Raw genomic sequence first — 55329 nt, 5'->3', positions numbered from 1 at the left:
TAACCGCCGGGACGACTTCTTTGAAAAAGCCGTCGCCTTCGCCAAACGGGTTAACGAAAACACCGATTGCGTGGTCACCGTGACAGACCTTGAAGATCAGAACGCCTTTGCGGCAGCCCTCGCCACAGCGGATATTCTCACCAACGGCACCAAGGTCGGCATGAAACCGATGGAAAATGCGTCACTCATCAGCGATGTCAGCCTGCTGCGCCCGGGATTGCTGGTCACCGAATGCGTTTATAACCCGCATATCACGAAGTTATTGCAGCAGGCGCAACAAGCCGGTTGCAAAACAATTGACGGTTACGGCATGTTGTTATGGCAAGGGGCTGAACAGTTCAAGCTGTGGACCGGCAAAGAGTTCCCTCTGGAATACGTGAAACAGGTCATGGGCTTCGAAGCCTGACAGGCTGGTGAATAAAAGGTACTCAATGAAAACCGTAACCGTAAAAAACCTCGTGATTGGCGAAGGGGCACCCAGAATTATTGTGTCGTTAATGGGAAAAGATATCGCCAGTGTGAAATCTGAAGCGCAGAGCTATCGCGACGCGGATTTCGATATCCTCGAATGGCGCGTCGACCATTTCGCCAATGTAGCCTCAGTTGAGGCCGTGCTGGAAGCGGCATCCGCCATCCGTACGATCATCACGGATAAACCGCTGCTGTTTACCTTCCGCAGCGCCAAAGAAGGCGGCGAGCAGGCGTTATCGGCTGAGCAGTACATTGCGCTGAACCGTGCGGCAGTCGATAGCGGCCTGGTGGATATGATCGATCTGGAGCTGTTTACCGGTGACGAACTGGTCAAAACCACCGTGGAACATGCACACGCGAAAAATGTGAAAGTCATTATGTCCAATCATGACTTCCATAAAACACCGCCGGTGGAGGAGATCGTTCAGCGCCTGCGGAAAATGCAGCAGCTTGGCGCAGATATCCCCAAAATCGCACTGATGCCGCAAAACAAAACCGATGTCCTGACGCTGCTCACCGCGACGCTGGAGATGCATGAGCGCTATGCTGACCGCCCTATCATCACCATGTCGATGTCTAAAACCGGCGTAATTTCACGTCTGGCGGGTGAGGTGTTCGGGTCTGCGGCTACCTTTGGCGCGGTTAAAAAAGCCTCCGCACCGGGCCAAATATCCGTTAGTGACCTGCGAACAGTATTATCGGTATTGCATCAGGCTTAATAAACCCAATTCAGGCGGGAATAAACATGCCCGCCCTTAATTAAAACAAATGACCGGACGTGAATATTTTCAATAAATATTCCGCGGCTTCGTACGCCTTTATTTCGCTGCACGGCGAATAATGCGGCTACCCGCCCGGTTATTTCGAGGAGCGATGATGAAACCAGAAAGACCCACACGCATTAATGGGCGTGTCACTGTGCTGTCTGCGCAGGACGCGGTGAATTATATTCCGGACGAAGCCACACTTTGTGTTTTAGGAGCAGGTGGCGGCATTCTTGAAGCCACCACATTAATTACCGCTTTAGCGGAGAAATATAAACAGACGCAAACACCGCGGAATCTTTCCCTCATCAGCCCGACCGGTCTGGGCGATCGCGCCGATCGTGGCATCAGCCCGCTGGCGCAGGAAGGTCTGGTGAAATGGGCGTTATGCGGGCACTGGGGGCAATCACCGCGCATCTCCGATCTGGCTGAGCAAGGAAAAATTGCTGCCTATAACTACCCACAGGGCATATTGACGCAGACATTGCGCGCCGCCGCCGCCCATCAGCCCGGCATTCTCAGTGATATCGGTATCGGGACGTTCGTTGACCCCCGCCAGCAGGGCGGCAAGCTGAATGAGGTCACCAAAGAGGAACTGATCAAGCTGGTGGAGATCGATAACAAGGAGTACCTCTACTACAAAGCGATTGCGCCGGATATTGCCTTTATCCGCGCGACCACCTGCGACAGCGAAGGTTACGCTTCGTTTGAAGATGAAGTGATGTATCTGGATGCGCTGGTGCTGGCCCAGGCTGTGCATAACAACGGCGGCATCGTGATGATGCAGGTGCAGAAAATGGTGAAAAAAGCCACCCTGCATCCCAAATCAGTGCGTATCCCCGGCTACCTGGTGGATATTGTGGTCATTGACCCAAACCAGACGCAGCTGTACGGCGGAGCGCCGGTGAACCGCTTTATCTCTGGCGATTTTACGCTCGATGACAGCACCCAGCTCACCCTGCCCCTCAATCAGCGCAAGCTGGTGGCGCGCCGTGCGCTGTTTGAGATGCGCAAAGGTGCGGTGGGTAACGTCGGTGTCGGTATTGCCGATGGCATCGGGCTGGTGGCACGGGAAGAAGGCTGCGCAGACGACTTTGTCCTGACGGTGGAAACCGGGCCAGTTGGCGGCATCACCTCACAAGGGGTGGCCTTTGGCGCCAACGTGAATACCCGCGCCATTCTGGATATGACCTCGCAATTCGATTTCTACCACGGCGGTGGTCTGGATGTCTGTTACCTGAGCTTTGCCGAAGTGGATCAGCACGGTAACGTCGGCGTGCATAAATTCAATGGCAAAATAATGGGCACCGGCGGCTTTATTGATATTAGCGCCACCTCAAGAAAAATTGTGTTCTGCGGCACGCTGACCGCCGCCGGTCTGAAAACGGATATTACCGACGGCCAGTTGCGCATTGTGCAGGAAGGTCGGGTGAAAAAATTCATTTCCACGCTGCCAGAAATTACCTTTAGCGGAAAAATTGCCCTCGAACGCGGGCTGGATGTCCGTTATATCACCGAACGCGCGGTGTTTACGCTGAGAGAAGACGGTCTCCATTTAATCGAAATTGCGCCAGGCATCGACCTGCAAAAAGACATTCTGGACAACATGGAATTCACCCCGGTTATTTCCCCTCATCTGAAACAGATGGATGAACGCTTATTTATCGACGCCACCATGGGGTTCGTCTTACCCGAAGCGGCCCATTAACAGGAGTACAATAATGGATTTTTCTTTAACCGAAGAGCAGGAATTGCTGCTTGCCAGCATCCGCGAACTGATCACCAGTCACTTCCCGGAAGAGTATTTCCGCACCTGCGATCAGACGGCAACCTACCCGCGAGAATTTATGCGCGCGCTGGCCGATAATGGCATTTCCATGCTTGGAGTACCGGAAGAGTTCGGCGGCATTCCGGCAGATTATGTCACGCAGATGCTGGCGCTAATGGAAGTATCAAAATGCGGCGCACCGGCGTTTCTTATCACCAATGGGCAGTGTATCCACAGCATGCGCCGTTTCGGATCTGCCGAGCAACTGCGTAAAACTGCCGAAAGCACCATGGAAACCGGTGACCCGGCCTATGCACTGGCCTTAACGGAGCCAGGTGCGGGTTCGGATAACAACAGCGCCACCACGAGCTACACGCGCAAAAATGGCAAGGTGTACCTGAACGGGCAAAAAACCTTTATTACCGGTGCGAAAGAGTACCCTTACATGCTGGTGCTGGCACGCGATCCGCAACCGAAAGATCCGAAAAGAGCCTTTACGCTGTGGTGGGTGGATGCCAAAAAACCGGGTATCAAAGTCAACCCGCTGCATAAAATTGGCTGGCATATGCTGAGTACCTGCGAAGTCTACCTCGACAATGTGGAAGTTGAAGAGAGCGACATGGTTGGCGAAGAGGGGATGGGCTTTCTCAATGTGATGTATAACTTTGAGATGGAACGTCTGATCAATGCCGCGCGTAGCACCGGCTTTGCTGAATGCGCGTTTGAAGATGCCGCTCGCTATGCCAATCAGCGTATTGCCTTTGGCAAACCAATTGGTCATAACCAGATGATCCAGGAAAAACTGGCTCTGATGGCCATCAAAGTCGAGAACATGCGCAATATGGTGCTGAAAGTGGCCTGGCAGGCAGATCAGCAACAGTCTCTGCGTACCAGCGCAGCGCTGGCGAAACTCTACTGCGCACGAACGGCAATGGAAGTGATCGATGACGCCATTCAGATCATGGGCGGGCTGGGTTACACCGACGAAGCGCGCGTTTCCCGGTTCTGGCGCGATGTGCGGTGTGAACGTATCGGCGGCGGCACGGATGAGATCATGATTTATGTGGCGGGCCGGCAGATCCTGAAAGACTATCAGGACTAAGCGGATAATCCCTCAGTTCCCGGTAAACCGGGAACTGAGGTAACCACCTAAAACAGGACATTCTCCTGCGGATAAAAGCTGGGCAGGTGCTCTTGCTCACTCACATTATTTTTAAATTGCCGCCGGTAATCGCTTGGCGAGCAGCCGCCATGACGCAGAAAAAGCTTGGCGAAGTGATCCACATTTTCATACCCCACACGCCAGGAGATTTCCGCCAGCGAATTATCGGTATTGGTCAGCGCAAATTTGGCTTCGGTCATCCGCCGCTGGATCACATAGTTGATGGGGGAAATACGGTACTCTTTAGTAAATTCGTGACAGATATAACTGACACTGGCGCGAAATTGTTTTGACAACTGTTCGAGCGTTATTTTTTTGCGGTAATTGTTATTCAAATAGACCAGAACATCTTTAATTAATGCATCTTTTTTAATATAGCCCTGTTCCGAACGGTAGGCATTTTTAAAATTCTCGTAATACAACACCGTCAATGCATAGGCAAAGGCATCATAGACGGAGGACGTTAAGGTATTTTTACTTTGAGGTAACATTACACTCAATTCATTAAATATGCTTTTAATCACCGCTTTCCCCTGACCGGCGGAAACGACCGGACATGAATGCGGCTGCAACAACTGGTGCTCCTCCCGGTCACGAAAACGGAAGCTATGCAGGGCGCAGGTATAGGTGGTGGCAGGCGCAGTGGCATCCGATGCCACTGCGTGCAACCGCCCACGTTCAATCACCACAATATCATCCGCATGTGCGACATACAGTGAGGAGTCGATGATTAATCGCGCCACACCTTTTTTCACGTAAATAAGCTCGGTTTCATTATCGTGAACATGATGCCCGGATTCCCAGGCCGGATCATCGCTGATGACAAAGCGTGAAAATCGGGGTGTTTCCCCCTGCGCGAAAAGGGGTTCCATGGCATTATCAAAGCATCGCTGATACATGACAACCTCACATTTTGAGAATAAGCCCAAACAAAATAATAAGGATAAAATAGAGCGAGCGCTGCGGTTATTCAACTGGACTTTACAGGCGCAGAACAAGATCATTTACCGGGCATGCAAGATAATATGTTTACGCACGCAATTTATTTTCACTGACTTTTATTTTGCTTAATCGATCTCACTTTTTTTGCAAGATTGTTAGCAACGAAAACAGCTTGCCCCGTCGAAAACCCGATCTCGCTATCGCACACTATTTCCAGTCACGTTTGACCTTTCGTCGATGTTGGCGTCACCGCCAATATTCGCCCGCGACTTACAGGAGATGCCATGAAAATAATAACCTGCTTTAAACTGGTGCCTGAGGAACAGGACATTATGGTTATGCCCGACCATACGCTCAGCTTTGACAATGCAGAGGCGAAGATCAGCCAGTTCGATCTCAATGCCATCGAAGCGGCCACACAACTCGCCAGTGAAGGCGATGAGGTTACCGCACTGACCGTCGGCGGCTCGCTGCTGCAAAACTCGAAAGTACGTAAAGATGTCCTTTCCCGCGGTCCAAACAGCCTGTTTATGGTGCAGGATGCACAACTGGAACATGCCCTGCCGAAAGAAACCGCCCTGGCGCTGGCCGCAGCGGCAGAAAAAATAGGCTTCGATGTGATGCTGTTTGGCGAAGGTTCCGGTGACCTCTATGCCCAACAAGTGGGGTTGCTGGTTGGCGAGCTTCTGCAACTGCCGGTGATTAATGCGGTCAGCAGCATCCGGCGCGATGGCGCAACACTCACCGTTGAGCGCACGCTTGAAGAAGACGTGGAAGTGATCGAACTGACGCCGCCCGCCGTGCTCTGCGTCACGTCGGACATTAATGTCCCGCGCATTCCCTCCATGAAAGCCATTCTTGGCGCAGGCAAAAAACCGGTCAATCAGTGGCAACCCAGCGATATTGGCTGGAACCCGACCTCGCCGCAGGCGGAACTGATGGAGATCATCGTACCGCCAGCCACCACGCGCAAACACATCATCCTCGACAATGATTCGCCGGAAGCAATCGCTGCCCTGGCCGAACACGTGAAAAAAGCCCTGAATTGAGCCCAACGGAGAAGAAGATCATGAGTCAATTAACCCGTGTCTGGGTACTGAGCGACAATGCTGAACGCTACGCAGAATTAATGACCGGTGCACGTCAATGGGGCCAACAGGTGCATGCCATTGTGTACGGTGCTGAACAGGCGAGCCGCCTCCAGGCACTGGGCGCAGATAGCGTGACGGTGCTTGAGCCGCATTCCGACCTGCAACGCATTGAAAACTTTGCCGAAACCCTTGCCGCTCTGATTGAGCAACAGAGCGCCGGTCAACCCGCGCTGCTACTGATGGCCACGACAAAACGCTGCAAAGCCTTGGGGGCAAGACTCAGCGTGCTGCTCAACGCCACCCTGGTGAACGATGCCACGGCGGTTAGCATTGACGCCAGTGGCGTCTGTGCGCAACACCGCATGTATGGCGGTCTGGCCTTTGGTAAAGAAAAGCTGAACAGCGCACTGACCATTATTACCCTTGCGCCAGGGGTAATGGAGCCCGCTGCCACCGATCCCTCCCATACCTGCCCCGTCATCACGGCGGAGTATATTGCGCCGCGCCATGAGATCCGTTGCCGGCAGCGCCGGGCGAAGACGTTGAGCAGTGTGGATTTGAGCAAAGCGAAACGTGTGGTTGGCGTGGGCCGTGGTCTGGCGGCACAAGACGACCTCGCTATGGTACGTGAACTGGCCAGCGTGCTTGGCGCAGAAGTGGGATGTTCCCGGCCGATTGCTGAAGGCGAAAACTGGATGGAGCGCGAGCGCTATGTCGGCGTCTCCGGCGTGTTGCTGAAGTCCGATCTCTACCTGACGCTGGGCATTTCCGGTCAGATTCAGCATATGGTCGGCGGCAATGGCGCGAAAGTGATCGTCGCCATCAACAAAGACAAAAATGCGCCGATCTTCAATTATGCCGATTACGGCCTGGTGGGCGATATCTATAAAGTCGTGCCGGCCCTGATCGACGCGCTGAGCCACTGACCCTTGTTCTTACGCAGATATCCCGCTGCGCGGACAGCGGGAAGGGAGCATAACGCATGTCGGATGAAAAATTTGATGCCATCGTGGTTGGCGCGGGCGTGGCGGGAACGGTGGCCGCCTATGTGATGGCTAAAGCCGGGCTGGATGTGCTGGTTATCGAGCGCGGTAACAGCGCAGGCAGTAAGAACATGACCGGAGGCAGGCTTTACGCACACAGTATTGAGCGCATCATGCCTGGCTTCGCGCAGAACGCGCCGATTGAGCGAACGGTGACCCGCGAGAAAATCTCCTTTTTGACCGAAGAAAACGCCGTCACCCTCGACTTTCAACGGGAAAAACCCGCCCTCCCCGCGCAGGCCTCTTACACGGTGCTGCGCAACCGGCTTGATCCATGGTTGATGGAGCAGGCGGAACAGGCAGGCGCGCAGTTTATTCCGGGCGTACGGGTGGACGCGTTGATCCGCGAAGGCAACCGGGTCACCGGTGTGCAGGCGGGCGATGACATTCTTGAGGCCAATGTGGTTATCCTGGCGGACGGCGTTAACTCTCTGTTGGGCCGTTCGCTAGGCATGGTACCCGCCCCCTCGCCACACCACTATGCCGTGGGGGTGAAGGAGTTGATCGGCTTGCCCACAGCGCACATTAACGATCGGTTTAACCTCGAGGGGAATGAGGGCGCAGCGTGGCTGTTTGCCGGTTCGCCATCGAATGGCCTGATGGGCGGCGGATTCCTGTATACCAACCGTGATTCGGTCTCTATTGGTCTGGTGTGCGGGCTCGGCGATATCGGCCAGGCAAGGAAAAGCGTGCCGCAGATGCTGGAAGATTTTAAACAGCACCCCGCCATTCGCCCGCTGATTCAGGGCGGTAAATTACTGGAGTACTCCGCACATATGGTACCGGAAGGCGGTCTGGCAATGGTGCCGCAACTGGTGAGTGACGGCGTGATGATCGTGGGTGACGCCGCCGGTTTCTGTCTCAATCTGGGTTTTACCGTGCGCGGCATGGATCTGGCCATTGCCTCAGCCGAGGCGGCGGCCAACACCGCTATCGCGGCAAAACGTCAACAGGATTTCTCTGCGCAGGCATTGTCGGACTATAAACGCGCGCTGGAGCAGAGCGTGGTGATGCGTGATATGCAGCACTTCCGTAAGCTCCCGGCACTCATGGAAAACCCGCGTCTGTTTACCCAGTATCCACACATGGTGGCAGACATCATGAACGATATGTTTACCGTTGATGGCCGGCCGAACCAGCCGGTGCGCAAAATGATGATGTCCCATATGAAGAAAGTCGGGCTAATGAATTTACTGAAAGATGGCATCAAAGGGGCGACCGCATTATGAGTCAGGAAAACAGCGTTAATGTTGACGTCAAACTGGGCGTCAATAAATTCCATGTCGATGAGGGCCATCCGCACATTATTCTGGCTGATAACCCCGATATGGCTGAGTTTCGCAAATTACTTAACGCCTGCCCGGCCAACCTCTACAAGCAGGATGCGGATGGCAACATCCATTTTGACTGCGCCGGTTGCCTTGAATGCGGCACCTGCCGCGTGCTGTGTGGGGAGACCATTCTCGACAAATGGACCTACCCGGTGGGTACGTTCGGCGTCGACTTCCGCTACGGCTGAGTCCCCAATACTGCCTGAAATTCGCGAAAGGACATCCGCTCACGATGTCCTTCCTGTTCGCACGTTTAACGGTTTATTGACTGAGAAGAGTTCATGAGCGTCACGATAACGTTTAATGCTGAACGTCGGGAAGCGTACCGACGGCAAGGTTTTTGGGGCGATGCATCGCTGGGAGATTACTGGCACCAGACCCTACGCGCCATGCCAGATAAAGTCGCCGTGGTGGATAACCACGGCGCGTCTTATACCTACGCGGCGCTTGATCACGCCGCAAGTTGTCTGGCGACATGGTTGTTGAACAACGGTATTCAGCCTGGCGATCGCGTGGCATTCCAGCTTCCTGGCTGGTGCGAATTTACCGTGATTTATCTGGCCTGCCTGAAAACCGGCGCGGTTTCCGTGCCGTTGCTGCCTGCGTGGCGGGAAGCGGAACTGGTGTGGGTGTTAAACAAATGCCAGGCGAAAATTTTCTTTGCCCCTACCCTGTTTAAACAGAGCCGCCCGGTGGATCTGATCCTGCCGCTGCAAAACCAGTTACCCGGCTTACAGCGCATTGTTGGTGTGGATAAACTGGCTCCGGCGACAACCACGCTCAGCTTCCACCAGCTACTGCAAGATAACGCCCCGCTCGCCGCACCACGCCAGGTGCACGGCGATGAACTTGCCGCCGTGCTGTTTACCTCCGGCACCGAGGGGATGCCAAAAGGCGTGATGCTGACGCACAACAATATTCTCGCCAGCGAGCGGGCATACTGCGCGCGGCTGAATCTGACCTGGCAGGATGTGTTTATGATGCCTGCCCCGCTGGGGCACGCCACAGGTTTTCTGCACGGCGTCACCGCGCCGTTTCTGATTGGCGCACGCAGCGTGTTGCTGGACATCTTTACGCCGTCCGCCTGCCTTACGATGCTGGAGCAACAGCGTTGCACCTGCATGCTCGGTGCGACACCGTTCGTTTATGACATTCTGTGCGCGATAGAAAAGCAGCCAGCCGATCTCTCGTCACTACGTTTCTTTCTCTGCGGTGGAACCACTATCCCGAAAAAAGTGGCGCAGGGTTGCCAGCAATTAGGGATCGCGCTGCTAAGTATTTATGGTTCGACGGAAAGTTCGCCCCACGCGCTGGTCAATCTTGACGATACTCCCTCACGAATGATGAATACCGATGGTTATGCCGCAGCCGGAGTGGAAATTAAAGTGGTGGATGAGTCGCGTAAAACGCTGCCGCGCGGAATGGAAGGAGAAGAGGCGTCACGCGGACCCAATGTGTTTATGGGGTATCTCGGTGAGCCGGAGCTGACCGCCCGCGCGCTGGATAAAGAAGGCTGGTATTACAGCGGCGATCTCTGCCGCATGGACGATGCGGGGTATATCAGCATTACCGGGCGTAAAAAAGATATCATCGTGCGCGGCGGCGAGAACATCAGTAGCCGCGAAGTGGAAGACGTGCTGTTGCAGCATCCAGCCATTGAAGATGCCTGCGTGGTCGCCATGCCGGATGAGCGGCTGGGCGAGCGCTCATGCGCTTATGTCGTGCTGAAAGTGCCAGGGCAACCCCTGCCGCTGGCGGACGTGGTGGCGTTTTTCAGCCGTAAGCGGATGGCGAAGTATAAATACCCGGAACGCATCGTCATCGTGGATAAACTGCCCAGAACATCCTCCGGCAAGATCAAAAAATTCCTGCTGCGCCAGGACATTATCCGGAGGATGAGCAACGAGAACGAATGCAGCAGCCCGGCGCGGCGCTACTCTCATTCGTAGACGCGCGGCGGTCGAATCTGCCGGTCTGCTGGCCTACCCCCATCAGATCGGCAAACCACCCGGCATTATTTGGGCTGCGGTGTTTTCATTAACATCGCCGTCAGGGCAGAAAGCAGACACCCTACCATCAGATAAATCGCCACCGAATGCCATTCACCGCCGGAGAAGGTTAACAATGCGGCGGCAATAAACGGCGTAAACCCACCGCCCACCACGCTGGCGACCTGGTAACCCACACCCGCGCCACTGTAGCGATAACCCGCACCGAACATTTCAGTGAACATCGGCTGTTGCACGCAGACCACCATATCGTGGGCGATATTGGCCAGCATCAACGAGAAAATCACCACACCGAGGATCGATCGCGCCTCCAGCGCCATAAAGAACGGAAACGCGCTCAACGCGCCCAGCAACGCGCCGGTAATATAGACGCGTCGCCGGCCGTAGCGGTCCGCCATCCACGCGAACAGCGGAATAGTCAGGCAGCTGATTCCGCCAACCAGCAGGCCAATATTGAGAAACAGCTCGCGCGGTAACCCGAGGTTCTGCGTCGAGTAGTTAAGCGCAAAGGCCGTGACGATATACATCGTCAGCAGTTCACACAGGCGCAGAGCGATAATTTTTAAAAAAGCAGCCGGGTGACGCACCAGCGCTTCAAACACTGGCAGACGTTTTTTCTCACCCGTTGATTGCTGTGCCTGCGCGTGCTCAAACTCGGCGGACTCTTCCATACCATTGCGCACCCACAGCGCCCCCAGCACCAGCACAATGCTGAACAGGAACGGCAAACGCCAGCCCCAGCTCAGGAACTGCGCATCGGTGGTCAGACTGCTGATTAACGACACCAGCCCGGTGGAAAGCAGCAGGCCAACGCCATACCCCACCTGCACACCGCTACTGTAGAAAGCTTTTTTACCGTTGGGCGCACTTTCCACCGCCAGCAGCGCCGCACCGCCCCATTCGCCACCGACAGCAAAGCCCTGAAGCGCACGGAGGATCACCAGCAGCGTGGGAGCCCACCAACCGATGGTGGTAAATGACGGCAAAATACCAATACAGGCGGTGGCGATGCCCATCATCCAGACGGTCATCATCAACATCCGTTTGCGTCCCAGACGATCGCCAAAATGGCCGAAGATAATGCCGCCCAGCGGACGGAACAAGAAACCGACGCCAAAGGTGGCGAAGGCGGCGAGCGTGCCCATCGCCGGATCGATCTGCGGGAAAAACTCGCGGTTAAACACCAGCGCCGCGGTAATGCCGTAGAGCAGAAAATCGTACCAGTCGACTACCGCGCCGGCAAAGCTGCCCCAGGCAGCACGGCGGGCGCGGTGAAGTGAAGGTGTCTCCTCGTTGGGGCGGGGGGTAATGAGCGTGGAGTCCATAGTTGTCCTGTCCGTTCCTAATCTGAATTTTTATAGTTATGTATTGCGGGAAAAGATTACTCACATCGTACGCAGCAAAATAAAAGCCGCACCTGAGACTACAGCGACAAGCGGCGAGAGAAAACCCTTTTACGGGGCGACGGGCATGAATGGGGAATTTAACTCAGGGAAAGCGGATGCATAGAACATTATCCGGTGAAGCCTGCAAACAGGAGCAGAGAGAGGTTAACGCCGCACCATAGTGATCTGCTGTGTGACGAATGCACTGCGGAAATATTCACGCATCGCCGCCATCGCTGGGGTAAAACGGGCATCATAGCGCCACGCCAGACCGACGCTCATCGGATGCACATTATTAACCAGCGAACGGGTCTCAATGCGCCGCCCCTCCAGCGACCACGGCCGATAAACCAGGTCTGATAAGATGGTAACGCCCGAACCGTTGGCGACCATACTGCGTACCGCCTCAACGGAGCTGGTGCGTAGGATGACGCCAGGACTCGCCCCGGCCTCTTCCCAGTAGCGCATGGCGCTGTCTGCCGCTTCATCAACGGTGAGCATAATAAAGGGTTCATCGGCCACATCCGCCAGCGTCACCTGCGATTTTTCGCATAACGGGTGGCGCGATGGCAGCCACAACCGGCGCGTTGAGTTAAACAGGGTTTCGGCATAAATCGACTGATGGCGCAAATTACCGGTCAACACCAATGCCATATCCAGCGTCTGGTCTATCAGACCCTGCTCAATATCCTGACGCTCATACTCGAATAGCTGGATATCAATGTGCGGGTAGTCCTGCATCAGCCGCTGAAGGTGAAACGGTAAAAAATAGCCAATCACGGTGTAACTTGCCGCCAGACGCAGCGTGCCGCGCACACCGGTATCGCTGACCGGCATACTGCGCACGGCATTTTCTACGGTCTGCAAAACGGTATAAGCATGATTGAGAAAGTGATTTCCGTAGTCCGTCAACATCATGCCATGCACCGAACGGGTAAACAGTTTCTTGCCCAGCAGCTGCTCCAACTCCTGAATAGCACCCGTCACCGCCGACTGCGAAATATTGAGATGGACAGCGGCCAGCGAGATCTGCCCCATTTCAGCCGTGGCGACAAAATAACGGATCTGGCGTAGCGTCAGCATTGATTTGCCCTCTGATCATTTCATCGTAAATGTTCACAAATATGCGTTCTGTTTTTCTGATACCAGCGTATCTAAAAATACTACTTTCCGGATACAAATAAATATTCATATAGTGAATTAATGCTCCCCACCGGAAATAAGAAATTATTATGATGCGAACCGTAGATATCAACTCCGATATAGGAGAAAGTTTTGGACCATGGGTAATCGGCGACGGTGTTGACAATGAATTAATGACGATAATAAGTTCCGCCAATATTGCCGCTGGCTTTCATGCTGGCGACCCCAATATTATGCGCCGAACCGTTGAGGCAGCGAAAAAAAATGGCGTCGCGCTTGGCGCTCATCCCGGATTCCATGATTTACAGGGGTTTGGCCGCCGATATTTATCCATCCCAACAGAAGAACTGGTTAACGATATTATTTATCAGTTGGGGGCATTACGCGAATTCGCTCGTTTATATGCGTTGCCGTTGCAACATATAAAACCCCACGGCGCATTGTATATGTACCTGGCGCGGGATGAAGCGGCAGCACAGCATTTTGTCTCCATCCTGCATCAACTCGACGCCGAACTTTACCTCTACTGTATGGCGAACTCGGCGGTCTGGCATGCAGCTCAACGGCTGGGACACCCGGTAATTACTGAGTTTTATGCCGACAGGGAGTATGACGATCACGGGTTTATCGTCTTCACCCGCAGCACGGGTCGCCTCAGCGTGCAGGCGATCACAGAGAAAGTGTTAATGGCCTGCCTGGAGGGGAAAGTGAAAACCGTGACCGGCAATATCATCCCTGTGCGTTTCGATTCAATTTGTATCCACAGTGATACACCTGGTGCACTGGAAATTATCAGTTCGGTAAAAAAGGCGCTGGTGAACAATGGCATTACCGTCTGTTCGCCGGTCGCACAGAAATAAGACCCGCTTATCTGGAGAAAAATACAATGTCTGATATTGAGGTTATTTCACCGTTGCCAGGTGTTTTTTATCGGCAGCCATCACCGGAAGCCCCACCCTTTGTTGAGGCCGGAGATAAAGTCACACCGGATACGGTAATTGGTTTAATTGAAGTCATGAAGCAGTTCAGCGAAATATTCGCCGAGACCCGAGGAACAATAACCGCCATCACCATACAAAATGGTGATGCCGTCGAACCCGGACAGGTTCTGGCCATAATAAAAACCGATAACGAATAAGCGCAGCGGAGGAGATATGGCGGGGAAAATAAAAAAACTCCTGGTTGCTAACCGTGGAGAAATCGCGGTGCGTATTATTCGTGCTGCGCAAACACTGGGGATCCCAACGGTAGCGGCTTGTAGCGAGGCTGACAGTGAAAGCCTCGCTGCCACTCTGGCCGATGAGGTGTGCATTATTGGCCCGGCGCCAGCTGCACGCAGTTATCTTAATATCAACGCACTACTGGAAGCCGCAGCACAAAGCGGCGCGAATGCTATTCATCCCGGTTATGGTTTCTTGTCGGAAAACGCCCAGTTTGCCGAGCGGGTGGAACAGGCCGGGTATATTTTCGTCGGACCGGATGCGCAAACCATCCGTGTGATGGGGGATAAAGCCGCCGCGCGCCGCACTGCAGCAGACGCGGGCGTACCTGTTGTGCCGGGCTCACGGGTGCTGGAAACGGTGCAGGCGGCGCAGATTCGTGCCGGAGAAATCGGTTATCCCTGTCTGATTAAAGCGGCCGCTGGCGGCGGTGGGCGCGGGATCCGCGTGGTCGAGGATGACGAGGCGCTGGCGCGTGAATTCCCTGTCGCTCAGAGTGAATCGAAAGCCGCGTTTGGCTCCAGCGCCGTCTACCTCGAGCGGTTTATCGCTCGCGCACGGCATATCGAAGTGCAGATCCTGGGTGATGGTGAACAGGTGATCCACCTGTTTGATCGCGAATGTTCGTTGCAGCGCCGTCGGCAGAAAATCTTTGAGGAAGCCCCCTCGCCCGCCCTGCGTCCTGACCAGCGTGCCGCGCTTTGTGACAGCGCGGTGCAACTGGCACGGCACTTACGCTACCGCGGTGCAGGCACGCTGGAATATCTGTTTGATGAAACGCGCGGCGAGTTCTGGTTCATCGAAATGAATACCCGTATCCAGGTGGAGCATCCGGTGACTGAAATGGTGACGGGCGTCGATCTGGTGCAATGGATGCTGCGTATTGCCAACGGTGAGTCGCTGACACTGGCGCAGTCGGATGTCCGTCTGAGCGGTAGTGCCTGCGAAATGCGCATTAACGCCGAAGATCCTGAGAAGAATTTCTTTCCCTGCCCGGGGCTAATAGACGGCGTGGTGTGGCCGGGAGGCGAAGGGATCCGCATCGACAGCCATGTTTTCAGCGGCTACCGCGTTCCGCCCTGGTATGACTCCTTACTGGCCAAAGTGATCGCATGGGGCGCGGACCGCCCCCAGGCACTGGCTCGCGCACGCCAGGCGCTCGATACCCTTGAACTTCGTGGCATCAAAACCACCGCGCCGCTTCATCAATGGCTGCTGCAACATCCGAAATTGCAGGCGGGTGAATTCACCACCACCACCCTCGAGCAGTGGCTTGCGGAACGCGACCGTGCCTCATCGGCTCAGATACAGGAGATCCGTCGCTATGGTCAGTAACCCGATTCGCTACTCGTTTGGCGGAGATGAGCACCTCTTTGCCGAAATTGAAGAGTCCATGTCGTTAAGCGCGTTTTTCCGCGGTCTGACGCTGACACGGGCGTTGGAAGCATGCCAGCTTCCCGGCGTACTGGATATTTGCCTTGCTAACGCCTCTTTCCAGGTGCGTTTCAACCCGGATGAACTCCCGCCCGACACCCTGCTTGCCAGACTACAGACGCTGGAGGCCGACAGTGACGGCGACAGCACGCTGGCGACGCGCATTATTGAAGTCCCGGTGCTGTACAACGACCCATGGACACACGAGACGTTAATGCGTTTTCGCGATCGTCACCAGGCGCCGGAAGGAAGCGACCTCGATTATGCCGCACACATCAATGGTTATACGGATAAAGATGCGTTCATTGCCGCACACAGCGGGACGCCATGGTTCGTGTCGATGGTGGGTTTTGTTGCCGGGCTGCCGTTTATGTATCAGATGGTCGGGCAGGAAAAACAGTTGCAGGTGCCGAAATACTTGCGCCCACGTACCGATACACCGGGTTTGTCTCTCGGTCATGGCGGCTGTTTCGGCTGTATCTACTCCGTGCGAGGCGCGGGGGGATACCAGTTGTTTGGCATCACACCGATGCCCATTTACGACCCGGCGCAGCGTCTGCCGTATCTGCAAAGCGAAATGGTGTTTTTCAAAGCGGGAGACATTGTTCAGTTTCGGGCGATCGACCGCCAGACCTATGACGACATCCGTGAACAGGTGAAAAACGGCGTATTTTCTCCGCGCATTCGCGATGTGACGTTTGTGCTTGCCGACTTTCTTGACGATCCACAGGGTTATCCGCAGCAGTTGAAAAGGGGGCTGTATGACCATCAATGTGATTAAGCCCGGCCTTGCCACCACAGTGCAGGATAGAGGGCGTGAAGGGTATTACCACCTCGGTATACCGCCCTCCGGTGCGCTGGATCCCTACTCGATGCAGATGGCGAACCTGTTGGTGGGAAACGCGGTGGATGATGCCGTGCTGGAGATGACGCTGCTGGGGCCGGAGCTTCATTTTTCCGTCGACGCGCTGGTGGCTGTGTGCGGCGCGTCGATGACGCCGATTATCGACAATCAACCGGCCGCTGCGCACACCGCGTTGTATATCCGCGCCGGGCAACATTTGCGCTTTGCGTCTGCGCGCCAGGGATGCCGTGGCTACCTGGCTATCGCTGGCGGCATTGATGTGCCGCGCGTCCTGGGTAGTCGCTCAACCTATACGCTGGGTGCGCTGGGAGGTTTTCAGGGGCGTCGGCTGGCGGCGGGTGACGTGTTAAACACTCACCCGGTCAACGAAGCGCGTTCCCGCCGGGAAGGTAACACCGTTCCCGACGCGTTACTGCCGGTACTGGAGAAATCCGTCACCCTGCGATTGGTGCCGGGTCTCTATATTCATCGCCTGACCCCAGCGGCAGTAGACACATTCTTTGCTGACAGCTGGCATGTGAGCACCGAAGCCGACCGGACAGGCTACCGCCTGAAGGGCGGACACCCCCTGGCGTTCACGCCGCGGACGCCGCCGTTTGGCGCGGGCTCCGATCCTTCCAATATTGTCGATGCCTGTTACCCGATTGGCTCGGTGCAGGTGCCGGGAGGAGTGGAACCGATTGTTCTGCTGCGCGATGCGGTGTCGGGCGGCGGTTATATGACGCTGGGGACAGTTATCAGCCCCGATCTTGCCATTCTTGGTCAGCTACAGCCGAATCAACACGTTCGCTTTATGCCCGTCACGCTGGAGGAGGCGCTGGTTGCCCGCCGTCAGTCTCAGCAGCGGCTGGCGCAGTTAGCGAACGCGTTGCGTTAACCCTGCCAGGGGCATCGCCCCGTGGCGTCACTCTTTGGTTATTGCGTGTTTCAGGAGGTTGCTATGGCTTCAGCTCCACAATCCCGCGCTGCGGATAATGTTGATCGGTCAGCGCTGCCGGAACCGGTGCGCATGGGAAAACTCTCCCTCACGATGGCCTGGTGGGCGGTGTGCAGCGCCGTGTTTTACATAGTGGTTGGCGCGTCTCTGGCACTGACCTACGGCGCGGTTAACGCCATTATTGGGATGGCATTATCCGTTGTTTCATACGGTTTGATTAACAGCGTTATCAGTCGCTTCGCCATCCGTAGCGGCTTGTCTGTCGCCCAGTTCTCACGCCGCCTGTTCGGGCGTATGGGCGCATCACTGGCGACGCTGATCTTCTTCTCCACGGCCATTTATTACGCCGTGTTTGAAGGCTCCGTTATCGCCTTTGCCATTAACCATCTCTTTCCTGGCGTGGTCTACTGGGCGGCGGCAGCGCTGGTGGTGCTTTACAGCGTGCCACTGATTTTCGGCAGCGTTCAGCACTGGCTGGATAAATTTAACGGCGTACTGCTGCCGTTCTATCTACTGGGGTTACTGGCGACGATCGTCGTTTCGGTGATGCACTACGGCTACCAGGCAAACTGGCTCGAGTATGGCCCGGCCAATCCTTCTCCGTGGGGCTGGTGGAACTGCTTCACCTATTACATGGGCGTCTGGGTATTAATGATGTACACCTTCGATTACGCCCGGTTTGGTCGCGAAGAAGACAGTAAGTACCATGCACGTTTCAACTTCGGCATGCCGTTCTATCTGGTCACGTTTTTCCTCAATGGCGTGGCGGGTATTTACCTCGCCAGCAGCCTTCGCGATGCCGGGGCACTCAGCGAAACTGCGGTAGTTGTCGCGATTTTAAACCTGCTGGGGATAGCCGGGTTGGGATTTGTTTGGGTAACGCAGACGCGAATTAATACCGCCAACTATTATCTCGCCACCGTCAATATGCAGGTCTTTTTCCACAGTTTGTTTAACCTGAAGTTGCCCAAGCTGGTCTGGGCATGCGTGGTAGGTGGGGTGGTGTATATCCTGATGCTGGCGGATGTGTTCGCCTGGTTGTTGCAAGCGCTGGCCTATCAGGGTGTTTTCGTGGTGGCCTGGGTGGGCGTGGCATTGGCAGGAATTGCTCATAACGTGCCGCCCGATCACGAACACGTCGCCATCAATCCCGTGGGGGTGGGGGCGTGGTTTATCAGCGTAGCGCTGGGGATTGTATTAATGCAAGGACCCGCCTCATTCGCCGCGTTTTCGGCAGTGGCCACGTTTGTCTCCGCCTGCGGTTTATACACGCTCTTTAGCCAGTGGGCGCGGGTGAGCATCAATAAACTGCCGAAGCCCCGACGTCCGGCCAGCGTTCGCCGCTGATCGATAATTGGCAGTACAGTAGAAAAGCAAAAAGCCTGCTCGTAAGCAGGCTTCTTAAATTTGGCTCCTCTGACTGGACTCGAACCAGTGACATACGGATTAACAGTCCGCCGTTCTACCGACTGAACTACAGAGGAATCGTCTGAACGGGGCGAATATTAGCGGTGCCCCCTGCCCTTGTCAAAGCCTGAATTCACATTTCAGTGCGTTTGCCGAATTATTCTCCACTCTGTGCAGAAAGAGGGCGTTGCGCCGGCGTTTTCTGCGACTTCGGATACTTCCACAGCCAGCGCCCGCTGACCATACGCCAGTAAAACAACACGCCGCGCACCGCCCAGTCGAGGAACATCCCCAGCCAGACGCCGATGACGCCCATGCCGAGCATGATCCCCAGCACGTACCCCGCCACCACGCGGCAACCCCACATACCCAGCATCGACACCCACATAGCGAAACGGGCGTCACGTGCGCCTTTCAGCCCGGCAGGCAACACCCAGGAGGCCGCCCAGATTGGCATAAATGCAGCGTTAAGCCACAGAAGCACTTTAACCACCTCTTTTACATCTTCTTCCCGTGTGTAAAACGAGGCGAACAGCCCTGCAAAGGGTGCCGTCCCCCAGGCAATCGCCGTCAGAACAAGCGTTGAAAGCCAGAACACATGCCGCAGTTGCCGTTCCGCCTGCGCGATCTGCCCTTTGCCCAGCCGTTTGCCGGTGATAATGGTCGAGGCAGAACCGAGGGCGTTGCCCGGCAGGTTGATCAGTGCCGCCACCGAGAAGGCGATAAAGTTACCGGCGATGACGTTGGTGCCCATCCCGGCGACAAACATTTGCGTCAGCAGTTTGCCGCCGTTAAACAGCACAGACTCGATGCTGGCGGGAATGCCGATGCCCATCACTTCCCAGATAATGGCGAAGTTAAGTTTCTCGAAGTAACTTTTGAGCGAGATACGTAGCGCCGGGTTAAACCCAATCATCAGCACCCAGATAATCGCTACCGCACCAATATAACGGGAGACCGTCAGCCCCAGCCCTGCACCGGCGAAGCCCATGCCTTTCCAGCCAAACAGACCGTAAATCAACACGCTGCTGATCAGAATATTGAGGATGTTCATCCCGCCGTTAATCAGCAGCGGGATTTTGGTATTGCCCGCCCCCCGCAGCGCGCCGCTGCCGATAAGCGCAATGGCCGCCGCCGGGTAGCTAATGACAGTCAGTTCCAGGTAAGTCAGCGCCAGTGCTTTCACCTCCGGCGTGGCCGACCCGGCGATAAAATCAACAATTTGCGTGCCAAAGGCGTGGATAACCGCCGCCAGCACAATGGCAAATAAGGTCATGATAACCAGCGATTGCCGCGTGGCCGCCCTCGCCCTTTCCGCGTCGAGTTTACCGAGGCTAAAGGCCACGACGACCGTGGTACCCAGATCGATAGCCGCAAAAAAAGACATCACCACCATGTTGAAGCTGTCTGCCAGGCCAACACCCGCCATCGCTTCTTTACCTAACCAGCTCACAAGGAAAGTACTGAGCACGCCCATCATCAGGACGCAGGTGTTTTCCAGAAAGATAGGTACGGCAAGGGGGGTGATTTCTCGCCAGAGCAGGACACGGTAACTCTTACGCTTTTTGTACCAGGGGGTGCGCATGACAGCCTGGCGCAGGGTGGTGACGACGTTCAAAATTTTCCTTAGCACAAAGGGTGAAACCTCATTTCAAATAATGGGGGAGAAACCCTGATCCTGCAAAGCATTTCCTGAGAAATCGTTGCTTATTGCGGCAAACTGTCGAGGGAAGCAGCAGACAAACGCGCTGAGCTAAAATGAGGTTTGACAAATGTTTTTTCGCCGCTAAGATAAGCCTCCACAACGATTCCTCTGTAGTTCAGTCGGTAGAACGGCGGACTGTTAATCCGTATGTCACTGGTTCGAGTCCAGTCAGAGGAGCCAAATTTAAGAAGCCTGCTTACGAGCAGGCTTTTTGCTTTTCTACGTCATCACATTTCCGTATCCTCTGGCCGTTGCGAACCCCGCCACGAAACCGTATGGTGAAAGTCCCCTGCCCGTTGGGTTGTCATTGCTTTGTATGTTGAGGAAAAATGGACGCTTTATTTGTCTATGGGACGCTTCGTCCAGGCCATGCTAATGCGCATATTCTGGAAAATATCGGCGGCGAGTGGTTGCCAGGTTATGTAACGGGTACGTTTTACGCGCGTGGCTGGGGCGCCGCTGCGGATTTTCCGGGAATTGTGCTGAATAACGATGGCGCGCAGGTGCAGGGTTATCTGTTTTTATCCGACAACCTGGAGGCACACTGGCCAATGCTGGATGAATTTGAAGACGGCTATGATCGCGTCGAAGTGACGGTAACCACGGTAGATAACCGACACGTCACCGCGTGGATTTATCAGTTACAGCCAGCGGTGTAGCGATATCCAACTTAGGTGATTTACAGGCATGATGGATATGAAGCGTTTGATTATTTCACTCTTGCTGATTTCTCCGGCCGCCCTTGCCACCGATGAGTTGTCGCCGCCCGAAAGTGCAGTCCTCAATTTTAATCAATGGGACATCGGGCAGCGTTAATCACGAGGCCTTAGCAAAGGCCTCGTCGCAGGACGGACATGAATGACGCTTGCGGGCCTGAGATATCCTTGCGGATAACCCTCATCTTTATTTCATCCAGTAATTCAGCACCACAGCGCACGTCCCGTTTGCGGCAATTGTCATGAGCAAATTGGGCTGGTTATTTTCACTGGTACAAATCGGAACAATATATACCAGCGAGTTTTTGGCCGGTCTTTGCGATTGTCCATTCATCACTACATGACCGCCAAGCGCATTTTGAGGGCAGACGGCACCCGTGGCACTATGAACACCGGGGTCGAAACCACATTTTTCTCGGTATATCGCTATCCAGGACTTATTATCAATTTTAGGATCATTGGTTGAGCCAATAACATTTAAGAATTGTTGTCCTTGATTCCAGGTGGTGATGCTATTAAAGGTCGATTTCACTTGCATGTCAGCAGGTGGTACGGATTTCACCTCACTGGTTGTTTGCGTATTTTGCGTATTTACCTTTGCACTACTTGTTTTTTCTCCGGTTTGCGATGAACTACAACTGCTCAGTGCTATAACAACCGCTAATAATGTAAATAGCTTTTTCGTTTTCATACGCCCCTCATATCTCAACAGATTAAGGATAACAAATGAATATATTCACTACATTTAAAAGCAGACGAACGTGTAAAGCGCGATTTCGGTACACGTATTTTCAGCACGAGTCATATTGCAGAGTCGCGCAGGAATTCTGGCAAGCAGATAATCATTTGCCGATGCTTTAGTGGTAAATGGTGTGTGTAGTCTTCCGTGGGAATAAATTTCAGCCCAATATCTCCTCTGATCTGTTTTTTATAAAATCAGGTTTATATCAGATTCAGGATATATGCCTGACCCCCTTCGCTTTGTGGTTAAGTTTTCTGTTTTAATGCAGCAAAAATCACATTGTTTTATGCACAAAACCGAAAACTTAACATTTTTTTGCAATTCAAATCACAAATCTTCATGACAATGTCTGCTCCGGAAGTACCCGGAAAATGTTCTGAGGGATTTCAACAGCATGCTGAAACGGACCGAATCGCCCACACTTTCTTCCTTTTCAGGGGTGGACTGGCACGCCGGACACGAGGTACCAGAATGCCTCGCTTTTGATCAACGTGTGACTTTTATTCCAGAGTACACCCGCAGTCATACCAGCACTTAAGCGTGCTGTCGCCCCCTTGTCAGGGTCGTGTCGCCTGTCTGTCGTGTTCGTTGAGGGGCAGATGTGCGAATATGTCTCTGTCAACAATCAGCGGGAAGTATCAATGGACATGGGTGAAAAGGTGAAAGAGTACCGGCTCAGAAATGCCTGGTCACAAGAGCAACTGGCTGAGCTGGCCTCTCTTTCAGTACGAACAGTGCAACGTATAGAAAATGGGCATAAACCCGGGCTGGAAACGCTCAGCGCACTGGCCTCCGTATTTAATGTCAACGTTTCTGAACTGTCCGGAAACATGACACAGGCGGAGGAAACGCTGGATACGCGTATCAGTGAGGCCAGGCTCCGCGTTGAACAGGAAACGCGTTTTTATCGTGCACTCATTATTGCCCTGTTTGTCTGCAGCGTGCTGATGGTGGTCAATTATCTCTCCTCGCCAGGGAGCTACTGGTCTGTGGTGGTGACATTCATATGGGGTTCGCTTATTGCCTTTCGCGCCCTGAGGATCTTTGTCTTAAAAGATCGCATCGCCACGTGGCAGCAAAAAAGAGTTCAGCGCCTGCTGCGAGAAAAGAACGACCTTTCAGGCCGGGAAAAATAATCAGCAGTGAATAATGGCTGATTAATTCATTTTTATTTGCATAGCCGGGTTATTTTTATAGCCCGGAAACAGTCACGCCTAATCGACGAGGTGAAAACATGTCTTTTTTCCCGTATATCCAAAACACGCCTGCCTGGGTGTGGATCCTTTTTATTTACCTGCTTCATCGCGGTATTAACGCCCTCTTCGACAGAGAAATGCGGCCGGGCAGATTGTTCTTTCTTCCGGTGTTTTTCCTGCTCTGGGGAATATATGGCATTACGCATGAAATATTTCATCCTGAGCTGAGTTTGTTCATGATGATAATTGGCGCACTGGTAGGCATTGCTGTTGGGTATCTAATATGGCGCTCACAACCGCCGCTCAAATATTCTGATACGCCGGGGCTCATTATTCGCGCCGGAACACCGTTAACCTTGGGGTTAATCATCATTGCATTTGGCCTCAAATATATATTGACTGCAACTATTTATCTTCATCCCGAATTACGTGAAGCGCAGTCGTTTAGTCTTCTCTTCGGATTACTGACGGGGCTTGTCGACGGTATTTTCTGGGGAGGAACGCTAAGGGTATTTATGCCGTGGTATAAAAAAGAGCGCCTGCGCAAACACACGCCAATTTAACCCTCGGGCTGTGGCGCAACACGCAAAAAAAGACGACAGTGAGGTGTCGTCTAAAAGTGGAACATCGCGAGCCCCTGTCAGGGTCATGGGGGCCTTCTTATGATGTCTGTTCAGTTCACTGCCAGCCGCAGACCTAAATCTTCCGGATAGGGGGCAAAGTAGTTCTGTTGCAACAGATAGCGATCCGGGTACTCACCCAGGTAGTGTTTCAGTAGCGTCAACGGCGCCAGGATAGGCAGCAACCCGTTGCGATAATGAAGGATCACGTCGCGCAGTTCGCCCCGCTGTCGGCTGTTCAGATGTTCACGGAAGTACCCCTGAATGTGCATCAGCACATTGGTGTGGTTTTCCCGCGAGGCGGTTTTTTTCAGGATCGCCATCAGCTTTTCACGGTACGCCACAAAGAAGGCGTCCAGGTCTTCCCACTCGTGCAATGAGGCAACAAACGGCCCAATCTTGCGGTAGCCCGCCTGATGGTGAGCCAGCAGTTGAAGTTTGTAGCGGCTGTGGAAGTCCAGCAACGCGCGGCGGGTCAGGCCGTTAGCCCGCAGGGTGTTAAGTTCATGGAGCGCAAAAACACGCTCCACAAAGTTTTCCCGCAGCACCGGATCGTGCAGGCGACCATCTTCTTCGACCGGTAACCACGGGTACGCTTCGAGTAGCGCGCGGGTAAACAGCCCTACCCCCTCTTTACGCCCGCGATTGCCCTTTTCATCGTACAGACGCACGCGCTCCATGCCGCAACTTGGCGACTTGGCGCAGACGATAAAGCCCGACAGCGCGCCCAACCGGGGGAGATACGTGTCGGTAAATGCGGCCATTTTTTCCGTCACATCATCGTGTGGCGCATGGCTGAAGCGCATCCGGAAATCGCCGTCGCTGGTCTGAACCAGGCGCAATGCCGGGCGAGGCACAGGCAGACCGATGGCCATTTCCGGGCAGACAGGCTGGAAAGCCACCCATTGCCCGAGGCCGTCCATCACAAAGCCCATGCGTTTATGGCCACCGTCAAACCGAACAGCAGAGCCGGTTAAACAGCCGCTGATCCCAATAACAGGTTGCGTGTTCATGGCGATCTCCTCTTACTGCGCTTGTCGGGTGAAGAACAGCGTGACCGTTGCAACGGTAATGCCGAATTTCTTCATCCTGGTTTTATTAAAAAGATGTGTGCCGTCCTGCAGATACATCCAGTCATCAAAATGAAGCAGCCAGGTGCTGCCATTGGCTTTTACGTTCATGCTATAGCGCCAGTGAAAGGCATTGCCTGCCGCCTTGCCGGTTGCGATACCGTCAATGTCGCTTGCCGTACCTTCGTAGCGGCCATCTGCCGTGCGGCGGATGTGCCACACGCGCTGCTGCTTTTCGCCATCGTCATAGACGAAGCGCTCATTCAGCGTCAGCGTCTCGCCAACCGCGTTGCCGTCGATCTCCACGTGGAAGCGACGCAACTGCTTACCGCTGCGATCCTGCACCATCCCCCACGCCTCGGTTTTCCCGGCGAAATAACGAAAAATATCCAGCGAAGGTTGCTGCTGTCGGTAGTCATCAACTTCCGTGCTACAGCCTGTCAGCAGCATCAGCAGCGCCAGGCCAAGTGTCAGGATGCGTTTCATTTTTCACCTCCGATCAACTGGTTACGCAGTTGTGGGTATTGCGTACGGGAATCGAGCCAGATGGCCAGAAAGCAGCGACTGAACGCTTCGGACTGGCGCTCGCCAAGCGGGGTAAAGCCTTTTTGCGCCGCAGATGCGCGATACCAGAACTGCCCCTGCTTATCGCTAAGCACAAAGGCCAGTTCAGCGCCCGGTGTGACGTCAGGCCAAAGGGCACGCAGCATTCGCAACCAGGCCCCGCTTTGTGGCTGATGCTCCAGAATCCCCTGCGCCTGCCACTGTTCACGGGTAGCATCGACCAGCGCATTGCGATCGATGTCACGCTGGTAGGTGATAATCAGGGCCTGCTCTTGTTCCGGCCCGTGATAGCGGCCATCCGGTGTGAGCAACCGGGAAGTGTAGACGGTAAAAGGCCCCCAATAGAGCGTCGCATCACCGACTTTTTGCCAGTTAAACCAGTCGGCGGCACTGACCGCCGGGGCCACCAGCGTCATCCATAACAACGCCAGTAACGAGGTTCTCATGATCGCTTCCCCATAAAAAGATGGAAAAACAGCATGATCACGAGCCAGCCGGAGGCCATCCAACTCACCACGATGAAGGTCGGTTGCAGAAAGGTGATGGCACCCAGACGTTCGCCGATCACATACGCGACCGGACCACCAAGGGTCGCCAGCAACATCAGTAGTACCCCCGGCAGCGTCGTGGTGCAGGTCAGGCGTGTCCAGACGGTGGCAAACATCAGCCACAGCGCCGCCATCCATAGCGGTAGCAGCGCATCGCCATCAAAGTGAATAAGCCCCGTCCACGCCCATAACGTGTCGAGTCCACACCCCGCAACGGCGAGCAACAAAGCATGAAGACGGTGTGCAGGCGATAACATCATGCAGGCGAGGATCGCGAGGGCAAGCCACAGATACAGGCCGCGTTCACGAAACAGCACGACCAGCGTCCAGTAGAGATCGAACGCGACAGTCAGCAGAAAAACCTGCACATAACGTTTCATACCCGCTCCGCCGTCAATTGCACCACGCTGATCGTACGTGCGTTAAACCCGGCTTCGCAGTAGCCGAAGTAGTAGAGCCACATACGGCGGAAGTGGTCATCAAACCCTAATTTTTCGATATCGGGCCAGCCATTGAGAAAACGTTGCCGCCAGTGTGCCAGCGTACGGGCATAATCTGGCCCCATGTCGAACAGGTTGCGGACAACAAAATCGGTGTGCCGCGTCATCAACTCACTCATCGCGGTGATGCTCGGTAAAAAGCCGCCGGGGAAGATATAGCGCTGGATAAAATCAACGCTTTTGCTGTAGTCACGGTAACGTTGATCCTGAATGGTGATGGCCTGAATCGCCATTTTCCCACCCGGACGTAACCGTGCCTGGCAGGTGCGGAAGAACGCAGGTAGATAACGTTTTCCCACGGCTTCAATCATCTCGACAGAGACCAGTTTGTCGAACTCGCCCGTCAAATCACGGTAATCGCACAACAGCACCTCGACACGATCCTGCAACCCTGCACGGGCAATGCGTGCGGTTGCCCAAGCGTACTGCTCCTGTGACAGCGTGGTAGTGGTGACGCGGCAGCCATAGTGACAGGCAGCATATTCCGCCATCGCCCCCCATCCGGTACCAATTTCCAGCAGGTGATCGCTGGCTGTTAACGCCAGTTGTTCGCACAGACGAGCCATTTTTGCCTGCTGGGCCTGCGCGAGATCCTGATCCTCTGCGGTAAACAGCGCGCTGGAGTAAAGCAGGTCTGCATCCAGAAATTGCGCGTAAAACGCATTGCCCAGATCGTAGTGAGCGGCGATATTCTCCCGCGCCTGCTTGCGGTGGTTGCGCCGCGTCCAGTGCCGCAGTCGCTCAATGGGTCTGCCAAACAGCTGAAAACCGCTTTCCAGGCGCCCCAGCACCTTGCTGTTGAGTACCAGGATCTGCAATAACGCCGTGAGCTGATTCGTCTGCCATTCGCCATCTATCCAGGCTTCAGCGGCGGCAAGACTTCCACCCGTGAGCAGACGCCAGTAAACCCCTGGCACAAGGATCTGCACATCGGCGCGCAACGCAGCCGACGCATCACCAAAATGAAAGGTCTGCGCCCCATCCCGCACCGTGAGCGAGCCTTGACGAATACCACTTAGCAGGCGGAAGAGCACCCATCGCGCGATGCGGACGTTGCGCGAAAGTTCGGGTTCAAGCGCAAAGGCGGGATCGGTCATGGGCGTTCACTCCTGCTAACGGGGTGGTTATAGAGCGGCACACGCTTAAGCCATAGCCGTAGCGCCTGCCAGTAAATGGCGAAGACCGTTTTCAGCGTCATCAACGGAATGCGAATCAAGAGAGACGTCAGGTTTGTGCGCGTCAGCGGCTCGCGGTTCAGCAGCAACGTGGCGTCAAACACTTTTGACTGTTGGTGATTCTCGATGTGCATGCGCAGTACATTGCCAGGGCTGTTGAAGCGCCAGTGGTAGATCATGTCCATCGGGTTAAAGGGGGAGACGTGAAACGCTTTTTCCAGTGGACTCGCCTTGTCATCGACGGCGTAGTAGTGACGCTCGTTCCACGGGGTGTTGCGCACTTCCGCCACGACCCAACGCAGGGTGTCCGTATGGTCATAGCAGTAGTAAAAATTGACCGGATTAAAGTGGAACCCAACGTAACGCAGTTGAGTCAGCAACATGACGCGGCCATCCGGGCGTTCCCCGGTCAGGCTTTCCAGCTGGTTAAGGACATTTTCTTTAAGCGGTACGCCCAACGGGTAATCCGCATCGCAGAAAGCTGCAGCGGCAAACCGGTTACGGCGGATCCCCACGGCTGGGAGCAAATCGAGCTCATCCAGATCGAGCCATGCCATAAAAACGCGATAGCAAAACTGGTGCGTTTTCGGCTGGAGTCGACGATGGCGTAAAACGCCCTGATACAGGCAGCTGTTCATCTCAGTTGCCCTCCCCGACAGCTATTCCTTTCACCACATCCAGTGCGCTGCGCACGCCATCTTCGTGAAAACCGTTATACCAGTACGCCCCGCAATACCAGCTCCGTCGGTGACCGTTAATCTCACCGCGACGCGCCTGAGCCCGCCAGCTTTGGGGGTTAAAGAGTGGGTGCTCATAGACAAAGCGCTGCCAGACATAGCGCGCGTCGACCGGCGAGTCCGGATTGAGGGTGACACAGAACAAGGGGCTGCCTTCAGGCAGACCTTGTAAGATATTCATGTTGTAAGTGACACAGGCACGATCCTGATCCCGTTCGCTCAGACGATAGTTCCAGCTTGCCCAGGCGCGCTCACGTACCGGCAGCCAGCGCGGGTCGCTGTGCAAGACCACCTCATTGCGCTGCCAGCCAATAGCGCCCAACACTTCACGCTCGGCAGGTGCAGGATCGACCAGCATCGCCAGTGCCTGTGCCGAGTGGCAGGCGAAGATCACCTGGTCGAAGCGCTGCTCTGACGCATCAAGCCGGATCGTAACGCCGTCATCATGGCGCAAGACCTGCTGCACCGGCGTGTTTAGATGTAACGTCAGGCGGTCGCCCAGTTGCGCCAGCAAGGCGCGGATATACTCACGTGAGCCGCCTGGCACCACATACCATTGCGGGCGATCGGCAATATCCAGTAAACCGTGGTGCTCAAAAAAGCGCAAAAACAGCGGTAGCGGGAAGCGACGCATCTCTTGCAGCGACGATGACCAGATGGCAGCCCCCATCGGCAAAATGTAGTGGCGCGCAAAAAAGTGGCTGAAATGGTGCTGTTCAAGGAAGCTTTGCAAGGTGGCATTCTCGTCCACACCTGATCGCAGCGCCTGTTTTGCCAGCCGATTAAAACGCACGATCGCGTTCAGCAGTCCCCAAAATGCCGGGTTAACGAGATTGCGACGCTGCGCAAACAGCGAGAGGAGCGTATGCCCGTTATATTCCAGGCCACTCTGTGGGTTATGAACCGAGAAGCTCATCTGCGTTTTTTGCCCATTGATGCCCAGTTCGCTGAGCAGGTCCATAAAGCGCGGATAAGTGCGATCGTTATAAACGATAAACCCGGTATCAATGGCATACGTACCCTGCGGTGTGGAGACATCCACCGTCGCGGTATGCCCTCCCACTGTCGGTTCTGCTTCAAAAATCGTGACACGATGATGCCCGGCCAGGCGCCAGGCACAGGTCAGCCCGGCAATACCGCTTCCGATAATGGCAATGTTCATGAGCGCACCATCCTGCGCAGCAACACGCGCTGGAAACATTCAGGTAGCCCCGCCAGCAGGCGCAGGAGCAGGCTGAACCCGGTCGGAAAAGCGATGTGATTTTTCCCTTTCGCCAGGCCGCGACGGATGGCTTTCACAGCATCATTGACGCTTACCTGGCCAGGCATGGCGAAATCATTTTTGCGGGTCAGCGGGGTGTCCACAAACCCAGGTGAGACAACCGTGACGGTTATCCCTTTGGGTTCCCAGTCCAGTCGCAGGCTGTTAGCAAACCAGGTCAGCGCAGCTTTAGATGCACCGTATGCTTCGGCCCGGGGAAAGGGCAACCAGTGCGCCATTGAACTGACCAGCACCACGTGGTTTCCGGCAACGAGCTGTTCTTGTAGCGCAGCCAGGCAGTTTACTGGTCCCAGCACGTTGGTAGTCAGCACCCGTTCCACCAATGCAGCATCCACCACGCCGTGATTGAAATATTCACACGTACCCGCGCAGAGAATGACCAGATCGGCATAACATTGCGCCAGCGCCTGGCGACAGGCCTGCGGATCGGTCATGTCGAACAGGCGTACCGTGATATTCGGGCTGTACTGATGGAGTGCTTCCAGTCGCAGTGGATCCCGTCCGCACGCAATGACGCTATGGCCATCATCGGCCCAGGATTTTGCCAGCCCTTCCCCGATGCCAGAGCTGGCACCCGTGATGAGGACGGTCATCATGAGCGTACCCTCCTTTTCACGCCACGAATGGCCCAGCTCAGCAAAGGAAGATGTTCGTAGATCATCTCCCCCGCATCGTAGTAATCACGCTGGCGAATAATCAGGTTGTCCTGCACCTCCACCATGGAGCACCCACCAAGCGCAAGCGCCTTCCCGGCGGAAATGCGTGGATGTGACCAGTGCATCGTCCAACTGACGGCATAACGCTGCCCCTCGCAGACCGGAACGTCGATGGAAAAGCGGCAGTGCTGCACATTAACCAGCAGCCGTGTGAAATACCGCTGGATCGCAACCAGTCCCCGATGCTCACCAAAGGGATCGATGAGTTGAGCGTCCGGGTGATAGAGCGTCGTCAGCGCCGAAGGGGGCTGGTTATCCAGCCCGGCGTAGTACTCAACAAACCGGTTGATGACGGAGGAGAGTGTGCTCATGAGTTTCACCAGGGTTCAGAACAACAGAGTAATCGCATAATTTAAACTTACACAATTACTTTTATTTGTCCAATTTTTGGTGAAAATATTTTTTATATGTAATAATTATCAATAAGTTATTTATTGTTTCCTTGTGCAGTTGTTTTGCTTCTTTTACGCACACAGCCGTCTTCCGCTCACACGAAGGTTGAGTGGGAAACAGGTGCCGCGTGGGGAAACGGAATCAGAGAGGGATGACGTCCAGGGAAACAACCTGCTGCTGCCAGAGTTCAATCTGCTTTTTGCGCGCAGCGGTGAGTTTGCCGGTAGTGACCAGCAGCCATTTTCGTTCCGGGAAGATTTCAGGCGCAAGCGTGGCAGGCGGAACAGGAAGCACGTCAATGCGGTGGCCCTGCCCGGTACGGGTGAGTGCTTCAAGCCAGATTTCACACGGGTCGGTAAGGTGCCAGCCGGTGATCAGGTAATTATCCCCCGGCGCTTTTTTATCCCCTTCAAGGCAAAACGAGGTGTAGGAGATGATGATGCCGTCGAGCACTTCACGCAGGGTCATCATGGCTGGAATGTTAGCCGAGACTTTACTGCGCAATGGGCGCAAGACTTCCGTGACCAGTTCCGGGCGAGGATATTCGCGGCCTGAGTCGTAGATCAGCTGGCGCAGGGACTCGATTTTGCCCTCTTTCAGCCGCTGTAACATGCTCTCTTGCAGGGTGAGCCAGTTGTTTGTTCTGCGCGCACCGGGCCGTGCCAGCAGGGGTTTCACCTGGCTGACTGGCACCCCTTTTTTCACCCAGTCGAGGATTTTGAGCGCCTGCTGAACATCATCATCGCTGTACAGCCGATGGCCTCCCTCTGTGCGCAGCGGTTTGAGCAGGCCGTAACGACGCTGCCAGGCGCGTAGCGTGGTTGCGTTAATCCCGCAAAGCTGGGCAAATTCACCGATGGAGTAAGACATGGGTACGCCTGATAACAAAGAATACTCTCAATATACTACGAATATTTCCGGTCTGGATGAAGTGCGCCCTGCTTGCGCTACACTTTACGCCCAACTGTGCAAATGAAAGGAGTTCTCATGAAGCTATGGCCTGTGGTGACCGGCGTTGCTATCGCCCTGACGCTGGTTGCCTGCAAATCCCCAACACCGCCGCAAGGCGTTCAGCCCATTACAGGGTTTGATGCCCGTCGCTATCTGGGAAAATGGTATGAAATCGCCCGTCTGGAAAACCGCTTCGAACGCGGCCTTGAACAAGTGACCGCTACTTACGGCAAGCGTCGTGATGGCGGCATTAGCGTGCTTAATCGCGGGTACGATCCGGTGAAGAAAATATGGCGTGAGAGCGAAGGAAAAGCCTACTTCACCGGCACGTCCACCACAGCCGCGCTGAAAGTGTCGTTCTTTGGCCCGTTTTACGGCGGCTATAACGTGATCAAACTGGATGATGATTACCAGTATGCGCTGGTCAGCGGCCCTAACCGCGACTATCTGTGGATCCTGTCACGCACACCAACCCTTCCGGAAGCGGTAAAACGCGATTACCTCAACACTGCGCGAAGTCTGGGCTTCAGGGTCGATCAACTGGTGTGGGTAAATCAGTAACGCTGTGTGCAAAAGCAGTGTTGGCAGAGACGCCGTGCTTTTTAATACTCACGATTCTGGTCTGAAATGACTCGTCAGGAGGCAAGTCATGCCCGCTCTGCGCGAGAAGCGGAAGCTCGCTGTTGTTTCTACCAATGTGACGACATGATTTGATTCGCTATGAAGCAGCACACTGAATTGGCTGCCTGGACAGAGGTTATACCGGAGCAGATAAATTATCAGTCATCCAGGAAACTGCCAGGACAAGAATCTAATGAAACGCTACTTCAGACGACGGGAAAATGAGCGGGTACCAGTGATTGGTTACATTAGTTTAAGCGACGCAACCCGCGAAATAACTGACCACATCATTGGGTATTACAGCGTTCTCCGGGCGTATAAATAATACGGTGGGTTACCACCAAATACATCGGAAAAAAGCCACTGGAAAACCTTAACACAGTGGCCAGTTTTATTAACCGCTACAAAGAGTATCTCTATGTCGACTGCACTGGCACTGAATGTATAGATAGATTAACCGATATTAATTATCGCGCAATTTAAAAGCAAATGGATATACATAAATAAGGTATCTGTTCTGGTAATTTACGCAACCAAGCGTTTGACCTATACAATTAACGGGCTATTTTCACCTCTCCACACAATCGCAACATAACCTCGACACCGCCTCCACTTTCATTTGTTAACTTTCGGAGTCAAATCATTTGAAAGGAGAGAGTGCAGATGTTTCCACGAAACGAAACTCGATTCGTTCTATTTCCTGGCTGCCAATACATGCTGATTGGATTTAACAATAATAAAGACAAAACTACGATTCTTCTCCTGTATACCGGTAGCAATAATACTGACTTAAAAAAATCAACCAATATCCACTAGCTTACTGACCAAATCGACAATGCCATACGTCTTATAATCTGGCTGGCGGCAATTTCTTGGGGCTTAATTATCGGCACGCCAGGTTCCCGTTGGCTTGCTTTTTAAAGGAAAAATAATGAACAAACAAAGGATCCTACTAGTCGAAGATGATGATGAAATCGCTGCTGTTCTTAAGGCATATCTGGAAAAAGCACAATTTTGTGTGGAGCATGCTGAAAATGGTGTAATTGCACTTGACCGTTTTCGCATGACACAACCCCAGTTAGTTATTCTCGATGTCCGCATGCCCGGCTGGCAAGTATTAACTGCATTACGTCAGAGTGAGAACACGCCAATAATAATGCTAACGGACGACGACGATTATATTGACAAGCTTTCGTCACTCGGTACCAGTGCGAATGAGCACATTGTGAAACCCTTCAACCTTGCAGAAGTCGTGGTACGCACAGAGGCTATCCTGCGCCGCACAACACACGATAATGAGCAGCACGTCATTTTATCCAGTCGCTCAATCGAGATAAATCTCGCCAGACATCGGGTGAGGATACGCCCGACAAATCTGGAGATTGCTCAATGGCTAACAATGACCGAATTTCGTCTTTTAACGCAATTCGTCCGTGAGCCGGAGCGTGTTTATAGCCGTGATGAATTGATAGAGACTTGTATGTTGAAAGGCAACACGCTACCCCGCACTGTTGACAGTCATATCAGTAAACTGCGCAGAAAGCTTGAGGAAGCCGGAGCAGCGAATTTATTGAAAAGCGTCCGTGGTTTTGGCTACCGTCTGGGTGAAAAGAAGTGGCTAAAGGACTCAGCAAACAACTGAACATGCTTATGGATGCCGGATACGCTGAGTTTAAGGAAAACAGTTATGATCTTACTCGAAAATTCCCGCACAGCATAACTCCGGAAATAGCCAAGATAACATGTAAAGAACATGATAAAAGGCCAAAAATGAGCATCTAATATGAAAAGCTGGGCAGCGAAAAATTCATCACGTCCAAATGTGGCGCTGCTTCTTTTTATATTGAAACACCGCATTCATGAAAAGCACTGATACAATTTTAAGGCTTCGGTTTAGTGCTAACTTCAGTAGCAAACTCAATTAAAGGATACTCTATTTGCTTTTTGGCATACACACTCTGCAAAGCTGAGATATTAAAATGAATAATCATAATGAGGATTACTTATAATACATCATCAATTTGAGTGTGGTTCGTGAGCATGAAAATGAGATGACAATATAGCAAGAGTAATTTTTGGTAAAATACTCAAACGGATTATCGAATACGCATAATAAGCAAGCAGCAAAAATATAGAACTCAATGAGCTGGTGTTATAGTCAAAGGAGTAAGTGCATTTATAATTATATAACTCAGCAATGAAATATAGCCACATTTTAATGTTCGTGGTGCCGGGTGCCTCCCGGTGAGCCTTTGGCCAGTTCCCGCACAAGCTCGCGTTTATCATGGCTGTTATCTTCAAACTGTTACGCCCCTCCGCTTAGGGGGATTCACCACCTTTTGTTTATATATTATAAAATATAATTCCCAAAGTTTTTTATGCTTAAACATCTTTCAACTCATCATTTGTTTACGTTTTATTTAATTTCAACACCCCACCAAACCAAGAAAAAACCCAACTATAGCAAATACAAAAACGCTCCCAAGGAAGGTAATATTTATTATTTTTCTGATCTTACGTTTATGCCTTGTTTAATATGTGTAGATTTTATTTTTGCACAAAAAATTAATTACAGAGAGACTAAAGTTTATAATTAAAGGGCCGATGACTTACTCGACCAATACCAAGCCTGGAATTGGCTAAATAAATTAAAAAGGAGAATTCACATGTCCGTTATTAATACGAACACGTTATCGCTAATGACTCAGAATAACCTGACTAAATCTCAGTCCTCTCTGGGATCGGCGATTCAGCGACTATCTTCCGGCCTGCGTATTAACAGCGCTAAAGATGACGCGGCTGGCCAGGCGATAGCTAACCGTTTCACTTCTAACATCAACGGTCTGAATGTTGCTGCCCGTAACGCGAACGACGGTATCTCTCTGGCGCAAACCGCTGAAGGCGCGCTGGGCGAAATCAACAACAACCTGCAGCGTATCCGTGACCTGACCGTTCAGGCACAGAACGGCTCCAACTCTGCGTCCGACATCGACTCCATCCAGGCTGAAGTTAACCAGCGTATGGAAGAAGTTAACCGCGTAACGAAGCAGACCGATTTCAACGGCATCAAAGTGCTGAACACCGGTTCCGGCAGCAGCACTTATAACTTCCAGGTCGGCGCGAAAGACAGCGAGAAAATTGGTATAGACATCAGCTCCAGCGACAGCTACAACCTGGCTGCGGCAGGCACTTCCGGTGCCACGCTGAATACTAAAACAATGGCTTCCGGTGATACCGTTAACGGTACCCAGCGCCAGACTCAGGCTGTTGGTTTCGACGTTCTGCACGGTAAAGTCACCGGCGGTGCAGCTGGTTCAGCTTCCGGCACCACGCCGCTGGCTGACATCGATGCGGCAATCAAATCTGTTGACTCCCAGCGCAGCCTGCTGGGTGCGTCCCAGAACCGTTTTGAATCCACAATCACAAACCTAAAAAATACGGTGAACAACCTTTCTTCCGCACGCAGCCGTATTCAGGATTCTGACTACGCAACAGAAGTGTCAAATATGTCCCGCGCACAGATCCTGCAGCAAGCAGGTACTTCAGTTCTGGCTCAGGCTAACCAGGTTCCACAGTCGATGCTGTCCCTGCTGCGTTAATCACAAAATAGCTTATTACCGAAACCGCCTTTATGGGCGGTTTTTACTATTAGCAGGACTGAACACGGCACGGTAGATTCATGCTGTCCGCCGATGAGTCATCACTAAAATGTGAAGGGATGAAAGCACATCAGGAGCGCTGCGGTGATGCAAATTTTGCAGCAATCATTTCAGATGTGGGCTGTATCCCTCCAAGACTCCACTGTTCCGGTTCATGTTCGTCGATCCGGATCCATACTGAACGGCGGAATTCAGGATCGCCTTTCCCCTCAATTTCAACAATAAGGTCAGTCATTCGACGTAGCAGCTCTTTTTTTTGCTCCGCATTCATTATTCCTTTCATGGTTTGCACATTTACGAAGGGCATTGTATTCTCCTTAAATAACTGAGTCTTAAAATCATACCCAGATTAAAAGGCAAATACATATATGTCAAAAGATAAATCATTACCGTACTTGTTGCCTGAGCTTTGCGGGCTTGCTGCGGCGGCAGAACTCCTTGGCGATCAATGGGTTTTGTTGGTTCTCAGGGAGGCGTTTTACGGGGTCACTCGCTTTGAAACTATACGTGCTCATACAAAAATCACGAAGCAAACATTGGCAAACAGATTAAAAAAAATGACTGAACTCGACCTGCTTTGCAAAATCCCCTATCAAGAAGAAGGGGCACGTGAACGGTATGAATATGTTCTCACCGAAAAAGGTCGCAGCCTTGCGCCGATTCTGATCTCCATGATGGAGTGGGGTCATAAAAACATACTGCACGACTCACCGCATATTGCCTTATCGGATAAAGAAAGCGGAGAAGTACTGCATAGCGCCTTTGTCACGGCAGACGGTAAGGTTGTTGATCCAAAAAACATTCAGATAATCGCGTTTGAAAGCCAATCCGGAAAGGAGCGGATAAGTGACATAGGCAAAATATAAGAAAGCCGACTCTGCTGAGTCGGCTATTGTTCTGGTCAGAGCTTGAAGCTACCAACAACATTTTCGAGTTGGACAGTTTGTTCTTCCATGGACTGCGCGGCCGCCGCCACCTCCTCCACCAGTGCCGCATTCTGCTGCGTTGCGCTATCGAGCTGGTTGATGGCGAGGTTGATCTGGGCAATCCCGCGGCTTTGTTCATCGCTGGAAGAGCTGATTTCTGAGATCAGCACACCCACGCTTTCAACTTTGTCCATCAGTCCGTCCATCGTTGTCCCTGCCTGACGAACCAGTCCGCTACCCTGCTCAATGCTGCTCACTGACTCTTCAATCAGTTTTTTGATCTCCTGAGCTGAGCGGGCACTACGCTGCGCCAGTGAACGCACTTCAGCGGCCACCACAGCGAACCCACGCCCGTGCTCACCCGCCCTGGCCGCCTCTACAGCTGCGTTAAGCGCCAGGATGTTGGTCTGGAAGGCGATGCCGTCAATCACACTGATGATTTCCACCACTTTAGAGGAGGACTCATTGATGTTGTTCATCGTGGAGACAACGTTGTTAACCACACTGGCCCCTTGTTTCGCCGCCGCCGAAGCCTCTTTCGCCAGTGTATTCGCCTGCAACGCGTTCTCGGCGTTAAGGCGCACAGTGCTGGTCAGTTCTTCCATAGACGCTGCCGTTTCCACGATTGAGGCCGATTGATCTTCGGTGCGCGAGGAGAGGTTCAGGTTACCGCTGGCAATCTGCCGCGAAGCCGAGGAGATCGCCATTGAGCTATTTCCTACCTGCTGCATCAGCTCGTTAAGGAACGAAATAAACTTATTGAAGTTATTGATAATGGCGTTAAATTCCGGGCTCTTACTTTGCGCAAGACGCTGCGTTAAATCCGCACCGCCGCTGGAGAGCGCTTCAATATTACGATTGAGCAACGTCACATTATGGAAAATATTGCGCACAATAATCATCATGATAAAGACGATAAGTATCCCGATAATCGCCTGTACGATGGTGAGCTTGGTCATAATAGCGTCAGACATACTCACCAGGTGGCTGCTCGGAATATCAACCGCCATGAACCACGGGCTGCCGCTAATGGGCAGAACGAACAGGGAATGCGCGCCGTCTTCACCATCGTAGCTCCCGCGCACTTCCGTTGTTTTACCCTGGTCTAACAGGCTAACTAACGGTGCCGCTGCCGGAATACCGAGATCGCGGACGTTTGAGAGCGCAGGTTTATCCTGTACGGACGAGCCGTTACCGACGATTTTGCCATCCGCTTCAACAATCAACACGCTGCCGTTTACCGCTTTGCCCATATCGACAGCCAGCTGGTTAAAGAAGCCCAACGTCACGTCGATGGTCGCCACACCCCAGGCTTTGCCGTCTTTCCAGATCGCCATTGCACAGTTAGTTCGGGGTTGTGGGCTGGCCGCATCCTGATAGGCTTTCGCCCACGCACACTCTCCTTTTGGCGCATTCATGCCGTCTTTATACCAGGATTGCTCCCAATATTTTGCCGATTCCGGCTGGTTCCAGACGGTGTTGACTTGCAGGTTGCCGCCTCCGTCGCGGGCATAGAAGGTACTGAATTTGTCCCGAGCCGGATCACGCTGACCAGGAAGAGGCCAAATCCCACCGCCGAACACGTTTAAATCCCCATATTGGTTAACCAGGCGCGGTAATAATCCATCGATTTGCTCACTTTGCAGACCGACAACCAGTTCAGTGATTGAGCGTTGCTGAGCCTTAACACGGTTCATCTGCTCTTTAATCGCGTTACTTTGTAATTCAACCGTCGCCTGAATATTTTTGGTCTCAGTTTCAATAATCTGCGGAGAGACGAAGTGCTTGATAACAATATAGGTTACTATCAATAAGATAACGAAAAAGCTTATAAGCAACAGGCCTATTCGGCCCTGGGTATTTTTCCATGTCATAATAGCAGCACCCGATCTGGTTGATATTATGTGTAATAACGGCATTTAGTTGAAATTCTTTAATTTAAATCGCGCCGCCGTTTCATATAAAAGCGGCATCTATAGGCCAAAATAACGTTTTATAAAAAAACGTTCTGCCGTTCACATTTTTTAATGTGCCACACATTTTTCTTTAAAAGACAATATCGTCGTAATGAGTCATTTCCCGTGGGTAAATTTTCTTTGATGAAATCAATATTATTTTATCGATATGCGTACATTCTGATGAAGCAGAACAGTACGGACAGTAACATGCGCGTTCGTACTTTTTTGTCAGGCAAGGTGTCTACGCTCCGGAACGGTAAAGTCATGCTCCTGTGAGGTTCTGACAAGGAGAGTGTTGACCCGACGAGAATACTCGCGGGTCACCATTACAGAGAGGGATTTCGCAGCAACAAACAACAAGGCAGGCTGACGCCTGCCTGTACATTTTTCGTGATAACGTTAGCTAAGTTTAAAAACGGCTACCGTCTCTTCCAGTACCTGCGACTGCTCTTTCAGCGAATGTGCCGCCGCAGAGGCTTCTTCAACCAGGGCAGCGTTTTGTTGCGTGACGGTATCCATTTGTGCAACAGCCTGGTTTATCTGCTCAATGCCCCGGCTCTGTTCACCGGTCGAGAGGGCTATTTCCGCCATTAAGCCGGAAACATGCTGAACGGTGGTGATAATTCGTTGCATGCTTTCACCCGCCTGCGACACCCTTTCACTCCCCAAAAGCACTTGCCTGCTGGAGGCCTCAATAAGTTCCTTAATCTCCTTCGCGGCCAGAGACGAGCGTTGCGCCAGATTACGCACTTCGCTTGCAACGACAGCAAACCCGCGCCCTTGTTCTCCGGCCCGTGCTGCTTCAACTGCGGCGTTCAGCGCCAGGATATTGGTCTGGAAAGCGATATCCTCGATTAAGGAGATAATGGTGTCTATTTTGCCGGAGCTGGATTCAATCTCCTTCATCGACATCACCGCATTTTCAACAATCGTATTCCCTTCCTGTGCGGAGTCACGCATTGTTGCGGCAAGCATGTTCGCCTGCTGCGTGTTTTCAGAGGTGTGCTTAACGGTGGACGTCAGTTGTTCCATGCTGGCTGCGGTCTGCCCAAGCGAAGCCGCCTGCTCTTCCGTACGGGCGGAGAGATCGGTGTTACCGGCAGAGATCTCTTCTGCGGCGTGTGCCACGCTCTGGCTGGAAGCACGCACCTGGGTAATGATCTCAACAAGGGAAAGACGCATCTGTTCCAGTGAGCCCAGCATCTCGCCAATTTCATCTTTCGATCCGTTGACCACGGGAATATGTAACTCACCCGCGGCCATCTGCTGGCAATGGATACGTGCGGTATCCAGCGGCGAAAGTACCCGACGTCTGAGCAGAATAAAGATAGCGGCAATAATCAGGGTAAACAGCGCGACAAAAACGCCGAGGGTGACCATGCTGTTCACAAAGCGACTCTGCGCGTCGTTGTTAAGGCGCTGGGCGTATTTTTCGCGGAAAGCGAGCAGGTTATCCAGTGTGATTTCAAACTGGCGATCAAGTTGCGGAATCGTCGTACTGACCAGTTGGTTGAACCGCACCGTGTCGTTGGCACTCGCCGCATCCATCAACGGACGCAGCCCTTCGTCAACATAGGTTTGCCAGGCACGACGATAGGGAGCGGAAAGTGCCTCTTCACCGGCAACCGGTGGCGCAGCCTGATAATTATTAAATGCATCCGTGGCTTTTTGCATCACTGCTTTTGCACTCTCAAGCGACGCCTGCGTTTTCTGTTTATCGCCCAGAGAAGCGTTAATCATCGCTTCCATAAGCCGCACGCGCAGGGTGCGACTGTGGTTGATCGGATCAATAACCGACAACACCACCCGAATTTCTTTATTCACATTGTCCAGCGACTGGTTACTGCGAGTCAGTGACCAGAGGTTAGACGCTGAACTGACAAGAAAAATACAGAGTAAAAGGCCGAAAACGAGAAACGAAAAACGCCTTACAGACATGTTTTATCCCTTGGATGAATTTGTTTAAAAAATGACTGCACATTGCGTGCAGCGTACAACAATAATGTTATCGACCATTTCGCATTGAGATTTAACTCAATTTTATTTATTTCCTTAAATCAAATGGTTAGATAGAATATATTACTACCAAAATAAATAAAATAATGACGTTCTGCTTAATTCAAAACTCTTTTTTAATATGTGCATACCAGCAATCAGAAAATATTTCTGGTAACACTGGCGGTGCCCGCCTGGCAAATGATACTCAGCACGAAGAACGTTAATACCTGGCGCTATTTATATAAAACGCTGGTTCGATTTTAAGCCCTCGTAAGCACCACTGTTTTCTAATGGTGAAGAGTGAAAAGAGGGTTTGACAATAATCTGATTTGTTTCTGCTAAAGACACAAGCTGAGGAAGCGTTAATCCTGCGACTTTCTCAATCACGTCATGGCTAAGGCCATTGCTTAGCTGGCTAACATCTCCGGGTTCGCTTGCCAGACGCTGAACGAGTAAGAGGTATGCTAAATTTAATTGATGAATATCATGAAGAAGGTTGTTGTGTTTAATCATTTTTGCACCAGAGAATATATCTAATTAACTGAAGCCTCCCCTGGCAACATCATCCGTCGGCCGCAATAATATATATATAGTGCAAATTAGCTATAAAAATAATGTAAACTTATTTCAGGACGTTAAAAAATAATTAATTATCATTTCGTTAATACAATTATTACCGTTGTCTCGCTACGTTTACCATTGCGGCCGGTTATTTTTACCGCTGCAACTGATTGTAATTTAATGGATATATCAACAATGGGATGAAAATATATTATATTTTCAAAATAAGCACATCTGAACCTTAAGAATAATTAAGAAATAACGGGCACCGGCGTTAACATATATTTATCTTCCCTGTGTTCCTGTTGGGTGCAAAAAACCGTAAAACAAGAGCGGACACGCAAGGTGTCCGCAACTGTTACTCATTGCCCCATTGATTGAGAAAGTTCGCCACATCATCAATACGACGTTCGTCGATACCGGCTTCAGTGGCCATCTCGTGCTGCGCATTCTCACTGATCTCTTCGTTATTCATTAAACGGGTAATCAGCAACTGGAAATAGCGCGCCAGCGCGTCACGTTCTGACTCGTTCACCGGCGAGGCTGACTCGGTCGAGTACTCATCCACGATGTCATAAAACTTAAGCGGTGTATCGTTGTTCATCAATCGTCCCCAGAGGTTAAAGTGGTGTCCGTTGCGGCTTGCATCGTCTGGCCTGGATAATAGCACTCTTATTTTATTTTTCTGCCATCCATGTCGGAGATAAATGTTTAAGCAGCGGTGGATTCGCCAGTCGGCTGAAAATTAGTTATCATCCGCTCCCACTCTTTTTGCGGGCAGCCTGATGTCTACCCTTTTCGATACCTTTATTGCCCCGCCATGCCCGGCCCCGATAGAAACGCTCTATCAGGATGATCATCTGGTGCTTATCAATAAACCCTCCGGACTGCTAAGCCTGTCGGGGAAAAACCCGCACAATCTCGATTCAGTGCATCATCGTCTGGTACAGATATTCCCTGGCTGCACGCTGGTTCACCGCCTTGATTTCGGGACATCCGGGCTGATGGTGATTGCCCGAAATAAGGCTATTAACGCCGCCCTGTGTCAGCAGTTTAGCCAGCGCAGCGTAACCAAAACGTATACCGCTTTGCTTTGCGGGCATCTGGAGGAGGACGAAGGGGTAATAGACGCAGCGATTGCCAAAGATCCGGTAAGCTTCCCGCTGATGACGATTTGCGCCATCCACGGCAAACCCGCGCGTTCCCGCTATCAGGTCATTGAACGGATTTATCGCGAGTCGGAAAACGGGACGTTACTGCCATTGACGCGGGTACACCTTACGCCGGAGACCGGGCGAACCCATCAACTGCGCATTCACTGCCTGCGATTGGGCCACCCTATTTTGGGCTGTGATCTCTATGGCGGTCGTCTGCTGCCGGGCACGGAGCAGACACCGCGGTTGATGCTCCATGCCAGCGAGTTGCAGTTTATTCATCCGGTCAGTAAAACGTGGATCCACGCCCGCCATGCCAGTCCCTTCTGAAAGCCAGGCGCCGGGCGTCGTATCCGGGTATTACCACATCAAATCATCGGGCACTTTAAAATCGGCATACGGATCGTCTTCATCCTGTGCTTCCTGACTCAGCGCACTGTTTAATACGATACTGCTGGCATCACGCTGGGCAATTTTATCCGCTACGCTTGCCGGGATAATCGCATATTCATTCTCACCGTTGTTATCTGCCGCCAAACGCGCAATGGCGAGACGGCCATTAATCAGTTGGGTCTGCGTCTGCTTATCCACCTCGATTTTTTTGATGACATTATTATCGGTGAAGTTAAAACCAATATCGCCTTTTGCAAGGGTGATGCGGTTCATTTCAATGAGCTGCTTCACCTGCGCTTTATACTCTTTCGATAATGCAGCCTGTTTTTGTTGTTCGCTGAGTTGCTTATCACGCTCAAGCTGCGCTTTTTTATTTTCTTCCACCGCTTCTCTTGCCTCACGTGCCTGAACACGTGATTTTTTAGCGGTTCGCTGGACCTTGGCCATTTTTTTACTGGTGACCAGCCCCGCTTTGAGCATCTGTTCTTGTAAGGTGAGTTTTGTCATCGTTGTCGCTACCCGTTAATTAATATGGATGATGTCAGACTTTGAGCATTTTTACCGTGGTATCAATGTCTATCTCATCTTCCGAGAAGATTAACGTCGTTCCCTGAAAGGTGGTGATCGCCAGTTTTTTCAGCGTACGCATTTCGCCCGGCTGCGCGGCTGATTTCGGCCTGATATTCCCCATTAACAAACCGACGGAAAGCACCGCATTCTCTTTGTCGATACGGGCATCGGCAGGCACGTCTTCGCTGTAAACGAGGTAAGATTTGATCGACGTGAGCTTAATGCGCTCGCCGGCGATATAGATGTATTTACTTTCCGGGATGACTTTTACCGCATAGGCGGAGAGTCCCTTGTTATTGGTGGTGGGTTCAAAGGTCACCGCCGCATCTTTTTTAATCAGATCCGGGTTGGCGACCTTAATCACATGAAAATAGCGATTATCGCCATTTTCATCTTTGATAAATCCAAAGCCTTTATCTTTAAACCACGTTGTGATTGTTCCGTTCATCGCCATTACCGCCTGATTAATCGTTTATCTACTCAATTTTTGCAGCGCGCAGTGTAATGCACAATGCCTGCGCAGACCACGTCTTTACGGTCAGTCCGGAGGATAAATTTCCCTGATACGTCTATGCCACGCTACATGTCCGGCATGCACCGATCCCGCAGCGCAAAGCGCTGTACCAGAAATTCTAACAGCAGATGCAACGCGCGTAGCGGATGCTTTCGCAAGCGGTAAACTGCGTCAATGTTCATCGCTTCCGGTTCACAGACTGGCAGGACTCCGTGCGTTATCGTTGGAGCATGCTGTACACTGCGCACAGGCATTACAGGCATTACAGGCATTACAGGCATTACAGGCATTACAGGCATTACAGGCAGCATTTTACGACCAATGACGGCGTGTTGCCCCGCTCCCGGCAACCGGCATACCTCTGGATGTTCTGAATCAAAACTGGACGCCCTGATGGGCTAACTCAACCGCGAGGCTTTTATGATCGTCACCACAACACCGCGCCTCATCATTCGCGCCTTTACCGACAACGACGCCGCGGCGCTCTTCGACTATCTCGCTTCGCCTCGCGCACCCTGTTTTTATGATGAGAAACTCAGTTCCCTCGCCGACGCAGCAGAAGAGGTTAATAAACGGTCGCGTGATGCCAGTCAGTTCGCCGTGTCTCTGAAAGAGAGTGACACGCTGATTGGTCACCTGTTTGCCGAAAACCGTGAAGAGCCGGATCCGAATACCTGGTGCGTAGGCTGGCACTTTAATGCACGATATGAAGGTCAGGGTTTTGCCACGGAATCCGCCTCAGCGTTGTTTGATTATTTGTTTAGCGTAAAAGACGCCAGACGCCTGTATGCCTATGTTGAAGACACCAATCTTGCTTCGCAGAAACTGTGCGATCGTCTTCACATGCGCCAGGAAGGCTGTTTCAGGGAGTTCGTCTCGTTTGTTACGGAAGACGGCGAGGAGAGATATGACAACACCTTCGTCTACGCCCTGCTTAAAAGAGAGTGGCAGGCAAGGAATCAATAACGTGTCGGCGGAACGCCAAACATCTGGCGAAAAGCAAACGTGAAAGAAGCCGGGCTGGAGTAGCCAAGATCCAGCGCAACCTGGGTGACGCTCCGGTTATTTTTGAGCATCACAACCGACTCAAGCAGTCGCACGCGTTTTTTCCACTCGCTGAACGCCACGCCGGTCTCCTTTTTAAAACGGCGCGAGAACGTGCGCACCGACATGCCGCAACAGGACGCCCACAGCTCAATGCTGTGCGCGTCGCCGGGCGACTCCTGTATCTGACGGCACACGTTCATCAGCAAGGGTGAACCGGGCCACGGCACCGAAAACCCGGCATCAGGCAACTGTCTGAGCAGCGTGACCAACACGCTCACCAGTTGCGCATCGTCCCCCTCTTCGTCATACATTTCAGGCACATGTGCCGTCGCGTAGTGAATAAACTCACGCACGAAATCGCTGACGATCACCACTTTGCTGCCGCTGTGTTCGATAGCGGCGAAGCCCGCGTCCACATACAGGCTTTCCAGCCGAACATGATGACTGGACAGAATGCTATGCGGTACATGAGCCGGGATCCACACGCCGTAAAGAACAGGCACGACCAAGGTTTTGCCTTCTATTGCCACGCGCATACTCCCCTCGCGCGCATAGAGAAACTCCGCAAACGGATGCTGATGTTGCTCCACACCCGTATCGTCCGGCAGCGGATAACTGCGAAAGTAGACCGGGCGAGGCAGAGACATCAACACAGGCGCTGGCTGCCCGAAAACAGGCTGACAGGGAGAAGACACAAGCTTAGGGCACATTACAACCTGACCTCTATTCGATGAAGTTTGTCTTGATACCACAGCGCAGGCCGGGCGGGTTTACTGAATAATGAGCGGGCATTAAGCATATTTCACTCAGTTATGAATAATTTACCACCCGGCCATCAGGGAGATAACCTCTTTTCGCAGCAGGTTCGCTCTTCGCGCCAGGCCGCTTATGGCGGGTAGATGTTCCGGCTGACCGACGAAACCGTTGAAGGAAAAATGATGGCTAACGAATGTACCGCCGTTGATGTGAGTAAACCAGACCAATGGCTGCGGATCGTGCAGGAGCTGTTATCACAGGCCGGTATTGTTATTAATGGGTTCAACCCGTGGGATATCCGGGTGCATGACAAACGCTTTTTCAAACGCGTGTTACAGCAGGGCTCTCTGGGTCTCGGCGAGAGTTACATGGAGGGGTGGTGGGATTGCAAGCGCCTCGATATCTTTTTTGAGCGTCTACTGAAGGCGGGTGTGGATCAACAGCGCCCTGCCCGCCTTTACGATCTTGCCCGTATTGCCTTTGCGCGGCTTACCAACCCGCAGTCCCGCAAACGTGCCTGGCAGGTTGGTGAGGTGCATTATGATCTCGGCAACGACCTGTTCATCCGCATGCTCGATCCCAACATGCAGTACTCTTGCGGTTACTGGAAAGAGGCGGAAGAATTATGCGAAGCCCAGGAGCACAAGCTGGCGCTGATTTGTGAAAAACTTCAGCTTAAACCGGGAATGACACTGCTGGATATTGGCTGCGGTTGGGGCGGATTAGCACTGTACGCCGCCCGGCATTATGGCGTCAAAGTCGACGGTATTACCATTTCGGCGGAGCAAAAAGCGTATGTGGAAATGCGCGGCCACGGGCTGGATATCAACATCCTGCTCCAGGATTACCGCGACCTGCACAAACAATATGACCGCATCGTCTCCGTCGGTATGTTCGAACATGTGGGGCCTAAAAACTATGCCACCTATTTTGCAACCGTGGATCGTTGTCTGAAACCAGAGGGGCTTTTCCTGCTGCACACCATTGGGTCAAATCAAACCGGGCATAACGTCGATGCCTGGATTAATAAATACATTTTTCCTAACGGCTGTCTGCCCTCGGTAAAACAGATTGCCACAGCCAGCGAACCCCGGTTTGTCATGGAAGACTGGCATAACTTTGGTCCGGATTACGATAAAACGTTGATGGCCTGGCATAGCCGTTTTAATGAGGCGTGGCCACAGTTAGCCGAGAATTACTCTCCTGAATTTCGCCGCATGTTCAACTATTATCTGACGGCCTGCGCGGGCGCGTTTCGCGCCAGAAATATCCAGCTCTGGCAAATCGTCTTTAGCCGGGGCGTCACCGGTGGACTGCGCGTGGCACGCTAACGCTTCCCACCGGTTTGATTGTTCAATGACATTCGTCCATTGGCGGATAATATAACCCTGCCCCCCTGGCAGACTTTCGCCGCCTGCATAAGCTGTTTCTTACGGCTGAGCAGTACGCCACGTCCGCCAGGGTACGCAGAATTATCCTTATCGCCGGATGGCTATAGTGCCCCCAGTTGCTTCATTAACGTCAGATTATCTTCGATATGCCAGTTTGCCGTGATTTTGCCTTTTTCCACCTGATAAATATCCGTAGCAATAAAATCGACGGTCTGGCCTTTTCCTTTTAATTTCCCAAAGGTACCGGTGAAATGCCCGCGAAAGTGAAGATGCGACACAACGCGATTGCCAGCAATGATCATCTGTTCAACCTCACAACGCAGATCCGGCACTGCTGTACGAAACCCTCGCGAAGCCAGGATGGCCCCTTCAGGTCCTTGTTTGCGGCCTTCCGGTGGCGTTTTATCGATAAAATCCGCCGCCAGCGCCTTGCGTGCCAGTGTTTCATCACCGGTATTCCAGAATGTTGCATAGCGTCGTGCCGCCGTCTCAACATCCATCAGTTGGGGTTGCGCCATCTCCTGATCCACAATTAACTGTGCGGGTTGAATAAGCGCCTCATCGGCAGCGTGAGCAGCATAAGAAAGCGGCAAACACACCATTACTGCGGCACGCGTTAAATAATATTGTGGTCGTTGCATTGTTTATTCCCTGTTCCTGACATCAGTAGAGTGATATACGGGGTAATCGGTATAGCCTTTGTCACTCCCGCCAAATAGCGTGGCGGGATCGTTTATTTCTTCTAACGGCAAATGATTCTTTAGCCGATACGTTAAATCCGGGTTTGAAATAAATGGGCGACCAAAAGCCACCAGATCGGCCAGATCATCATGTAAAATCTTGTCGGCTTTATCCCTGGTATAATTACCCGCGACGATAAGGGTGCCATTAAAGGTTGCGCGTAACGCTTCGCGGAACGCTAACGGTACCTGTGGTGCATCGTCCCAGTCCGCTTCCGCCAGATGAATATAAGCAATGCCTTTTTTATCGCACCATGCCGCCAGCGCCAGAATCGCGTCAATCACCTGCGGGTCATTCATGCCACGCTGAGTAATGAAAGGAGAAAGGCGAATGCCTGTACGCTCACTGCCAATCGCATCACTTATCGACGCCAGCACCTCTTGCGCAAAACGGATCCTGTTTACCAGGCTACCACCGTATTCGTCCGTACGATGATTAGAGGTACGCCGCAAAAACTGATCGACCAAATAGCCGTTTCCGCCATGCACCTCAATGCCATCAAAGCCAGCCTCGACCGCATTGATGGCGGCCTGACGGTAATCCTCAATCACCTGCTGAATGTCAGCATGGCTCAATGCTCTGGGCGCAGTACAGTCAACCATCTGCCCTTCACCTTTCTCATTGACCACCCATACTTTGGCCTCAGAGGGCAATGCCGAAGGGGCAACAGGCTTACCGTCAGCGTGAAAACGCGCATGCGACATGCGGCCAACATGCCACAGTTGGGAAAAGATGATCCCTCCGGCATGATGAACGGCTTGCGTCACCCGGCGCCATCCTGCAATTTGCTCTGCGGAGTGTATGCCCGGCGTCCAGGAGTATCCCTGTCCTTGCGGGGAGATTTGCGTTGCTTCCGTAATCACTAACCCTGCACTGGCGCGCTGCTGATAGTAATCAGCCATCAGTGCCGTCGGAATATTGCCCGGCTGCGACGAACGCGCACGGGTCATGGGCGCCATAACGATCCGGTTTTTCAGACTGATATGCTTCATCTGATAACGGTCAAAAAGTGAATGCTTGTCCACCGTAAACTCTCCTGTCTGCCATCAATAACGTCACTTTACTTATCGAATTTAATTTTGATAATTGCAGTGGAAGCTGATTCTCTTTTCAGGAAATCCGAATAATGGGCAAACTCGAAGATCTGACGCTACTGGTAGAAGTGGTGAAAGCCGGCGGGCTTTCTGCTGCGGGCCGACGGCTGGCACTCTCACCCGCGACAATGACCGCCAGGCTGAAAGCGATTGAAGAGCGTTACCAAACCCGTCTGTTTAATCGTTCCACGCGCGCAATCAGCTTAACGCGCGCCGGAGAGGCTTTTTTTCATGCCGCGTTGCGGGTGCTCGATGAGATGTCTTATGCAGAGTCCATTCTCACGCAGAAAGAGGGGGTCCTCAGCGGAAACATCCGTATTTCCGCACCGTCAGATTTTGGTCGGCAGTACCTGGGCCCCGCCCTGCTTGATTTCACCCGACTGCACCCGGAGGTGAAAAGTACGCTCTATCTCAGTGAAAATGTCGTCGATCTGGTGTCAAATCGTCTCGATATGAGCGTACGCTTTGGCAATCTCCCTGACAGCAATTTAGTCACCCGGCATATCCGGCCAAACCACAGGGTACTGGTTGCGTCAGTAAACTACCTGCAGCAGGCTGGCACCCCCCAAAAAATTGAAGATTTGCATCAGCATCAATGCATTGCGATGGAATTACGCGGCATGCTGATGAATGAATGGCGGTTTGAGCAACAGGGAAAAGCCAGCACCGTTCGTATCACGCCGGCCCTGGTCTGTGATGATGGCGCACTGCTCCGCCAGTGGGTACTTGCCGGTGCGGGCATTGCTGCTAAATCATGGTGGGATGTCAAGCACGATGTGGAGCAAGGGCAGCTTAACGTCCTGTTTGCTGATAGCTTTATCGGTTTTAACCGGCTGGATAAAAAGGATGTCGGCTTGCAGTTTGTTTACCCACAACGGCGACTGCAACCGCTACAGGTAACTGCTTTCACTGAATTTTTCATCGACTGGCTTGAAAAAACATAACCGGCGTCCACTTTCCCGCAGGCCTGCCTTGCACAGCGGTATCAAGCCCGCGTGTCTGCGGGCTTGTCAGTAAATGCGGTTACCCTCCAGCCAGAGTTCAGTCTTTTATTTTCCTGACTAGCTCTGCCTCTCCCGCCTCGGTATTTTGTCACTCGCGCAGAATGCCGACGTTAGTCCCGCCAGCCCATAGCCGGAGCAACATGCTTAAGGATCGACTCAATCACATGCGTATTATAATCAACGCCCAGTTGATTCGGCACCGTCAGTAGCAGTGTATCCGCTTCGGCAATCGCTTCATCCTGCTTCAGTTGCTCGATCAATTTGTCCGGCTCGGCCGCATAGCTGCGACCAAAAATCGCGCGGGTTTTCTCATCCAGGAAACCGACTTTATCGCTATCATCACGGCTGCCGCCAAAATAGGCGCGGTCGCGGCTGTCCATCAGCGCAAAAATGCTCCGGCTGACAGAGACGCGCGGCGTACGGGTGTGCCCGGCTTCGGCCCAGGCATCACGGTAAGCACGGATCTGTTTTGCCTGTTGAATGTGGAAAGGCTCGCCGGTTTCATCATCTTTCAGCGTCGAGCTTTGCAGGTTCATCCCCAGTTTTGCCGCCCATACCGCTGTCGCGTTTGAGCCTGCCCCCCACCAGATGCGATCGCGCAGACCTTCAGAATACGGCTCCGGGCGCAGCAACCCAGGCGGATTGGGGAACATTGGTTGCGGGTTCGGTTTGGCAAAGCCTTCGCCTCGCAGCACGTCCAGCAGCACTTCTGTGTGGCGGCGCGCCATATCAGACTCCGTTTCCCCTTCAGCAGGCTGGTAACCGAAATGGCGCCAGCCATCGATCACCTGCTCCGGGGAACCGCGACTGATGCCGAGTTGCAAGCGACCGCCGGAAATAAGATCCGCCGCGCCGGCATCTTCCGCCATATACAACGGGTTTTCATAACGCATATCGATAACACCCGTACCTATCTCGATATGGCGGGTTTTCGCACCGATAGCGGCCAGTAACGGAAACGGCGAACTGAGCTGACGGGCAAAATGATGTACCCTGAAATAGGCGCCGTCCGCACCTAACTCTTCGGCGGCCACGGCCAGATCGATGGATTGTAGCAAGGCGTCAGCGGCCGAACGCGTTCCGGATTGCGGCGACGGCGTCCAGTGACCAAATGACAAAAATCCGATCTTCTTCATGACGTAGTTGTCCTTCTCTTCAGGGAAATAATCAGCAGAAGAGCACCGGCGACAGTGCCTGCATACTTCTGCTTTATGTCTCCCCTACTCTACGCATTGCATGCTACGAATAAATATCCTTTGTTTAACATACTGGTTCAAATTAATTGACCAACTCGACGACCTTGTCGTGTGAGCAGGTACGAGTCAGGGGCGTCTGTTTGTTGTTCTTTTCGTTCGACTTTGCAAAGATGTTTTGCACACGATTCCAGACCTGTTACGCCAGCCGGAACAGGCTCGACTTCCTGCGACGTGTGCGGCGTCGAACGGGTTTTGTTTTGAGGATGACGCTATGACCCCCTTTCATCAACTTTCAGCCACGACTCTGGGCGGCCAGTCTGTTTCTATGGTCGACTACGCGGGTAAAGTGGTTCTGGTCGTGAATACCGCCAGCCATTGTGGCTTCACGCCACAATACGGCGGCCTTGAAGCACTCTACGCGAAATATGCCGCCCAGGGTTTGGTGGTGCTTGGTTTCCCCTGCAACCAGTTCGGTAAACAAGAACCGGGTAGTGCCGACGACATCGCGCAGACCTGTCACATTAACTACGGTGTGACCTTTCCGATATTCGCGAAAGTAGAGGTCAACGGCGCCGCAGCACACCCGGTATTTCGTTATCTGAAAAACGAATTACCCGGCGTACTGGGTGGGCGGATCATGTGGAATTTTACGAAGTTCCTGATTGGACGCGACGGTAAACCACTCAAGCGTTTTGCACCGTTCACCACGCCGGAAAAAATGGAAGCCGCAATCCTTGCTGCTCTTGACATCCGCGTGTTTCGGTAAGTCGAACCATTCGGTTCTGAATGTAAAAAGGGGACCACCCCATCGGCGATCCCCCTTTTAAGCATGACGAATTAGCTTTGACAGAAGCGGAGCCGGTTGCCAAACGGGTCATGGACTTCCATCACATCCCCCCAATCTTGCTTAACGATTTCCGGGCGGCCATATCCATAGTGTTTACCGTGTAGTTCATTTCTGAACGACGCAATATTTTTCATCGGAATAAATAGTGTTGCGCCCGGGCTGGCATCACCGTGATGTTCAGAAAGATGTAACTGCAACCCCTCTCGGGCAATACCCATATACAGGGGTAAATGGGGTTCGAACCGATGTTCAAACTCAACGCTGAATGACAGAAATTCCAGATAGAACTCCTGTGCTTTTCGGACATCAAAAATGCGCAGAATAGGTATGGGCTTACTGAAATGAATGTGAGAGGAGGAAACCTGCGGGAGCAATGTTGCTGCTGCGGTGTTCCAGTCTCGGAAACCTAACTGGTGAGAAACTATTTCGAGTGCAATGGAATAAGGAATCTTGTGATCGCGCAATTCAAGAGAGGCTTTTAATTTGGCAGCCATTTGTTTTGCTTGCTCGATAGAAATCATATTTTCTCCTGTCGTCAGGAAATGAGGGGGCTCGCATTGCCACAACCCGACCGTCAAGAGTTGTAAAATTAATGAGGTTGAGAACAAACATGCTTTCACCTTTTCCTTTCCGGAAGCGAGCGGCGGGTAGCATGGACCCTGAATGAGGGTACACAGCCTCAGGAAATTTCACAAGTTTTCAGATATAAATGGCGGGATCGACTCCTTCTTCACTTTATACATAAAGGTTGTACTGTGAAAACGATTGTCAATAGATTGAGCATAAAGGGGTATCGTACCGGCTGTTTGCCAGCCAAGAGATCGGTATAATTCACTGGCCACGTCACCCGTTCGTGTATCCAGTACAAGTAAAGATATGCCCTTTCCCCAGGCCATGTTTTCTGCCTGACTCATTAATTGCCGTGCAATACCCTGACGACGTGATTGAGGATGAACAAGTAATTTTGAAATTTCCGCACGGTGGCGACCATTAGGCATGCCACAATAATTAATGATGACTGTTCCGGCTAACACTCCATTGTCACGGGCTACCAGTAACTCACAATCATGGCTTGCAAGACTGTAAATTTTATCTTTCCAGAAATTATCGATGGATAAACGATCTGCCGGGTCGGTGAACCCTACACTTGCCCCGTCCTTGACACAAGACTGCAATACATCGCCTAATTCGGATAAAACCAGGTGAGCCTCTTCAGCGTTGAGCTTTTGATAATCGATCATGATTTACATACCACCAATAAATAATGTGCACCCAGACTGTCATGAGCCCTGAATGATGAAGATCCTGATAAATGAAACCGCAAGCTATCGCCTTTTTTCAAAGACCAGGCTTCTGCATTCTGCGTAATCGTTAATTCACCATCATATAACCAGAGATAGTGTTCAAGTCCCTGTACCGGTGGCTTCTGATATTCTATGAAAGCACCGGGTCTTAGCTTCCCATCAATCATTTCGCATTTATATTGGTTTGAAGGCGGTATTAACAAGCGGCGCTCAAATCCCTTCTCGTCATCCAGCCACAACGTTTGCTGATCTGCCCGAAACAGATTCTCTGCCACTTGCTCGACCTCATTGAGAAGGCGGGACATCGTCATTCCGTAGACGCTACAGAGTTGATTGAGAACTTCGGCTGTTGGACTGACTTCACCGCGTTCAATCCGTGATAACGATGCCCGGCTTATCCCCGATGCAGAGGAAAGTTCATCCAATGACTGGTTATGTTGCAAACGCAGCGCAGCAAGACGCGCAGCCAGCCTCTGCCTGTAATCGGTGTTACTCATCTTCACCTCCCTTAAATGAGATAAATTTCTCTTTTATGGGATATTACTGAAAACGGATTGGCCGTCAAGCTGAATAGCCGGGTCAGCCGCATTCCGGCGTCGGAATTCGCCTGGCGGCATACCGACGTATTTCGTGAAGGCGACGTTGAACGCACTCGCAGATTGGTATCCTGTCCGGAAGGCAATCTGTTCGATTTTATCCTTGCCACTCATCAAGGCTTTCCTGGCTAACGACATTCGCCAGAAGAGCAAGTACTGCATGGGTGACATGCCGACTGTCTCGCTGAATATGGCAAAAAAAGAGGATCGGGACATCGCACAGTCACGAGCAAGGTGTGCTATTTGCCAGTCAGCGCCGGGTTTTTCATGAATGAGATGCAGCGCTGTGGCGATCTTTTCGTGTTGTAACCCTTTCAGGATACCTGTCGTTTTCGACAGATCCTGGTCGCTGCGCAATGCCTCAACCAGTAACAGTCGCAAAAGCTGCGTCAATACCGCGTCACGCCCGGGTCGCCGGGTCCGGCTTTCATCCAGCAGGAGGTCAAACAAGGTGATGAAACGCCGTTCTCCTTTAATCAGGATCGCGTTGGGCAGTAAAGCGACAATAAGCTGTTTGTCCGGTGTGTCGAACTGACAGTGACCCACATTCATGAGCAGTTCAGCCGACCCGGTTGTTGAGCCAATTCGCACGTGTCCGTCGCCAAGCAAGGTTGGCTCCGTAATGCCAGCGGGAGGCGGAGTGCCCGCATTGGTGTTCTCAAACGTGTAAGTGGCGGGTATTAGAACGAAATCCCCGGAAACCACTAACGTGGGGGCCTTACCGTTAATACTTATCAGGCATTCGCCTTGCAATACAGCACAGTAAAACGCTTCTCCGGAAGACTCCCGGATAATACGCCACTGACCCGCGCCCTCAACGAGTTTTGTATGAGTTGGCCTGGGGTTGAGTAAAGCAACAATATCGGTTAACGGATCTGACATTGGACTCTCTCTCAATGAAAGTGGATTTTTGATTATATATTGTCCAGTTCGTGGCGGCTATGATTGCGGCTCTAGTCAACAGAGAGGATTAACCCATGCCAACTGCACTGATTACCGGATGCTCTTCAGGTTTTGGGCTGGCAACAGCAACACTTTTTTTAGCCAAGGGTTGGGACGTGATTGCCACAATGAGAACGCCTGATGCGACGCTTTTTCCTGGAAGCGACAGG

At 52.5% G+C, this 55329-nt stretch carries 59 protein-coding genes and 2 tRNA genes (2 of these 61 running past the window's edge); 30 read left to right on the top strand and 31 right to left on the bottom strand.

Annotation, left to right across the window (positions count from 1 at the left end; all coding sequences use genetic code 11):
• From ydiB to ABGA49_RS06175, 4 genes are all read left to right on the top strand, one after another.
• Positions 1–406, top strand: partial view of a quinate/shikimate dehydrogenase gene (gene ydiB / locus ABGA49_RS06190; RefSeq protein WP_061494251.1) — the end only. Its footprint begins 461 nt before the window's first position; 406 of the gene's 867 nt are visible here — the last part of the coding sequence; the start codon falls outside the window, past its left edge; it ends in the stop codon at positions 404–406.
• 25 nt (positions 407–431) lie between these two features.
• Positions 432–1190, top strand: a complete 759-nt coding sequence (gene aroD, locus ABGA49_RS06185) for a type I 3-dehydroquinate dehydratase (RefSeq protein WP_347665306.1) — start codon at positions 432–434, stop codon at positions 1188–1190.
• Between the two features lie 157 nt (positions 1191–1347).
• A complete protein-coding gene (locus ABGA49_RS06180) occupies positions 1348–2943 on the top strand; it encodes an acyl CoA:acetate/3-ketoacid CoA transferase (protein ID WP_061494249.1) in 1596 nt (531 codons plus the stop codon).
• Between the two features lie 13 nt (positions 2944–2956).
• Positions 2957–4105, top strand: a complete 1149-nt coding sequence (locus ABGA49_RS06175; RefSeq protein ID WP_061494248.1) for an acyl-CoA dehydrogenase — start codon at positions 2957–2959, stop codon at positions 4103–4105.
• A gap of 47 nt (positions 4106–4152) precedes the next feature.
• On the opposite strand, the gene ABGA49_RS06170 is transcribed toward ABGA49_RS06175, so the two are convergent.
• On the bottom strand, positions 4153–5064 hold the full coding sequence (locus ABGA49_RS06170) for an AraC family transcriptional regulator (protein WP_088237989.1): 912 nt from the start codon (positions 5062–5064) through the stop codon (positions 4153–4155).
• Between the two features lie 327 nt (positions 5065–5391).
• Between ABGA49_RS06170 and ABGA49_RS06165 the strand changes: the two genes are divergently transcribed.
• From ABGA49_RS06165 to fadK, 5 genes are all read left to right on the top strand, one after another.
• Positions 5392–6156: an electron transfer flavoprotein gene (locus tag ABGA49_RS06165; RefSeq protein WP_347665305.1), complete on the top strand. Its 765-nt coding sequence runs from the start codon at positions 5392–5394 to the stop codon at positions 6154–6156.
• Positions 6157–6176: 20 nt separating this feature from the next.
• Positions 6177–7124, top strand: a complete 948-nt coding sequence (locus ABGA49_RS06160) for an electron transfer flavoprotein subunit alpha (RefSeq protein ID WP_347665304.1) — start codon at positions 6177–6179, stop codon at positions 7122–7124.
• Positions 7125–7180: 56 nt separating this feature from the next.
• Complete coding sequence (locus ABGA49_RS06155) at positions 7181–8470, top strand: FAD-dependent oxidoreductase (protein ID WP_347665303.1); 1290 nt, start codon at positions 7181–7183, stop codon at positions 8468–8470.
• Positions 8467–8760, top strand: coding sequence for a ferredoxin family protein (locus tag ABGA49_RS06150; RefSeq protein WP_061494243.1), 294 nt, complete (start codon positions 8467–8469; stop codon positions 8758–8760). Before ABGA49_RS06155 ends, ABGA49_RS06150 begins: the two co-directional genes overlap by 4 nt.
• Before the next feature lie 93 nt (positions 8761–8853).
• Positions 8854–10521: a medium-chain fatty-acid--CoA ligase gene (fadK, locus tag ABGA49_RS06145; protein WP_347665302.1), complete on the top strand. Its 1668-nt coding sequence runs from the start codon at positions 8854–8856 to the stop codon at positions 10519–10521.
• 65 nt (positions 10522–10586) lie between these two features.
• On the opposite strand, the gene shiA is transcribed toward fadK, so the two are convergent.
• Complete coding sequence (gene shiA, locus ABGA49_RS06140) at positions 10587–11906, bottom strand: shikimate transporter (protein WP_061494241.1); 1320 nt, start codon at positions 11904–11906, stop codon at positions 10587–10589.
• A gap of 225 nt (positions 11907–12131) precedes the next feature.
• Positions 12132–13049: a LysR family transcriptional regulator gene (locus tag ABGA49_RS06135; RefSeq protein WP_347665301.1), complete on the bottom strand. Its 918-nt coding sequence runs from the start codon at positions 13047–13049 to the stop codon at positions 12132–12134.
• A gap of 149 nt (positions 13050–13198) precedes the next feature.
• Here ABGA49_RS06135 and ABGA49_RS06130 point away from each other — a divergent pair, with 149 nt between their 5' ends.
• The 6 genes from ABGA49_RS06130 to ABGA49_RS06105 all read left to right on the top strand — a co-directional run bounded on the left by ABGA49_RS06130 (position 13199) and on the right by ABGA49_RS06105 (position 18912).
• On the top strand, positions 13199–13969 hold the full coding sequence (locus ABGA49_RS06130) for a 5-oxoprolinase subunit PxpA (RefSeq protein ID WP_347665300.1): 771 nt from the start codon (positions 13199–13201) through the stop codon (positions 13967–13969).
• Positions 13970–13995: 26 nt separating this feature from the next.
• Positions 13996–14247 (top strand): acetyl-CoA carboxylase, encoded by a 252-nt coding sequence (locus ABGA49_RS06125; RefSeq protein WP_347665299.1) that lies wholly within the window; start codon positions 13996–13998, stop codon positions 14245–14247.
• A gap of 16 nt (positions 14248–14263) precedes the next feature.
• Positions 14264–15664 (top strand): acetyl-CoA carboxylase biotin carboxylase subunit, encoded by a 1401-nt coding sequence (locus ABGA49_RS06120; RefSeq protein ID WP_088237996.1) that lies wholly within the window; start codon positions 14264–14266, stop codon positions 15662–15664.
• Positions 15654–16544, top strand: a complete 891-nt coding sequence (locus ABGA49_RS06115; protein WP_061494237.1) for an allophanate hydrolase subunit 1 — start codon at positions 15654–15656, stop codon at positions 16542–16544. The genes ABGA49_RS06120 and ABGA49_RS06115 overlap by 11 nt, the downstream gene beginning before the upstream one ends.
• Entirely contained in the window at positions 16525–17505 is a 981-nt protein-coding gene (locus tag ABGA49_RS06110) for a biotin-dependent carboxyltransferase family protein (RefSeq protein ID WP_347665298.1), read from the top strand. The genes ABGA49_RS06115 and ABGA49_RS06110 overlap by 20 nt, the downstream gene beginning before the upstream one ends.
• A 63-nt stretch (positions 17506–17568) precedes the next feature.
• Positions 17569–18912, top strand: coding sequence for an allantoin permease (locus ABGA49_RS06105; RefSeq protein ID WP_347665297.1), 1344 nt, complete (start codon positions 17569–17571; stop codon positions 18910–18912).
• 61 nt (positions 18913–18973) lie between these two features.
• On the opposite strand, the gene ABGA49_RS06100 is transcribed toward ABGA49_RS06105, so the two are convergent.
• Both ABGA49_RS06100 and ABGA49_RS06095 read right to left on the bottom strand, forming a co-directional pair.
• Positions 18974–19049 (bottom strand) — tRNA-Asn (locus tag ABGA49_RS06100).
• A gap of 80 nt (positions 19050–19129) precedes the next feature.
• Positions 19130–20605 carry an EmmdR/YeeO family multidrug/toxin efflux MATE transporter gene (locus tag ABGA49_RS06095; RefSeq protein WP_347665296.1) on the bottom strand — a complete coding sequence of 492 codons (1476 nt, stop codon included), beginning with the start codon at positions 20603–20605 and terminating at the stop codon, positions 19130–19132.
• A gap of 176 nt (positions 20606–20781) precedes the next feature.
• Between ABGA49_RS06095 and ABGA49_RS06090 the strand changes: the two genes are divergently transcribed.
• The 3 genes from ABGA49_RS06090 to ABGA49_RS06080 all read left to right on the top strand — a co-directional run bounded on the left by ABGA49_RS06090 (position 20782) and on the right by ABGA49_RS06080 (position 21493).
• Positions 20782–20857, top strand: a tRNA-Asn gene (locus ABGA49_RS06090).
• Between the two features lie 149 nt (positions 20858–21006).
• Positions 21007–21336: a gamma-glutamylcyclotransferase family protein gene (locus tag ABGA49_RS06085; RefSeq protein ID WP_088238000.1), complete on the top strand. Its 330-nt coding sequence runs from the start codon at positions 21007–21009 to the stop codon at positions 21334–21336.
• Positions 21337–21364: 28 nt separating this feature from the next.
• Positions 21365–21493, top strand: coding sequence for a hypothetical protein (locus ABGA49_RS06080; protein ID WP_347665295.1), 129 nt, complete (start codon positions 21365–21367; stop codon positions 21491–21493).
• 87 nt (positions 21494–21580) lie between these two features.
• On the opposite strand, the gene ABGA49_RS06075 is transcribed toward ABGA49_RS06080, so the two are convergent.
• Positions 21581–22084 (bottom strand): hypothetical protein, encoded by a 504-nt coding sequence (locus ABGA49_RS06075; RefSeq protein ID WP_347665294.1) that lies wholly within the window; start codon positions 22082–22084, stop codon positions 21581–21583.
• Between the two features lie 692 nt (positions 22085–22776).
• On the opposite strand from ABGA49_RS06075, the gene ABGA49_RS06070 reads away from it, so the two are divergent.
• Both ABGA49_RS06070 and ABGA49_RS06065 read left to right on the top strand, forming a co-directional pair.
• Positions 22777–23271, top strand: a complete 495-nt coding sequence (locus tag ABGA49_RS06070; RefSeq protein ID WP_088238002.1) for a helix-turn-helix domain-containing protein — start codon at positions 22777–22779, stop codon at positions 23269–23271.
• A 98-nt stretch (positions 23272–23369) separates the two neighbouring features.
• On the top strand, positions 23370–23894 hold the full coding sequence (locus tag ABGA49_RS06065) for a DUF6622 family protein (RefSeq protein WP_347665293.1): 525 nt from the start codon (positions 23370–23372) through the stop codon (positions 23892–23894).
• Between the two features lie 110 nt (positions 23895–24004).
• Here ABGA49_RS06065 and ABGA49_RS06060 read toward each other — a convergent pair whose 3' ends face one another.
• The 10 genes from ABGA49_RS06060 to ABGA49_RS06015 all read right to left on the bottom strand — a co-directional run bounded on the left by ABGA49_RS06060 (position 24005) and on the right by ABGA49_RS06015 (position 31806).
• Positions 24005–24964 (bottom strand): DUF523 and DUF1722 domain-containing protein, encoded by a 960-nt coding sequence (locus tag ABGA49_RS06060; RefSeq protein WP_061494220.1) that lies wholly within the window; start codon positions 24962–24964, stop codon positions 24005–24007.
• A gap of 12 nt (positions 24965–24976) precedes the next feature.
• Positions 24977–25507 carry a DUF3833 domain-containing protein gene (locus ABGA49_RS06055; RefSeq protein ID WP_061494219.1) on the bottom strand — a complete coding sequence of 177 codons (531 nt, stop codon included), beginning with the start codon at positions 25505–25507 and terminating at the stop codon, positions 24977–24979.
• Entirely contained in the window at positions 25504–26031 is a 528-nt protein-coding gene (locus ABGA49_RS06050; protein WP_061494218.1) for a hypothetical protein, read from the bottom strand. Before ABGA49_RS06050 ends, ABGA49_RS06055 begins: the two co-directional genes overlap by 4 nt.
• Positions 26028–26513 (bottom strand): DUF2878 domain-containing protein, encoded by a 486-nt coding sequence (locus tag ABGA49_RS06045; RefSeq protein ID WP_061494217.1) that lies wholly within the window; start codon positions 26511–26513, stop codon positions 26028–26030. The genes ABGA49_RS06050 and ABGA49_RS06045 overlap by 4 nt, the downstream gene beginning before the upstream one ends.
• The gene (locus ABGA49_RS06040; RefSeq protein WP_347665292.1) at positions 26510–27730 is read right to left on the bottom strand and encodes a cyclopropane-fatty-acyl-phospholipid synthase family protein; all 1221 of its coding nucleotides are present in this window, start codon (positions 27728–27730) and stop codon (positions 26510–26512) included. Before ABGA49_RS06040 ends, ABGA49_RS06045 begins: the two co-directional genes overlap by 4 nt.
• Positions 27727–28446 (bottom strand): DUF1365 domain-containing protein, encoded by a 720-nt coding sequence (locus ABGA49_RS06035; RefSeq protein WP_061494215.1) that lies wholly within the window; start codon positions 28444–28446, stop codon positions 27727–27729. Before ABGA49_RS06035 ends, ABGA49_RS06040 begins: the two co-directional genes overlap by 4 nt.
• A gap of 1 nt (position 28447) precedes the next feature.
• Positions 28448–29707, bottom strand: coding sequence for an FAD-dependent oxidoreductase (locus ABGA49_RS06030; protein WP_347665291.1), 1260 nt, complete (start codon positions 29705–29707; stop codon positions 28448–28450).
• Entirely contained in the window at positions 29704–30423 is a 720-nt protein-coding gene (locus tag ABGA49_RS06025; RefSeq protein ID WP_134317963.1) for an SDR family NAD(P)-dependent oxidoreductase, read from the bottom strand. Before ABGA49_RS06025 ends, ABGA49_RS06030 begins: the two co-directional genes overlap by 4 nt.
• Positions 30420–30854 carry a nuclear transport factor 2 family protein gene (locus ABGA49_RS06020; RefSeq protein WP_061494212.1) on the bottom strand — a complete coding sequence of 145 codons (435 nt, stop codon included), beginning with the start codon at positions 30852–30854 and terminating at the stop codon, positions 30420–30422. Before ABGA49_RS06020 ends, ABGA49_RS06025 begins: the two co-directional genes overlap by 4 nt.
• Positions 30855–31077: 223 nt before the next feature.
• Positions 31078–31806, bottom strand: coding sequence for a MerR family transcriptional regulator (locus tag ABGA49_RS06015; protein ID WP_061494211.1), 729 nt, complete (start codon positions 31804–31806; stop codon positions 31078–31080).
• A 117-nt stretch (positions 31807–31923) separates the two neighbouring features.
• Between ABGA49_RS06015 and ABGA49_RS06010 the strand changes: the two genes are divergently transcribed.
• From ABGA49_RS06010 to ABGA49_RS06000, 3 genes are all read left to right on the top strand, one after another.
• On the top strand, positions 31924–32448 hold the full coding sequence (locus tag ABGA49_RS06010; protein ID WP_088238011.1) for a lipocalin family protein: 525 nt from the start codon (positions 31924–31926) through the stop codon (positions 32446–32448).
• Positions 32449–33439: 991 nt separating this feature from the next.
• The gene (locus tag ABGA49_RS06005; protein WP_347665290.1) at positions 33440–34150 is read left to right on the top strand and encodes a response regulator; all 711 of its coding nucleotides are present in this window, start codon (positions 33440–33442) and stop codon (positions 34148–34150) included.
• A 1024-nt stretch (positions 34151–35174) separates the two neighbouring features.
• Complete coding sequence (locus tag ABGA49_RS06000) at positions 35175–36107, top strand: flagellin (protein WP_347665289.1); 933 nt, start codon at positions 35175–35177, stop codon at positions 36105–36107.
• A 130-nt stretch (positions 36108–36237) separates the two neighbouring features.
• Here the strand turns inward: ABGA49_RS06000 and ABGA49_RS05995 are convergent, their stop codons facing one another.
• Entirely contained in the window at positions 36238–36474 is a 237-nt protein-coding gene (locus tag ABGA49_RS05995; protein WP_061494207.1) for a tautomerase family protein, read from the bottom strand.
• 61 nt (positions 36475–36535) lie between these two features.
• Here ABGA49_RS05995 and ABGA49_RS05990 point away from each other — a divergent pair, with 61 nt between their 5' ends.
• On the top strand, positions 36536–37033 hold the full coding sequence (locus ABGA49_RS05990; RefSeq protein WP_347665288.1) for a helix-turn-helix domain-containing protein: 498 nt from the start codon (positions 36536–36538) through the stop codon (positions 37031–37033).
• Between the two features lie 35 nt (positions 37034–37068).
• Here ABGA49_RS05990 and ABGA49_RS05985 read toward each other — a convergent pair whose 3' ends face one another.
• The 4 genes from ABGA49_RS05985 to ABGA49_RS05970 all read right to left on the bottom strand — a co-directional run bounded on the left by ABGA49_RS05985 (position 37069) and on the right by ABGA49_RS05970 (position 42214).
• Positions 37069–38967 (bottom strand): methyl-accepting chemotaxis protein, encoded by a 1899-nt coding sequence (locus ABGA49_RS05985; protein ID WP_347665287.1) that lies wholly within the window; start codon positions 38965–38967, stop codon positions 37069–37071.
• A gap of 483 nt (positions 38968–39450) precedes the next feature.
• Positions 39451–40989, bottom strand: coding sequence for a methyl-accepting chemotaxis protein (locus tag ABGA49_RS05980; protein ID WP_061494204.1), 1539 nt, complete (start codon positions 40987–40989; stop codon positions 39451–39453).
• A gap of 297 nt (positions 40990–41286) precedes the next feature.
• Positions 41287–41562, bottom strand: a complete 276-nt coding sequence (locus ABGA49_RS05975; protein ID WP_071889929.1) for a flagellar transcriptional regulator FlhD — start codon at positions 41560–41562, stop codon at positions 41287–41289.
• A gap of 406 nt (positions 41563–41968) precedes the next feature.
• Positions 41969–42214 carry a YmjA family protein gene (locus tag ABGA49_RS05970; RefSeq protein ID WP_347665286.1) on the bottom strand — a complete coding sequence of 82 codons (246 nt, stop codon included), beginning with the start codon at positions 42212–42214 and terminating at the stop codon, positions 41969–41971.
• A gap of 181 nt (positions 42215–42395) precedes the next feature.
• Here ABGA49_RS05970 and ABGA49_RS05965 point away from each other — a divergent pair, with 181 nt between their 5' ends.
• Positions 42396–43094, top strand: a complete 699-nt coding sequence (locus tag ABGA49_RS05965; RefSeq protein WP_347665285.1) for an RluA family pseudouridine synthase — start codon at positions 42396–42398, stop codon at positions 43092–43094.
• Between the two features lie 30 nt (positions 43095–43124).
• Here ABGA49_RS05965 and ABGA49_RS05960 read toward each other — a convergent pair whose 3' ends face one another.
• Together ABGA49_RS05960 and ABGA49_RS05955 are read right to left on the bottom strand one after the other, a co-directional pair.
• A complete protein-coding gene (locus tag ABGA49_RS05960; RefSeq protein WP_347665284.1) occupies positions 43125–43664 on the bottom strand; it encodes a DUF2058 domain-containing protein in 540 nt (179 codons plus the stop codon).
• A gap of 34 nt (positions 43665–43698) precedes the next feature.
• Positions 43699–44181: a cold shock domain-containing protein gene (locus ABGA49_RS05955; RefSeq protein ID WP_061494200.1), complete on the bottom strand. Its 483-nt coding sequence runs from the start codon at positions 44179–44181 to the stop codon at positions 43699–43701.
• Positions 44182–44661: 480 nt separating this feature from the next.
• Between ABGA49_RS05955 and ABGA49_RS05950 the strand changes: the two genes are divergently transcribed.
• Entirely contained in the window at positions 44662–45207 is a 546-nt protein-coding gene (locus tag ABGA49_RS05950; protein WP_061494199.1) for a GNAT family protein, read from the top strand.
• Here ABGA49_RS05950 and ABGA49_RS05945 read toward each other — a convergent pair.
• Positions 45201–45935, bottom strand: coding sequence for a helix-turn-helix transcriptional regulator (locus ABGA49_RS05945; protein ID WP_347665283.1), 735 nt, complete (start codon positions 45933–45935; stop codon positions 45201–45203). The genes ABGA49_RS05950 and ABGA49_RS05945 overlap by 7 nt on opposite strands.
• A gap of 291 nt (positions 45936–46226) precedes the next feature.
• Here ABGA49_RS05945 and cfa point away from each other — a divergent pair, with 291 nt between their 5' ends.
• Entirely contained in the window at positions 46227–47375 is a 1149-nt protein-coding gene (gene cfa / locus ABGA49_RS05940; protein WP_347665328.1) for a cyclopropane fatty acyl phospholipid synthase, read from the top strand.
• 161 nt (positions 47376–47536) lie between these two features.
• Here the strand turns inward: cfa and ABGA49_RS05935 are convergent, their stop codons facing one another.
• Both ABGA49_RS05935 and ABGA49_RS05930 read right to left on the bottom strand, forming a co-directional pair.
• Positions 47537–48076, bottom strand: coding sequence for an ester cyclase (locus tag ABGA49_RS05935; protein WP_347665282.1), 540 nt, complete (start codon positions 48074–48076; stop codon positions 47537–47539).
• Positions 48077–48079: 3 nt separating this feature from the next.
• Positions 48080–49201: an alkene reductase gene (locus ABGA49_RS05930; protein ID WP_347665281.1), complete on the bottom strand. Its 1122-nt coding sequence runs from the start codon at positions 49199–49201 to the stop codon at positions 48080–48082.
• A 101-nt stretch (positions 49202–49302) separates the two neighbouring features.
• Here ABGA49_RS05930 and ABGA49_RS05925 point away from each other — a divergent pair, with 101 nt between their 5' ends.
• A complete protein-coding gene (locus tag ABGA49_RS05925; protein WP_061494195.1) occupies positions 49303–50214 on the top strand; it encodes a LysR family transcriptional regulator in 912 nt (303 codons plus the stop codon).
• A gap of 170 nt (positions 50215–50384) precedes the next feature.
• On the opposite strand, the gene ABGA49_RS05920 is transcribed toward ABGA49_RS05925, so the two are convergent.
• Entirely contained in the window at positions 50385–51410 is a 1026-nt protein-coding gene (locus ABGA49_RS05920) for an LLM class flavin-dependent oxidoreductase (RefSeq protein WP_088238019.1), read from the bottom strand.
• Between the two features lie 331 nt (positions 51411–51741).
• Here ABGA49_RS05920 and ABGA49_RS05915 point away from each other — a divergent pair, with 331 nt between their 5' ends.
• Positions 51742–52236, top strand: coding sequence for a glutathione peroxidase (locus ABGA49_RS05915; RefSeq protein ID WP_347665280.1), 495 nt, complete (start codon positions 51742–51744; stop codon positions 52234–52236).
• Positions 52237–52307: 71 nt separating this feature from the next.
• Here the strand turns inward: ABGA49_RS05915 and ABGA49_RS05910 are convergent, their stop codons facing one another.
• The 4 genes from ABGA49_RS05910 to ABGA49_RS05895 form a co-directional block, all read right to left on the bottom strand.
• Positions 52308–52838, bottom strand: a complete 531-nt coding sequence (locus tag ABGA49_RS05910) for a glyoxalase superfamily protein (RefSeq protein WP_347665279.1) — start codon at positions 52836–52838, stop codon at positions 52308–52310.
• 168 nt (positions 52839–53006) lie between these two features.
• The gene (locus tag ABGA49_RS05905; RefSeq protein WP_088238020.1) at positions 53007–53558 is read right to left on the bottom strand and encodes a GNAT family N-acetyltransferase; all 552 of its coding nucleotides are present in this window, start codon (positions 53556–53558) and stop codon (positions 53007–53009) included.
• Positions 53555–54118, bottom strand: coding sequence for a helix-turn-helix domain-containing protein (locus ABGA49_RS05900; protein ID WP_347665278.1), 564 nt, complete (start codon positions 54116–54118; stop codon positions 53555–53557). The genes ABGA49_RS05905 and ABGA49_RS05900 overlap by 4 nt, the downstream gene beginning before the upstream one ends.
• A gap of 33 nt (positions 54119–54151) precedes the next feature.
• Positions 54152–55099, bottom strand: a complete 948-nt coding sequence (locus tag ABGA49_RS05895) for an AraC family transcriptional regulator (RefSeq protein ID WP_347665277.1) — start codon at positions 55097–55099, stop codon at positions 54152–54154.
• Between the two features lie 95 nt (positions 55100–55194).
• On the opposite strand from ABGA49_RS05895, the gene ABGA49_RS05890 reads away from it, so the two are divergent.
• Positions 55195–55329 carry the start of an SDR family oxidoreductase gene (locus tag ABGA49_RS05890; protein ID WP_061494188.1) on the top strand. It continues 636 nt past the right edge of the window, so 135 of the gene's 771 nt are visible here — the first part of the coding sequence; it begins with the start codon at positions 55195–55197; its stop codon lies off the right edge, out of view.

It is taken from the genome of Kosakonia sp. WA-90 (assembly GCF_039871955.1).
In the GTDB taxonomy this organism is placed as follows: domain Bacteria; phylum Pseudomonadota; class Gammaproteobacteria; order Enterobacterales; family Enterobacteriaceae; genus Kosakonia; species Kosakonia oryzendophytica.
This window is presented reverse-complemented; position numbering and strand designations above follow the sequence as displayed.

Bases quoted from the DNA above. Each gene is read 5' to 3' on its own strand.
- cfa (WP_347665328.1), top strand. From the start codon at position 46,227: ATGGCTAACGAATGTACCGCCGTTGATGTGAGTAAACCAGACCAATGG.
- ABGA49_RS06085 (WP_088238000.1), top strand. From the start codon at position 21,007: ATGGACGCTTTATTTGTCTATGGGACGCTTCGTCCAGGCCATGCTAAT.
- ABGA49_RS05920 (WP_088238019.1), bottom strand. From the start codon at position 51,410: ATGAAGAAGATCGGATTTTTGTCATTTGGTCACTGGACGCCGTCGCCG.
- ABGA49_RS06035 (WP_061494215.1), bottom strand. From the start codon at position 28,446: ATGAACAGCTGCCTGTATCAGGGCGTTTTACGCCATCGTCGACTCCAG.
- aroD (WP_347665306.1), top strand. From the start codon at position 432: ATGAAAACCGTAACCGTAAAAAACCTCGTGATTGGCGAAGGGGCACCC.
- ABGA49_RS06115 (WP_061494237.1), top strand. From the start codon at position 15,654: ATGGTCAGTAACCCGATTCGCTACTCGTTTGGCGGAGATGAGCACCTC.
- ABGA49_RS06125 (WP_347665299.1), top strand. From the start codon at position 13,996: ATGTCTGATATTGAGGTTATTTCACCGTTGCCAGGTGTTTTTTATCGG.
- ABGA49_RS05990 (WP_347665288.1), top strand. From the start codon at position 36,536: ATGTCAAAAGATAAATCATTACCGTACTTGTTGCCTGAGCTTTGCGGG.
- ABGA49_RS06105 (WP_347665297.1), top strand. From the start codon at position 17,569: ATGGCTTCAGCTCCACAATCCCGCGCTGCGGATAATGTTGATCGGTCA.
- ABGA49_RS06135 (WP_347665301.1), bottom strand. From the start codon at position 13,049: ATGCTGACGCTACGCCAGATCCGTTATTTTGTCGCCACGGCTGAAATG.
- ABGA49_RS06075 (WP_347665294.1), bottom strand. From the start codon at position 22,084: ATGAAAACGAAAAAGCTATTTACATTATTAGCGGTTGTTATAGCACTG.
- ABGA49_RS06180 (WP_061494249.1), top strand. From the start codon at position 1,348: ATGAAACCAGAAAGACCCACACGCATTAATGGGCGTGTCACTGTGCTG.
- ABGA49_RS05915 (WP_347665280.1), top strand. From the start codon at position 51,742: ATGACCCCCTTTCATCAACTTTCAGCCACGACTCTGGGCGGCCAGTCT.
- ABGA49_RS06065 (WP_347665293.1), top strand. From the start codon at position 23,370: ATGTCTTTTTTCCCGTATATCCAAAACACGCCTGCCTGGGTGTGGATC.
- ABGA49_RS05905 (WP_088238020.1), bottom strand. From the start codon at position 53,558: ATGATCGATTATCAAAAGCTCAACGCTGAAGAGGCTCACCTGGTTTTA.
- ABGA49_RS05950 (WP_061494199.1), top strand. From the start codon at position 44,662: ATGATCGTCACCACAACACCGCGCCTCATCATTCGCGCCTTTACCGAC.
- ABGA49_RS06005 (WP_347665290.1), top strand. From the start codon at position 33,440: ATGAACAAACAAAGGATCCTACTAGTCGAAGATGATGATGAAATCGCT.
- ABGA49_RS06020 (WP_061494212.1), bottom strand. From the start codon at position 30,854: ATGAGCACACTCTCCTCCGTCATCAACCGGTTTGTTGAGTACTACGCC.
- ABGA49_RS05985 (WP_347665287.1), bottom strand. From the start codon at position 38,967: ATGACATGGAAAAATACCCAGGGCCGAATAGGCCTGTTGCTTATAAGC.
- fadK (WP_347665302.1), top strand. From the start codon at position 8,854: ATGAGCGTCACGATAACGTTTAATGCTGAACGTCGGGAAGCGTACCGA.
- ABGA49_RS06110 (WP_347665298.1), top strand. From the start codon at position 16,525: ATGACCATCAATGTGATTAAGCCCGGCCTTGCCACCACAGTGCAGGAT.
- ABGA49_RS06040 (WP_347665292.1), bottom strand. From the start codon at position 27,730: ATGACCGATCCCGCCTTTGCGCTTGAACCCGAACTTTCGCGCAACGTC.
- ABGA49_RS06120 (WP_088237996.1), top strand. From the start codon at position 14,264: ATGGCGGGGAAAATAAAAAAACTCCTGGTTGCTAACCGTGGAGAAATC.
- ABGA49_RS05910 (WP_347665279.1), bottom strand. From the start codon at position 52,838: ATGATTTCTATCGAGCAAGCAAAACAAATGGCTGCCAAATTAAAAGCC.
- ABGA49_RS05895 (WP_347665277.1), bottom strand. From the start codon at position 55,099: ATGTCAGATCCGTTAACCGATATTGTTGCTTTACTCAACCCCAGGCCA.
- ABGA49_RS06000 (WP_347665289.1), top strand. From the start codon at position 35,175: ATGTCCGTTATTAATACGAACACGTTATCGCTAATGACTCAGAATAAC.
- ABGA49_RS05980 (WP_061494204.1), bottom strand. From the start codon at position 40,989: ATGTCTGTAAGGCGTTTTTCGTTTCTCGTTTTCGGCCTTTTACTCTGT.
- ABGA49_RS06010 (WP_088238011.1), top strand. From the start codon at position 31,924: ATGAAGCTATGGCCTGTGGTGACCGGCGTTGCTATCGCCCTGACGCTG.
- ABGA49_RS06170 (WP_088237989.1), bottom strand. From the start codon at position 5,064: ATGTATCAGCGATGCTTTGATAATGCCATGGAACCCCTTTTCGCGCAG.
- ABGA49_RS05955 (WP_061494200.1), bottom strand. From the start codon at position 44,181: ATGGCGATGAACGGAACAATCACAACGTGGTTTAAAGATAAAGGCTTT.
- ABGA49_RS06155 (WP_347665303.1), top strand. From the start codon at position 7,181: ATGTCGGATGAAAAATTTGATGCCATCGTGGTTGGCGCGGGCGTGGCG.
- ABGA49_RS06055 (WP_061494219.1), bottom strand. From the start codon at position 25,507: ATGAAACGCATCCTGACACTTGGCCTGGCGCTGCTGATGCTGCTGACA.
- ABGA49_RS06015 (WP_061494211.1), bottom strand. From the start codon at position 31,806: ATGTCTTACTCCATCGGTGAATTTGCCCAGCTTTGCGGGATTAACGCA.
- ABGA49_RS06050 (WP_061494218.1), bottom strand. From the start codon at position 26,031: ATGAGAACCTCGTTACTGGCGTTGTTATGGATGACGCTGGTGGCCCCG.
- ABGA49_RS05900 (WP_347665278.1), bottom strand. From the start codon at position 54,118: ATGAGTAACACCGATTACAGGCAGAGGCTGGCTGCGCGTCTTGCTGCG.
- ABGA49_RS06030 (WP_347665291.1), bottom strand. From the start codon at position 29,707: ATGAACATTGCCATTATCGGAAGCGGTATTGCCGGGCTGACCTGTGCC.
- ABGA49_RS05970 (WP_347665286.1), bottom strand. From the start codon at position 42,214: ATGAACAACGATACACCGCTTAAGTTTTATGACATCGTGGATGAGTAC.
- ABGA49_RS06060 (WP_061494220.1), bottom strand. From the start codon at position 24,964: ATGAACACGCAACCTGTTATTGGGATCAGCGGCTGTTTAACCGGCTCT.
- ABGA49_RS06175 (WP_061494248.1), top strand. From the start codon at position 2,957: ATGGATTTTTCTTTAACCGAAGAGCAGGAATTGCTGCTTGCCAGCATC.
- ABGA49_RS06025 (WP_134317963.1), bottom strand. From the start codon at position 30,423: ATGATGACCGTCCTCATCACGGGTGCCAGCTCTGGCATCGGGGAAGGG.
- ABGA49_RS05925 (WP_061494195.1), top strand. From the start codon at position 49,303: ATGGGCAAACTCGAAGATCTGACGCTACTGGTAGAAGTGGTGAAAGCC.
- ABGA49_RS06070 (WP_088238002.1), top strand. From the start codon at position 22,777: ATGGACATGGGTGAAAAGGTGAAAGAGTACCGGCTCAGAAATGCCTGG.
- ABGA49_RS06080 (WP_347665295.1), top strand. From the start codon at position 21,365: ATGATGGATATGAAGCGTTTGATTATTTCACTCTTGCTGATTTCTCCG.
- ABGA49_RS05945 (WP_347665283.1), bottom strand. From the start codon at position 45,935: ATGTCTCTGCCTCGCCCGGTCTACTTTCGCAGTTATCCGCTGCCGGAC.
- ABGA49_RS05975 (WP_071889929.1), bottom strand. From the start codon at position 41,562: ATGATTAAACACAACAACCTTCTTCATGATATTCATCAATTAAATTTA.
- ABGA49_RS06130 (WP_347665300.1), top strand. From the start codon at position 13,199: ATGATGCGAACCGTAGATATCAACTCCGATATAGGAGAAAGTTTTGGA.
- ABGA49_RS06160 (WP_347665304.1), top strand. From the start codon at position 6,177: ATGAGTCAATTAACCCGTGTCTGGGTACTGAGCGACAATGCTGAACGC.
- ABGA49_RS05995 (WP_061494207.1), bottom strand. From the start codon at position 36,474: ATGCCCTTCGTAAATGTGCAAACCATGAAAGGAATAATGAATGCGGAG.
- ABGA49_RS06045 (WP_061494217.1), bottom strand. From the start codon at position 26,513: ATGAAACGTTATGTGCAGGTTTTTCTGCTGACTGTCGCGTTCGATCTC.
- ABGA49_RS05935 (WP_347665282.1), bottom strand. From the start codon at position 48,076: ATGCAACGACCACAATATTATTTAACGCGTGCCGCAGTAATGGTGTGT.
- ABGA49_RS06165 (WP_347665305.1), top strand. From the start codon at position 5,392: ATGAAAATAATAACCTGCTTTAAACTGGTGCCTGAGGAACAGGACATT.
- ABGA49_RS05965 (WP_347665285.1), top strand. From the start codon at position 42,396: ATGTCTACCCTTTTCGATACCTTTATTGCCCCGCCATGCCCGGCCCCG.
- ABGA49_RS06150 (WP_061494243.1), top strand. From the start codon at position 8,467: ATGAGTCAGGAAAACAGCGTTAATGTTGACGTCAAACTGGGCGTCAAT.
- shiA (WP_061494241.1), bottom strand. From the start codon at position 11,906: ATGGACTCCACGCTCATTACCCCCCGCCCCAACGAGGAGACACCTTCA.
- ABGA49_RS05960 (WP_347665284.1), bottom strand. From the start codon at position 43,664: ATGACAAAACTCACCTTACAAGAACAGATGCTCAAAGCGGGGCTGGTC.